Source organism: Methylobacterium symbioticum (genome assembly GCF_902141845.1).
Lineage (GTDB): Bacteria > Pseudomonadota > Alphaproteobacteria > Rhizobiales > Beijerinckiaceae > Methylobacterium > Methylobacterium symbioticum.
This window is the reverse complement of record NZ_CABFPH010000041.1, coordinates 1-46,001: the sequence shown is the minus strand read 5'-3', so window position 1 is coordinate 46,001 and position 46,001 is coordinate 1. Positions and strand designations below refer to the sequence as shown.

36 protein-coding genes and 2 pseudogenes are annotated in these 46,001 nt (G+C 66.9%); 26 read left to right on the top strand and 12 right to left on the bottom strand.

The genetic code is table 11. From position 1 onward, the window contains the following. On the top strand, positions 1–702 hold a 702-nt coding region (locus MET9862_RS15155), incomplete at its 5' end, for a carbohydrate porin (RefSeq protein ID WP_142583745.1). A gap of 68 nt (positions 703–770) precedes the next feature. Here the strand turns inward: MET9862_RS15155 and MET9862_RS15150 are convergent. After that, entirely contained in the window at positions 771–1,166 is a 396-nt protein-coding gene (locus MET9862_RS15150; RefSeq protein ID WP_053622088.1) for a hypothetical protein, read from the bottom strand. Positions 1,167–1,987: 821 nt separating this feature from the next. Continuing rightward, positions 1,988–2,293: a hypothetical protein gene (locus MET9862_RS29820; protein ID WP_210248106.1), complete on the bottom strand. Its 306-nt coding sequence runs from the start codon at positions 2,291–2,293 to the stop codon at positions 1,988–1,990. Positions 2,294–2,724: 431 nt separating this feature from the next. On the opposite strand from MET9862_RS29820, the gene MET9862_RS15140 reads away from it, so the two are divergent. Then, positions 2,725–3,084 carry a hypothetical protein gene (locus MET9862_RS15140; protein ID WP_142583744.1) on the top strand — a complete coding sequence of 120 codons (360 nt, stop codon included), beginning with the start codon at positions 2,725–2,727 and terminating at the stop codon, positions 3,082–3,084. A 151-nt stretch (positions 3,085–3,235) separates the two neighbouring features. Here MET9862_RS15140 and MET9862_RS15135 read toward each other — a convergent pair whose 3' ends face one another. Together MET9862_RS15135 and MET9862_RS15130 are read right to left on the bottom strand one after the other, a co-directional pair. Beyond that, positions 3,236–3,445 (bottom strand): heavy-metal-associated domain-containing protein, encoded by a 210-nt coding sequence (locus MET9862_RS15135; RefSeq protein ID WP_053622090.1) that lies wholly within the window; start codon positions 3,443–3,445, stop codon positions 3,236–3,238. 66 nt (positions 3,446–3,511) lie between these two features. Then, the gene (locus MET9862_RS15130) at positions 3,512–6,667 is read right to left on the bottom strand and encodes an efflux RND transporter permease subunit (protein WP_053622091.1); all 3,156 of its coding nucleotides are present in this window, start codon (positions 6,665–6,667) and stop codon (positions 3,512–3,514) included. 167 nt (positions 6,668–6,834) lie between these two features. Here MET9862_RS15130 and MET9862_RS15125 point away from each other — a divergent pair, with 167 nt between their 5' ends. Next, positions 6,835–8,103 (top strand): efflux RND transporter periplasmic adaptor subunit, encoded by a 1,269-nt coding sequence (locus MET9862_RS15125; RefSeq protein ID WP_238178967.1) that lies wholly within the window; start codon positions 6,835–6,837, stop codon positions 8,101–8,103. Positions 8,104–8,664: 561 nt separating this feature from the next. On the opposite strand, the gene MET9862_RS15115 is transcribed toward MET9862_RS15125, so the two are convergent. Continuing rightward, on the bottom strand, positions 8,665–10,473 hold the full coding sequence (locus MET9862_RS15115; RefSeq protein ID WP_053611289.1) for a glycoside hydrolase family 15 protein: 1,809 nt from the start codon (positions 10,471–10,473) through the stop codon (positions 8,665–8,667). Positions 10,474–10,495: 22 nt separating this feature from the next. Beyond that, entirely contained in the window at positions 10,496–10,888 is a 393-nt protein-coding gene (locus tag MET9862_RS29415; RefSeq protein WP_053622092.1) for a cation transporter dimerization domain-containing protein, read from the bottom strand. Positions 10,889–11,308: 420 nt separating this feature from the next. On the opposite strand from MET9862_RS29415, the pseudogene MET9862_RS15100 reads away from it, so the two are divergent. Then, positions 11,309–11,506: pseudogene (locus MET9862_RS15100) on the top strand (ISL3 family transposase); the annotation flags it as partial. Between the two features lie 158 nt (positions 11,507–11,664). Further along, complete coding sequence (locus MET9862_RS15095; protein WP_163006264.1) at positions 11,665–12,042, top strand: hypothetical protein; 378 nt, start codon at positions 11,665–11,667, stop codon at positions 12,040–12,042. Between the two features lie 259 nt (positions 12,043–12,301). Here MET9862_RS15095 and MET9862_RS15090 read toward each other — a convergent pair whose 3' ends face one another. Beyond that, positions 12,302–14,452 (bottom strand): carbohydrate porin, encoded by a 2,151-nt coding sequence (locus MET9862_RS15090; RefSeq protein WP_142583740.1) that lies wholly within the window; start codon positions 14,450–14,452, stop codon positions 12,302–12,304. 884 nt (positions 14,453–15,336) lie between these two features. Then, the gene (locus MET9862_RS15085; protein ID WP_053608418.1) at positions 15,337–15,870 is read right to left on the bottom strand and encodes a hypothetical protein; all 534 of its coding nucleotides are present in this window, start codon (positions 15,868–15,870) and stop codon (positions 15,337–15,339) included. A gap of 352 nt (positions 15,871–16,222) precedes the next feature. On the opposite strand from MET9862_RS15085, the gene MET9862_RS15080 reads away from it, so the two are divergent. The 12 genes from MET9862_RS15080 (at position 16,223) to MET9862_RS15020 (ending at position 32,017) form a co-directional block, all read left to right on the top strand. Next, positions 16,223–16,459 (top strand): DUF2171 domain-containing protein, encoded by a 237-nt coding sequence (locus MET9862_RS15080; RefSeq protein ID WP_053608419.1) that lies wholly within the window; start codon positions 16,223–16,225, stop codon positions 16,457–16,459. A gap of 65 nt (positions 16,460–16,524) precedes the next feature. Further along, the gene (locus MET9862_RS15075) at positions 16,525–18,873 is read left to right on the top strand and encodes a heavy metal translocating P-type ATPase (protein ID WP_053622019.1); all 2,349 of its coding nucleotides are present in this window, start codon (positions 16,525–16,527) and stop codon (positions 18,871–18,873) included. 192 nt (positions 18,874–19,065) lie between these two features. Next, entirely contained in the window at positions 19,066–19,980 is a 915-nt protein-coding gene (locus MET9862_RS15070) for a cation diffusion facilitator family transporter (protein ID WP_053622018.1), read from the top strand. Between the two features lie 71 nt (positions 19,981–20,051). Beyond that, positions 20,052–20,738, top strand: a complete 687-nt coding sequence (locus MET9862_RS15065) for a ZIP family metal transporter (protein ID WP_053622017.1) — start codon at positions 20,052–20,054, stop codon at positions 20,736–20,738. 139 nt (positions 20,739–20,877) lie between these two features. Continuing rightward, positions 20,878–21,423, top strand: a complete 546-nt coding sequence (locus MET9862_RS15060; RefSeq protein ID WP_438616618.1) for an MgtC/SapB family protein — start codon at positions 20,878–20,880, stop codon at positions 21,421–21,423. A 70-nt stretch (positions 21,424–21,493) separates the two neighbouring features. Next, a complete protein-coding gene (locus tag MET9862_RS29815; protein ID WP_053608598.1) occupies positions 21,494–21,862 on the top strand; it encodes a hypothetical protein in 369 nt (122 codons plus the stop codon). 139 nt (positions 21,863–22,001) lie between these two features. Next, positions 22,002–23,288 (top strand): efflux RND transporter periplasmic adaptor subunit, encoded by a 1,287-nt coding sequence (locus MET9862_RS15050; protein ID WP_053608600.1) that lies wholly within the window; start codon positions 22,002–22,004, stop codon positions 23,286–23,288. Positions 23,289–23,303: 15 nt separating this feature from the next. Then, on the top strand, positions 23,304–26,567 hold the full coding sequence (locus MET9862_RS15045; protein WP_053608599.1) for an efflux RND transporter permease subunit: 3,264 nt from the start codon (positions 23,304–23,306) through the stop codon (positions 26,565–26,567). Between the two features lie 324 nt (positions 26,568–26,891). Continuing rightward, entirely contained in the window at positions 26,892–27,491 is a 600-nt protein-coding gene (locus tag MET9862_RS15040; protein WP_163006281.1) for a class I SAM-dependent methyltransferase, read from the top strand. 577 nt (positions 27,492–28,068) lie between these two features. Then, positions 28,069–29,126, top strand: a protein-coding gene (locus MET9862_RS15035; RefSeq protein ID WP_173807913.1) for an IS630 family transposase whose coding sequence is annotated in 2 segments (ribosomal slippage) — positions 28,069–28,561 and positions 28,561–29,126 — 1,059 coding nt in all. Because the reading frame shifts where the segments join, the coding sequence is not laid out codon by codon here. A gap of 789 nt (positions 29,127–29,915) precedes the next feature. Next, positions 29,916–30,662 (top strand): response regulator transcription factor, encoded by a 747-nt coding sequence (locus MET9862_RS15025; protein WP_142583738.1) that lies wholly within the window; start codon positions 29,916–29,918, stop codon positions 30,660–30,662. Beyond that, positions 30,659–32,017: an ATP-binding protein gene (locus tag MET9862_RS15020; RefSeq protein WP_053622014.1), complete on the top strand. Its 1,359-nt coding sequence runs from the start codon at positions 30,659–30,661 to the stop codon at positions 32,015–32,017. Before MET9862_RS15025 ends, MET9862_RS15020 begins: the two co-directional genes overlap by 4 nt. Here MET9862_RS15020 and MET9862_RS15015 read toward each other — a convergent pair. After that, on the bottom strand, positions 32,014–32,745 hold the full coding sequence (locus tag MET9862_RS15015) for a YoaK family protein (protein ID WP_053609002.1): 732 nt from the start codon (positions 32,743–32,745) through the stop codon (positions 32,014–32,016). The two genes, MET9862_RS15020 and MET9862_RS15015, sit on opposite strands and share 4 nt — an antisense overlap. A gap of 264 nt (positions 32,746–33,009) precedes the next feature. On the opposite strand from MET9862_RS15015, the gene MET9862_RS15010 reads away from it, so the two are divergent. From MET9862_RS15010 to flgC, 3 genes are all read left to right on the top strand, one after another. Next, positions 33,010–33,273: a hypothetical protein gene (locus tag MET9862_RS15010; RefSeq protein ID WP_053622013.1), complete on the top strand. Its 264-nt coding sequence runs from the start codon at positions 33,010–33,012 to the stop codon at positions 33,271–33,273. Positions 33,274–33,726: 453 nt separating this feature from the next. Continuing rightward, positions 33,727–33,930: a hypothetical protein gene (locus MET9862_RS30100; protein ID WP_238178957.1), complete on the top strand. Its 204-nt coding sequence runs from the start codon at positions 33,727–33,729 to the stop codon at positions 33,928–33,930. A gap of 263 nt (positions 33,931–34,193) precedes the next feature. Beyond that, positions 34,194–34,598, top strand: a complete 405-nt coding sequence (gene flgC / locus MET9862_RS15000) for a flagellar basal body rod protein FlgC (RefSeq protein WP_053622012.1) — start codon at positions 34,194–34,196, stop codon at positions 34,596–34,598. Between the two features lie 6 nt (positions 34,599–34,604). Here flgC and MET9862_RS14995 read toward each other — a convergent pair whose 3' ends face one another. Then, on the bottom strand, positions 34,605–36,152 hold the full coding sequence (locus MET9862_RS14995) for a phospholipase D-like domain-containing protein (protein ID WP_238178955.1): 1,548 nt from the start codon (positions 36,150–36,152) through the stop codon (positions 34,605–34,607). A 113-nt stretch (positions 36,153–36,265) separates the two neighbouring features. On the opposite strand from MET9862_RS14995, the gene MET9862_RS14990 reads away from it, so the two are divergent. Further along, positions 36,266–36,919 (top strand): DedA family protein, encoded by a 654-nt coding sequence (locus tag MET9862_RS14990; RefSeq protein ID WP_238178954.1) that lies wholly within the window; start codon positions 36,266–36,268, stop codon positions 36,917–36,919. 87 nt (positions 36,920–37,006) lie between these two features. Beyond that, on the top strand, positions 37,007–38,308 hold the full coding sequence (locus tag MET9862_RS14985) for a calcium:cation antiporter family protein (RefSeq protein ID WP_083461060.1): 1,302 nt from the start codon (positions 37,007–37,009) through the stop codon (positions 38,306–38,308). Positions 38,309–38,357: 49 nt separating this feature from the next. Here the strand turns inward: MET9862_RS14985 and MET9862_RS14980 are convergent, their stop codons facing one another. After that, positions 38,358–38,948, bottom strand: a complete 591-nt coding sequence (locus MET9862_RS14980; RefSeq protein ID WP_053622010.1) for a PepSY domain-containing protein — start codon at positions 38,946–38,948, stop codon at positions 38,358–38,360. Between the two features lie 256 nt (positions 38,949–39,204). On the opposite strand from MET9862_RS14980, the gene MET9862_RS14975 reads away from it, so the two are divergent. The 4 genes and pseudogenes from MET9862_RS14975 to MET9862_RS14960 all read left to right on the top strand — a co-directional run bounded on the left by MET9862_RS14975 (position 39,205) and on the right by MET9862_RS14960 (position 43,416). Further along, positions 39,205–39,597, top strand: a complete 393-nt coding sequence (locus MET9862_RS14975; RefSeq protein ID WP_053611568.1) for a cation transporter dimerization domain-containing protein — start codon at positions 39,205–39,207, stop codon at positions 39,595–39,597. A 695-nt stretch (positions 39,598–40,292) separates the two neighbouring features. After that, a pseudogene (locus MET9862_RS14970) lies at positions 40,293–41,252 on the top strand (cation diffusion facilitator family transporter). Positions 41,253–41,483: 231 nt separating this feature from the next. Beyond that, a complete protein-coding gene (locus MET9862_RS14965) occupies positions 41,484–41,891 on the top strand; it encodes a hypothetical protein (RefSeq protein WP_142583737.1) in 408 nt (135 codons plus the stop codon). A 370-nt stretch (positions 41,892–42,261) separates the two neighbouring features. After that, positions 42,262–43,416 carry a coiled-coil domain-containing protein gene (locus MET9862_RS14960; RefSeq protein WP_053622009.1) on the top strand — a complete coding sequence of 385 codons (1,155 nt, stop codon included), beginning with the start codon at positions 42,262–42,264 and terminating at the stop codon, positions 43,414–43,416. Positions 43,417–43,945: 529 nt separating this feature from the next. Here the strand turns inward: MET9862_RS14960 and MET9862_RS14955 are convergent. Beyond that, on the bottom strand, positions 43,946–45,799 hold the full coding sequence (locus MET9862_RS14955; protein ID WP_053622022.1) for a potassium transporter Kup: 1,854 nt from the start codon (positions 45,797–45,799) through the stop codon (positions 43,946–43,948). Positions 45,800–46,001: the final 202 nt, after the last annotated feature.

Here is a 46,001-nt window from a genome sequence, read left to right as displayed (position 1 = left end):
CCGCCGGAACTCGGCGGGGTATGCGGGGCGGGTCTTGGGCATCGGGCAAACACCTCACGCGAAAGCGATCTCGGTGTCCATCAAACCGGGGCAATCCCACTCGAGGCCGATGACAACATCGAGCCCGGCACGGTGACGCTGGGCGGCTGGTATCATTTCGGCCGCTTCGGCAGTCTTCGCTTCGATCGGAGCGGAGGCTCGCTTGCCAACCCGTCCAGCAGCGGCCTTGCGCGCCGCTTCCGGGGCAACAGCGGCATCTACGGAATCATCGATCAGACGATCTACCGGGAGCCCGACGACCCGAACGATGGCGCCAGCGTATTCGTCCGCCTGTCCGGTTCGCCCTCCGATCGCAATCTGCTTGACCTCTACCTCGATGCCGGCATCGGCTATAAGGGCCTGCTGCCCGGCCGCTCGGACGATACGGTCGGCGTCGCTTTCGCCATCGAGCGTATCTCGAAGAACGCCCGAGGGTTTGATCGCGACACCCTTCTCTTCGGCGGCACGCCTGCACCGCGGCGCAGCAGCGAGGCCGTGCTGGAGGTCAGCTACCAAGCCGTCCTCGGCCCTGGCGTTACCGTGCAGCCGGACTTTCAGTACGTGTTCCGGCCCAGCGGCGGCGGCGCCAATCCGCGCGAGATGGATGGTCGGCGGATCCGGAACGCGGCCGTGTTCGGCCTGCGCGCGACGATCCGGTACTGACCGGTGCTTGCGATGCCGATCTATCGTGCGCGGATGGCATCGTCGGCGAGATCAGTCAGCCTATCGTGTCAATCAGGAGTTGCCCGAGCCTTTGCTCGCGCCAACAGCAGTTCGAATTCGGCGTGACGGTCATCATGGGTGCGGATATACTCTCGCACGAGGGATTTCACGATCGTGTCGCACCAGGCATTGATGGCAGACAGTTCGGTGTCCGGGCTGTCGGATCGCAAGCTCTCGATGGCTTTCAGCGCCCCTGCCTTGGCGACATCGGCTGCTTGTCTCAGGACGAGGAGGTTCTCGGCGGCGGGGACGCCGTGGCTGACTTCGTCCTTCACTTCCTGCGCGTAGAAGCGAAAGTCTCCCCGCTTGCCGGCCGTTTCGGCCAGAAAGGAGGGATCGCGAGCGGTGCAGACATTTCCAATCATCAGCATGAGGTCGGCCGGCGTGAGCAATCGCGTCAGCATGCTAAGATCCGAGGATGCTGCCAAGCTGCTCGCGGGTAAAGCAGTCAGCCCTGCGAGAGTCACGGCGGCAACAATGCACTTCGAGAACTTGCAGCACATAAGCACCATCCGGAATATTCTTGCCGCGAGAAACAAAATCGGGATTAGGGAGTCCGGCACTGTGCTACTGGTCCTTTGCCCAACGCTATATGCCTAGCCGCCATGATCTTATCCTGCCCGACATCGTTGTTCGTGACGAGTTGCCTTGCTGCTACTCAGCCCTTTCTCGACACTCGCCCGGACTGAATTTTGAGCGCCTCTCAATCTACTGGTATGTGAACGGCCCCTGCGCCGTGGCTCTCGCCGGATTTGGTAACACGGGCGAAGTCAGGTGAATGCAGCAGGAGCGAGCGGCGGAAGTGGCTCCGGAGTATCGCGGCAATTGAATCACCTCCGATCCAGCCAGTCCTGCGACGGCCCACCAAGGTCCGAGCCTGTCCTGCACAGAAAAGCCCCACTGGGTCGGCGGGGCTGAAGGGGAATACCAGGTACGCGTCCTTCGAGTAATGAGTCAGTGGGAGCGATGTCCGCCGAAGTGGCCGCCGTGACCCCAGCCACCGTAGCCGTGGCCCCAACCGGGTGCATAATCCGCATCGTCCCCATAGCCTTCGACGAACTGACGATAGCCCAACCGTGACCAAAGTGCCCGTGATGCCCGTCACCTGACCGGCAGGCTTCGGACCGGGTCGGTGAGAGGATCGGCTAGGACCAGAGGAGTTGGAGATATCGCCAAAACGCTCCGCTCCTACCTCTGTGAACCTTGCTGCACCTCCGCCGTTGATTCACGACTGCCCAGGCCTGCTCAAGATGGGTGCGGCGAGCTCCCATCCGGCAGATGACCTATGTCCCTGGATGATGCTCGATGAGGAAAATGTGCCATGCACGTCAGGTTCAGAGCGGCCCGTATCACTGGTTACGCCGCGCTTGCGTTGCTGACCGGTAGCATTGTGGGATCTATCCCAGCCGCTGCGCAGCACCACGGCGGGTTTGGCGGTCATAGCGGGTTTGGCGGTCATAGCGGGTTCGGCGGTCACGGCGGGTTCGGCGGTCACGGCGGGTTCGGCGGCCACGGTGGGTTCGGCGGTCATGGACTGCGCCATGGCTTCTACGGGGGGCACGGTGGCTATGGAGGCCATTATGGCTACCGTCGCCACGGCCACTTCGGTTACGGTGCGGCGGGTCTGCTCGGTGGTTTCGCGCTCGGAGCTTTGGCCGCGAGCCCGGCCTACTACGGCTACGGATACGGCTACCCTGCGGCTTACGGGTATGGTTACCCAGCCTATTACGGTGGTGACTGCCACCTCGTGCGGCGGCGCTTCATCGGAGCTTATGGCGGAACCTACATCCGCCGGGTTCGCGTCTGCGATTAGATCGCAGCAGAGCTTCTGCGCACGATCAAGCGGACTTCTTCAATCTGTAGTTCTGGACAGATGCGTGTTGGCCGCAATCAGCGGCCAACTAAAAGTTAGAAATCTTGTTGCCGCTGACGATGGCGAGAAGCAATCAAGAAAGCATAAAGATGTGGCAGACTTCGATTGTGCTTGGATCGCAAAGTCCTGATTGGCGCGCCAAGTTAGGGAACGTCGTCGCGGATGTCATGCCGAGGAGCCTGGGCCTCCTCGCGCTGATCTTAATCCCGCTGCTGCCGTCGCAGGCGCAAGCCATCTCGGACCGACGGGATCAGCCGAGACAGGCAGACATCCCGGAAGGTACGCGGCCGCCGACGGACATCGCGCCGCCTCGCGCCTTGAAGCCCACCACGAAGGTGATGCCCGGAAATACCGGCCTGACCGGAACAAGGCGCTCGCGTACCAACCCGCTGGATCACCTGAGCAAGCCATACCGGAGGTCGGGCGAGGAGAAGGGCCACCGGCGCTGAGACGGCGAGCTCGCCGTTTTCACCACCCTCGCTCCCGCTTGCGAAGGCAAATAGGACGCTGTTTGCCGTGAGGAGCGTTCGATACGAACCCACCACCGGCTCCCGTGCTGGCCGATCCAGCCGCGCGGCTCAACCCCACTCCAGCCTCCACTCAATCCTCCCCGACCGCGTCGACCGAGTAGCCCGCACCATCTATGGCAAAGACCACGATCTGCGGATCGGCGGATGCGTCCACCCGGACCTCGCCCGTTCGGGAATCCGCTCTCACGACCGTGTCCTCTCCGAGCTGATCCATGATCGCTCGGGCGATCCTGCGCTCGCACTCGTCGCCGGTCATGCCGGTGACCTTGTAGACGCGCATGGTTGCCCTTTCTGGCTTGATCGTTGCCGTGCGCCATGCTCGTCTGCCGCGACGGTGAACCGCTCTCTATTCCGCCGGCAATGCCGCGGCGTCTTCAGCGTCGGGGCTGCGCTCGTCGCGGTCCTTGCCCCGCCATCGCACACGCTCCGCTGCGACGTAGAAGACGGGGGTCACGAACAAGGTTAGGATCGTGGCCACAAACAGGCCACCGATGACCACGGTCCCGATCGAGATGCGCGCGTTCGCGCCCGCTCCGCTGGCGGCGGCCAACGGCACCGAGCCGAGGATGAAGGCGAAGGCCGTCATCAGGATCGGCCGGATGCGCAGATGAGCGGCGTCCTGCGCAGCCTTCAGGGCATCCACGCCGGTCGCGCGGGCCTCCTCGGCGAAGGAGACGAGCAGGATCGAGTTCTTGGCCGCGAGTCCGACCAGCAGGAGCAGGCCGATCTGCCCGAAGATGTCGAGCGGCAGGTCGCGCAACGCCAGCGAACCAACCGCCCCGAAGATCGCCAACGGCGTGGCCAGGATCACCACGAAGGGCAGCCTCAGGCTCTCGTACTGCCCGGCGAGCAGCACGAAGACCATCAGCACGCCGAGCCCGAAGATCACGGGCGCATAGCCCCCCGCGAGTTTCTGCTGGTAGGCGACCTCCGTCCACTCGATGGCGTAGTCGTTCCCGAGCGTCTTCCCTGCCAATCGCTCCACCGCCGCGATCGCCGATCCCGAGCTCGATGACTCGGCGGTCTCGACGGCGATCTCCACGGCCGGGTAGGTATTGTAGGACAACACCGCCGTCGGACCGCTGACGAAGCGCGGTGTCACCAGAGAGCCGATCCGCACCGGCTCACCCTGGCTGTTCAGCACGGTCAGACGCTCGAGATCCGCGATTTTGCGTCGGCCCGAAGCCTCGCTCTGGACATAGACCTGGTAGACGAAGCCGAACCGGTTGAAGAGGTTGACGAAGGACGAGCCCACATAGGTGCCGAGGGCGTCGAACAGGCGCTGAAGGGGCACGCCGAGCTGCTCGGCTTTGGCCCGGTCGATGTCGAGCCGCACCTGTGGTACGCCGTAGCTAGTGATGGGAACGGCGCTGCCGATTTCGGGCAACTTCTGGAGCTCGGCGACGAAGCGATCGGCCGCTTGGGCCAGCTTGAGGCCACCCGCGCCGCTCCGGTCCTGGAGTTCGACCGTCAGGCCGCCGCGGGAGCCGAGCCCGGGCAGGGGTGACGGATCGACGATGCGGATCTCGCCGTCCGGATGGTTCTTGAACTTGGCCTTGACCGCAGCGATGACCTGATCGGCGCTCTCCTTACGCTCGCTCCAGGGCTTCAGGGCCGGGATCTGGAAGCCGTAGAACGGCGCGATCGACTCGGACAGGATGCCGCGTCCGACGACGCCGAGGGTGTTTGCCACCGCGGGCTGCTCACGCACGAACGTGCCGACCTCCTTGACCAGCGCCGTCGTGCGCCCCACCGAGGCGCCCTTCGGCATGGCGATGTCGACGAAGAAGTAGCCCTGGTCCTCCTGCGGCACGAAGGCCGACGGGCGCTGCGATACCAGCCAGTAGGTGCCGGCGGCAAAGCCGAGAAACACGAGGCCGGTGATCACGAGGTGACGCGAGAGCGCCCCGATCGCGGCCACGACGCTGTCCGCGCCGCGCTGGAGCGCGGCATCGAACCAGCGCAGGGGCATGCGCCACCACCGCTTCGCCTCCCCGCCGTGGCCGGGCCTGAGCAGCAGGCCGCAAAGGGCTGGCGTCAGGGTCAGGGACACCACGGCCGAGATCAGCACCGACACCGCGATGGTGAGCGCGAACTGGTTGTAGAGCTGGCCCGTCAAGCCGGGGATGAAGGCGACCGGCACGAACAGGGCCGCGAGCACCAGCGTGGTGGCGATCACGGGGCCAGCTACCTCGGTCACGGCCTCGCGCGCGGCTTCCCGTGGCGTTCGTCCCTCGCCCATCAGGCGCTCGGTGTTCTCGACGACGATGATGGCATCGTCGACCACCAGCCCCACCGCGAGCACGAGGCCGAGCAGGCTCAAGGTGTTGAGCGAGAAGCCGAGCACCGCCATGGGGCCGAAGGTTCCGACGAGCGCCACCGGCACCGCGATCGCCGGGATCAGCGTGGCGCGCCAATTCTGCAGGAACAGGTAGGTGACGAGCACCACGAGCGCGATGGCTTCGAGCAGGGTCTTGTAGACCTCTCGGATCGCCTCCTTCACGAACTCCGTGCGGTCGAGAGCGATCTCGTACTTCAGGCCGGGCGGAAAGCGTTTGGCGAGCTCCTTCATGGTGGCACGCACGCCCTGCATCACCTCGACGGCGTTGGCTTGCGGGTTCTGGTACAGGCGCAGCGCCGCCGAGGGCTTGTTGTCGAAACTTGAGCGCACCCCGTACTGCTCCGAGCCGAGCTCCACCCGGGCGACGTCGCGGATGCGCACGACGGACCCGCCGGGGTTGGCGCGCAGCACGATATTCTCGAACTCGCTCGTCTCGACCAGCCGCCCCTTGGTCACGATCTGCAGTTCCAAGGGCGGCGCATCCTCCATCGGCGGCTTGCCGAGGGAGCCGGTGGTGATCTGCGCATTCTGCTGGCGCACGGCCTCGACGACGGCCTGGGGACCGATGCCGAGCGCCTCCATCTTGGCCGGATCGAGCCAGACGCGCATGGCGTAGCGCTTGTTCGAGAGGTTGACGATGCGCCCCATCCCCTCGACACGGCGCAGCGGCTTGATCACCTGCGTCTCGGCCCAGTTCGACAGGAACAGCTCGTCGTACTGATCGTCCTCGCTGTAGAGGACGACGTTGCCGAGCTGCTGGCGCGAGCTCTTGGTGATCTGCAGGCCCTGATCGCGCACCGCTTGCGGCAGCCGCGCCTCGGCGCGGTTGGCGCGGGTGAGCACGTCGGCGGCGGCCGCGTTCAGGTCCGAGCCGACCGCGAAGGTGGCGTAGAGAACGACGCTGCCGTCGGTGTTGCTGAAGGAATAGATGTAGATCAGGTTCTGGGCGCCGTTGATCTCCTGCTCCAGCGGGATCGCGATCGCCTCGTAGGCCTGCTGGGCGCTGGCGCCGGGATAGGTCGCCTCAACGGTGATGATCGGCGGCGAGATCTGCGGGAACTGCGCGGTCGGCAGGCTCAGACCCGCCACGGCACCGATCAGAGTGATCAGGAACGAGATCGCGCCGGCCAGAATGGGCCGATCGACGAAATAGGCGAACATGCCGGGCCTTTCGCTCGTGTCCCACCCGAGCGAGGCTTGCGGCGCTCGCGGCGGTGCAACGCTTCGTGCTCGGGCGAGTTCCCCCCGCGCCAGGGCACCTGACGGTGCCCGTCTCACGGACTTGTTCGCTCTTGGATTTGTTCGCTCCTGGCTCGGAGGGCTGACGCGTGCGCACGCGGCTTCGTTATGGATTGGCCGGCCTCGCTCTGATCCTGGTCGGCATCGGCGCCTGGGCTGCGATGGGCCATCCGCTGCCCGCGGCCGTGCTGAAGGCATTGCCGGCTTCTCTCGCAGGACGCCTCGCAGCAGCCCCCCCCTCGGGGGCAGAAGCAGACCAGAAAGGCCCGGGCGAACCAGAGTTCGCTGTCGGCGTGGTCGAGGCGAAGATGGCGACCGTGCCGATCAGCTTCGACTACACTGGGGTGATCGTCTCGCCGCAGGACGCGGCGCTGCAGCCACGCGTGACGGGCGCCATCATCGAGCGGCCCTTCGAGCCCGGTGGTACGGTCAAGAAGGACCAGGTGCTGTTCCGGATCGACCCCCGGCCCTTCGAGGTGGCGCTGAAAGACGCCAAGGCCCAGAGCGAGCGGGCCAAGGCCGCGCTGGAGTTCGCCGAAGCGGAGGTGCAACGAACCGACACGCTGGCCGACAAGGGCTACGCCACCCAGCAGCGCCTGCAGCAGCTCGAGAGCAACCGGACCTCGGCCAAGAGCCAGGTTCAGGCGGCCGAGGCCGCGATTGCCCGCGCGCAGCTCGACCTCGATTACGCCGTGATCAAGGCGCCCTTCGATGGCCGTGCCAGCCTCTCGGGGATCAACATAGGCGACCTTGTCACGGCGAACGCGACGAACCTCGTCAGCGTCGTGCAGATCGACCCGATCGACGTGCAGGTCGCGCTCTCGACTGACGACTCGAAGGCCGTGCGAGCCGCCATGCAGGGTGGTGGCGCCGCTCTGACCGTGCTGGGCGACGACGACGAGCCGGGACGGGAAGCCAAGGTCTACAAGCTCGACAACCGCTTCGATCCCGCGACGGCCCGGCGTCTGATCCGGGCCAAGCTCGCCAACGCGGATGGCCTCTACCTGCCCGGCGAGTTCATCCGGACGCGTCTGCAGGTCGGCCGCAAGGAGCGCCTCCTGGTGCCGACCCGCGCCCTGTCGGCGCAACTCGACCAGCGCATCGTCTGGAGCATCGGCGCCGATTGCCGCATCAGCATGCGGCCCGTCGAGACGGGTGGAAGCTACGGCGATCAGACCGAGATCGTGAGCGGATTGAAGCCCGGTACCCGGATCGCGTCAGATCATCTGCAACGCCTCAGCCAGAACCTGTGCGTCGGTGTCCGTCCTGCGGCCAAAGCGGATATCGCGCAGGATGGCACACGAGGCATGCCGCAGTCGGGATCTTCCGCCGGCGGGGCTGGCTCGGCTGCTCCCTGAACGGGCCGGCCCGCTGCAGCGCGGAGATCTCTCGTTCGCTCGCACCGTAGGAGCGCCGGCAGGCGGAGGAACGACACGATCTCCACGGCCGTTATCCCGTCCGCAGCTGTATGGTAGCCCCCTTGACAAGGATTTTTCCCGTGAGATCACGCGTCCTCGCATGCACGGCAGCCGCCCTCCTCGGGAGCTTCGCCCTGTATGGGTCCGCCCTGGCGGCCCCGGGCACACCGGTGCTAGGCGCTGGCCTGAACCTGGAGCTCTCACTCGTGCGCATGACCCGAGGCGAGACGATGCATCGCCGGATGCCGCGCGGACGCCGGGTGCAGCCGCGCGGCATGGGTGACCCCAATGCGCGCAACCCCTCCCGCCCCGGGTACCAGCAGCAGAAGGGAAACACCTCGGGCGGCCCACGCTACTGAAGACCGTCATCCGGACGTGGTCGCCGGTTCGCGCGGCCCCGCACACCGAAGCGCCTCCAACGCGGAACACTCGGTGTGCGCCGTCTCGCTCGGAACCGGCAGGGAAGCGGGCGCTCGGCAGCAGACGGGCGTGGGGTCGGTTTCAGGGGGCACAGCGACCGGACGACCGTTGCGCGAGGGGCTTGGCTTTGGCCGGTGAGAGATTGAGCGCCGTGCCGATCAGGGCCAGATGCGAGAAGGCCTGCGGAAAGTTGCCGAGCTGGCGCTTGGCTCGCGGATCGTATTCCTCAGCGAGGAGCCCGACATCGTTGCGGAGCCCAAGCAGGCGCTCGAAGAGAGCCTGCGCCTCCTCGCGCCGGCCCTGCAGCATCCAATTGTCGGCAAGCCAGAAGCTGCAGGGTAGGAAGGCTCCTTCGCCGGGCGGCAACCCGTCCTGAGTTTCCTCGGTGCGGTAGCGCAGGACGAACCCGTCGACCAAGAGGTCTCGCTCGATGGCGCTGACCGTCGCGCGGATGCGCGGATCGCTTGCAGGCAGAAAGCCGACTAAGGGCAGCAGCAGCAGGCTCGCGTCCATGGTTCTGGAGCCGTAGGACTGCACGAAAGCGCCTACCTCAGGGTTGAAGCCCTGCCGGCACACATCGGTGTGTATCCGCGCCCGCAGCGCCCGCCAGCGCGCGACCGGCCCGTCCCAGCCGAACTCGGCTGCGGTTTTCACCATCCGGTCGAGCGCGACCCAAGCCATCACCTTCGAGTGGACGAAGTGCTTGCGCCCGCCGCGCACCTCCCAGATGCCCTCGTCCGGCTGGTCCCAGACGGTCTCAAGATGCTCGGCTAGCGCCTTCTGCAGGGCCCAGGCTTCCGGGTTCTCGGCCAGCCCCCCGTGCCGGGCCTGGTGCAGCGCGTCCATGACCTCACCGAAGACGTCGAGCTGAAGCTGTGTGGCGGCGGCGTTCCCGACCCGGACAGGACGCGAGCCCTCGTAGCCTGGCAGCCATCCCGCCTCCCATTCGCGCAGGTGGCGCTCGCCGGCGAGGCCATACATGATCTGGAGCTGGGCCGGGCTGCCGGCCACCGCCCGCAGGAGCCACTCGCGCCAGGCCCGGGCCTCGTCGTAGTAGCCGGCGTTCATCAGCGCCAGCAGTGTGAGGGTCGCGTCTCTCAGCCAGCAGTAGCGATAGTCCCAATTGCGCGCGCCGCCGATCCTCTCCGGCAGGGAGGTGGTGGGGGCAGCAACGAGGCCCCCGGTCGGCGCATAGGTGAGCGCCTTCAGCGTGATGAGTGAGCGGCCCACGGCCTCGGACCAGCGGCCCTGGTAGGTGCACCGGCTCGACCAGGTACGCCAGAACGCCTCGGTCTCGGCGAGCGCGCGGAACGGATCGACCGACACGGGCGGCGGCTGATGCGACGGGCCGTAGCTGAGGACGAACGTTGCGGTCTCCGCCTCGCCGAGCGTGAACGCTCCGACGGTTCTCAAGTCCTCACCGTGCAGCGGCACGCCGGTCTTCAGCACCAGCATGTCGGGTCCGGCGATGGCTCGCAGCAGACCGCCCTCCAGGCGGCTCACCCATGGCACGTTCGCGCCGTAGCCGAAGCGGAGGACAAGGTCGGTTTGCAAGGTCGTGCGGCCTCGCCGGCCAACGACGATGCGCACCAGGTCCGGAGCAGCACTGCGCGGGGGCATGAAGTCAATCAGGGTGACGGCGCCCTCGGCCGTCTCGAACTCCGTCTCGAGGATCAGAGTGCCTTCGCGGTAGCGGCGCGACACGCGGAACCCTGGGGCGGCGGGGGCGATCTGCCAGCGGCCGTTCTCGGGTGAGCCAAGCAGGGCCGCAAAGCACGCTGGCGCGTCGAACCGCGGCCAGCACAGCCAGTCGATCGAGCCGTCGCGCCCGATGAGCGCGGCCGCCTCGCAGTCGCCGATCAGGGCGTAATCCTCGATCCGGGACGGCACGGCCGGTGCCTCTCGCACGCGCTCAGGTCTTTCGCAGCTTTTCCTCTTCCTGCAGAACCTCGTTCTCGACCTGCACGGTGACGTGGCGCGTGTCGAACTCGGCCGCCATGACCCGCTGCACCGCCTTGCGGATGCGCGCGGCCTCGGCCATGTCGGTCACGACGACGTGCGCGCTCATGGCGTCGATGCCGGAGGTGATCGAGCGCACGTGCAGGTCATGAACGGAGCGCACACCCGGGATTGCCAGCAGCTGACGCTCGACGATGCGGGTGATCACGGAGGCGACATCCGAGCCACGGAAGCCGTTCGCAGCCTCGTAGGCCCCCAGCGGTTGAGCGCGCGCGCCCTGTGCTCCGAGTGCGACCGGAGCGAGCATGATGAGATCGGCGACGAAGGCGTGGTTGATGGTCGGCATCTGTGATCTCGCACGGCGTACGGTGCTACCAAGCCGGATTTCGCTCCATCATTGCACGGGAGAGCCGCGGTTGCGAACCGCCCTGTCCCTCCCGCGTCGCGTTCCGACAAAGGGTGGAGCCGCGGGTGCCGCGGCTGCAGCACAACTACGCCATGACCACGCACGCGGCAAAGGGGGTAACGGTGGACGAGGTCGCCGCGATCGTGCGCGATAGTGGCGAGACGGTCCGGCTCTGGGTCCACCGCCACGAAGTCCTCGGCGCGCAGCAGCCGCAGCACGGCATCCCGCTTGCGCTGCTGGGACATGCGCCCACCGCGACCGGGGTCAACCGCGTCTACAACCGCTCCCGTGTTCGTCGTCATCACCCCTGTTGGGAGACCGTCCGCCAACGGGTGGTCTCAAGCAACCGGGGGCGGACGAGGCGACGCTCGCACGTGCGGGGTGAAGCGTGGTCGAGAGCTTCGCCACTAGCCTCCGGCAGGACGGGATTGCGGTCCACGCTGGCCTTAGGTTGCCCTGAGCAGCGGGCAGGCCGAGGGGCGAGTCAATCGCCTCAAGCTATTGAAGCGCTCCATATACGGCCGCGCCAAGCCCGACCGACTGCGCCGCCTTCTCCTCGCAGTGATTGATCCTGAACCACCAGACTTGGCGATGAACCACTTTCCAGGGGACAGGCCGGGAGAGAAGCCCCAACAGCGTACGCTCAGCGCGTCAGTCCGCCGTCGACAGCTGCAAAGGCCGGATTTGCTTGTGATGAGAGGGGAGACCGACTTGGATTGGGTCTTATCGCGACCGTCAATTTTTCAGAGGCGGCAACTCAAGGAGCGGGCATGACTGTCATGACGGTCAAATTCGATATAGCAAGCGACAACGAAGCTTCATATCAGCTAATCTATAGCAAATTCATCGATGAGCTAGGTCGCGGGCGCGGCAAATTCCAAATTGCTTTCAAAGACAATGTGTACTTCGTAAGCACTCCAGAAAACATTCACGATTTCGTAAGACGGCTATTAAATAAAACAGATTTCAGAATAGACAAGGATCGCCTAACGGTGATCGACGAACGCTCCAAGAAAATTTTTATATGTGGAGCTTGTGATATGGATATTTTCGCAAAATTTCCAGAGTTTCAGCTGATTTCGATAACTGAATAATAGCGATAAGCAGGCTCATAGATGAGAATTGGCCCAATTTTATCGTCCCGCGAAGTCAAGCTGGGTCGGGACTGAATGGGCCGCGTTCGCGTCGAGGCGGATACAATTTTCTTCCAGCGGCCTGGTGTCCGGCCGTGTCGCAACCTCGGTCAAGCGATGTGAACTGCACCCTGTTTGACCGGACAGGCCGCACAGCTCAGGAAGGCATAGGCGTTGCCGTGCCGGCGATCATGGTCAACGGCGAGGCGCCGATCGACCGTCAGAAGTCCGTGTGGAGGCGGGCTGCGAAAAAGTGTGCCGGGCCACGGTCGCGATTGTAGGCCGGGTTCGCCACGAGCTGGTAATCGGCGGAGACTGTCACGGCCTTCGTGAGGCTCAGCGCGTAGTAAGCCTCGGCCGCGCGCTCGGCGCGGTAGCTCAAGCGGCCATCGCCGATCACCAGACCGAGGCCGCCGTTGGCGAAGAAATCCCGGTGCGAGCGGGACAGGTTGTTGAGGGCAGCGCCGAGGCCGACCGTGTCGTCGGGCCGGCCCCAGGCGCCGCCCTTCAGCGAGACACCGCCGGAGACACTGCGGTCGATGTCGGCGAAGGAGAGGCTCTCGTTGCGTCCGTCGTTCAGGCTGGCCCGCGCGAACACCCCGAATTGCGATGTCACCGCCTGTTCGAGGTTCAGGTAGAGACCGCTCTTGCGCCGGTCGCGTCGGGTGGCCGCGGCCGCATCGTTGATATCGGCGAAGAAGCCCCCTTGAGTGAGGTCGACCACCTCGCGATAGTTCGCCGTACGGGAGACGTTGGTAAACAGGCCGAGGCGGATCTTGCCGGGCTGGTCGAGCCCCGGGAGCACGTGGCGCTCCTCCAGCTCGACCGTAAGGCCTCCCTTCCGGGCGATGCGCGGGTCGAGAACGTTGCTGCTCGGTTCTTTCGGCACCTGTGTGTAGGCCGCCCGGATCGCGAACTCCTTGCGGTTGTACTCGACCATCACGCCTTGCGTGAACCCGGGCAGGTTCGCAGGGAAGTCATAGGCCCCGGACGCCCAGAGGGACCAGTTCAGGAAATCGACGCGGGGATCGTGCGCGTAGGTGTTGCCGTCGAAGAAGTCGCCGAGCGCGAACTTGCCGGCCACGATCGTGATCCGCTCGATGTCGCGGCGGGTCGCGACCTGGTTCGGGCCGTCCGGCACATCCTCGGTCTCGCCGTCGAGGCCGAAGGTTTGGCGGACGAAGTAGCGTTGCGAGCGGAATTTCGGGAAGGGCGCCCCGGCCTTCTGCGCTTCGCCATTGACGAAGCCGGCGACGCCGAGCGTCCGACTCAGGCCGAAGCCCTGGTCGAATTCGGGGTTATAGTAGAGTTCGGTGCTGTCCGTGAGCTTGAAACCGAGGAAGGCGGTCGCCGTCAGCGTGGCGCGTGCCTGGCGCGGCACGAGGCTCTGCGGCCCGAGATAGGGCGAGCGGAAGCCGGACACGCCCTGGTCCACGAAGGTCGTCTGGCCGTGCAGCGAGACGCGGTCGCTGATCGCCGTATCGGGATCGTGGGGGGCTACCTCGCCGGGCTCGGGCGGCAAGACGAGACCACCCGGATACCAGGACAGGCGCGCGAGGACTTGGTTGGAGGTGAAGGAGGCCCGCGCGGAGAAGGGGCCGCCGGTGACGCCCGGAACGGTGCCGAGATCGAGCCGTCCGCTCCGGCCGAGGTCGAGGTAGCGGTATTCCAGTCCCAGCGCGAGGTTCTCGGTGATGGCATACTCGATGCCGGCACCGAGCGAGAACCCGAGGAAGGCGCGGCCCCGCCGAAGGGCCGGGGCTGACGTCGTCCCCGGATCAGGGAAGTTGGTGAGAAACCGGACCTGAGCGCCCGCAAGCCCGAAGCTGGCATAGACGAGATAGCGCTCGAACGCGTAGCCGACGCGGGCCCGGGCTGTCCCGAACACGTCGGCCTTGGTCCGGGTCACGGGGAAGGCGGGATCCAGCCCCTCGAAGCCGAACCCAGGCGTGGTCGAGGACACGGGCCGCTTCAGGTTCGTGGCGTCAACGTCGGCTTCAACGCCATACACGAACGGGCCGATCTGCCAGGCGTACCCGCCGAACAGGCCGCCGAGCGCGGTGGTCGCATCCCGCCCGGCATCGTTGCGGCCCGTGGCATCCCCGGTGCGGAATTCCGGCACCGAACGGCGGCCGATCATGCCGGAACCGAAGCCGAAGTCGCCGAAGGCGTCACCGGCGCTGCCCTGCCATCCGATATAGCCGCCCGCCCAGGTACCGAAGGAGGGCAGGTGTGTCGCGTCGTGTGGCGTCGGCGTGGCGCGATCGGCCCCGTGGGCGCCGGTGGACAGGCCAGCGAGCAACGTCGCAACCCCTGCACCAATCCCTGCACCCGCGCGGAGGCGTCCTGCGGCCTGTCTCCACCGGCTCATCGTGCCGCCTCCACATGCATGAACCGATCCCGCACCAGCGATGCGGTGACCGGGACACGATGCGGCATCCGCCCAAACTTGGCCGTGCCGCTAACCATGGACGAGCGGCTTCGTGCAAGTCCGCCGCCGGGTTCGCGTTGAGCTGACGACCCCGGCCGATGAGATAGCCGCGCGTACCACCGAGGTAGACACCGGTCTCACGCCCCTCGCCACGCCTACGGAGCGGGAGGGTGAGAGGCCGGACTTCCAGAATTCAGGCGGCATAGCGTGTGGGTTGCTGGCAGCGACGGCAGCCATGCCGCTCTTCCCATCGGCCGTGATCACGACTGCGAACCCGCCTGCGGGCGAGGTAGGGCGGCATTCGAAACGCATCGTGGCCGTGCGCGCGATCGATCGTTCCCCGAATGCCGCGGGTTCGGTTAGGGGCGCATCACCGCCGAAACAGGCGGCGATCTCCGGGCGCGCCTGTTTATCGACGGCCGATGACGGTTCGATGCCACTTGTGAGCTTCTCGGCTGCGCAGTACGGCTGGCGCGGGGTGACCGGCACGTGCCCTACCCCCGGCCTCGAAGCCTGCGCTGGAGGGCGTGCGTGGCGTCCATGGTCCCGTTCGAGATGATCCCGGCGGGACAGGTTTGCGGTGAAGCGGCTTGCTCGCGAGAGGAGGACGGGGCGCGCAGGTCGCCCGGTCGTCGTCCGCTGACGAGGCCCGCCGCGACGCACCGCTCATCAAGCCCCGGGCTCACGCCGCATCGGCATGCCCGGCCGCCGAGGTAGCGATTGTCCGATCAAGGCCGCATATGGCGTCGCGCCGAGCCCGATCATCTCGGCGGTTTGCGGGTCGACCACCCTCGTGGGCCCGGTGCAGATGATCGCGACCTGCTTCACGGGGTCTGCCCGAGGATCAGGTCCGACGCGTGCCGGGAGGCCGGGTGGCCTGTGGCCCCCTGGTGGGCGACCGAGCACGACTCGTAGCGGTCGCCCCTGGCCAGCATGGTCAAGCGCCGCTCGCCGGGAACGGCCTTCCTGACGGCCAGGAGCGCGCGTCCGGACGGCCACGACACAGTCTCGGCACCCGGCATGGTTTGCGGCTGACCATACCGCCGCACGCCCTCCCGGTAGATGGCCTCGTAGCGCGACGGCAGTTCGGCCTCCGAGAGCGGACGGCTGAGCCAGATGACCTGCTGCAGGCCCTCGTCCCGGCAGACTTCCAGGATGACCTCGTCCGTATCGATGCCCGCGGCCAGCGGACGGTCGTGGAAGTAGGTCAGCGCGGTGATGTTCGCTTCACGGTCGACCATGGAGGGCTTCGGCACCGTGTCGACGGGTCCCCAGGACAGGCCAAACGGGGCTTCCTGAGCATGGGCTCCGTGCAGGCAGCCGAGCCAGAGCAGGGCCGACAGGGCGCTGCGTCTCATCGTCGTCTCTCCCTCCGTTGATCTGCGACGTCCCTGCACGTCGTCGCTGGCGCGTGACTGAACCATGGATTGCGATCTCGATCGGCGCTTCCGGACCGAGCACCAGACCCCCGCGGGAATACCCCGAGATCATCGATGTTGGGCTCGAGGACGACCGTGCGCAACCATTCCTTGCAGCGCTGGTTCTCTCGTCGCTAGCCCCGGTTCCAGGGCGAGACGGTGTTCTCAACGGCCTCGAACGGTGCCGGACTTGCGCCGAGCGCTGCCGGAAGATGGCCGCCGAACGCGAGGCGCTCGTCGAGCGTCTCCCGTCACACCATGTGTCGGCCGTCTCAGGTCGAGGAGATACGTCATGATCGATGCAAGCCAGATCAAAGAGCAGATGGAGGTCAAGGCGTCCGATGGGCACCATGTCGGCACCGTCGATCACATGCAGGGATCCGATCAGATCAAGCTGACCCGGAACGATCCGGCCGCGCAAGGCGCGCATCACCTCATCCCGCTCGCCTGGGTCGAGCGCGTCGACGCGCATGTACACCTCAGCAGGTCGAGCCAAGAGGTCATGGCGCAGTGGCAGAGCCAAGGCTGAGACCGACCGCTCCTTGCTCCTCTAGCGGCTAGAGGTTCTAGGCTGCCGGGGAGCAGGAGGATCTCATGACGGGACACAGTGCGGACGCCGCGCGCAAGAACGGTACGACCTTCACCTGGAAGGTCGAGGGGATGGATTGCGCCAGCTGCGTCGGCAAGATCCAAACGGCGTTGGCCAGGTTGCCGGGCGTCAGCGACGTCAGGGCTTCGACGATCACCGAGACCCTGACCGCCACGATCGATCAGACCCAGATCTCCTCAGCGACCGTCGAGAAACGCGTGGCCGGCCTCGGCTACACGCTCACGCGCAAATTGCCGCCATCCCTCACTTCCGGTCCCGAACACGAGCTGCTCGGCCGCCACGATGCGAACGCAGCACACGGCTGTGGTGACCCGGGCTGTGACCAGGACGCGCAGGCACCCCTGACGACGGCACACCAGCATGACGGCGTTCTCGCAAAGCAGGGGCACGCACATGGCGAGAACGCCGGCAGGCCTTGGTGGCAGGCCAGCAAGGGCCGTCTGGTCCTGTTCACCGGCGCCATGCTCGCCCTGGCCTGGATGATCAAGCTCAGCGTTCCCGCGCTGGCCTTCTGGGCATTCGTGGGCGCGACGCTGGTCGGAGTCGCGCCCGTCGCCCAGCGCGCCATCGCGGCCACGCGCGCCGGCATGCCGTTCACGATCGAGATGCTGATGTCGATCGCCGCTGCCGGCGCCCTGTTCATCGGCGCCGCGGAGGAAGGCGCCCTTGTCGTGTTCCTGTTCGCGGTCGGCGAGGTGCTGGAGGGCGTGGCGGCCGACCGAGCCCGCGCCGGCATCCGGGCGCTCGGCGAACTCGTCCCGAAGACAGCGTTGGTCGAGGAGAACGGCATCGCCCGAGACGTGCCGGCCGCGTCGCTCGCGATCGGCCAGACAGTGCTGGTGCGACCGGGCGATCGCATCCCGGCCGACGGCGTCATCCTCTCCGGCACGTCCGGCATCGATGAGTCTCCTGTGACGGGGGAATCCTTCCCGAGCACCAAAGGGGCGGGGGACGGCGTCTTCGCGGGCTCGATCAACCGCGAGGCGGCACTCCGGGTGCGCGTCGCCAAGGCCGCCGAGGACAACACGATCGCGCGCATCATCCGCCTCGTCGAGGAGGCGCAGGAGGCGCGCGCGCCGACGGAGCGCTTCATCGACCGCTTCTCGCGCTGGTACATGCCGCTCATCGTCGGCCTCGCCCTCCTCGTCGTTCTGATGCCGCCGCTCCTGTTCGGGGGGCTTTGGTCGACCTGGGTCTATCGCGGGCTCGCGCTCCTGCTGATCGGCTGCCCGTGCGCGCTCGTGATCTCGGTGCCGGCCTCGATCGCATCGGCCCTGTCGGCCGGGGCGCGCCGCGGCTTGCTGATGAAGGGCGGAGCCGTGATCGAGGCGGCGGCGAAGACGCAGATCATCGCCTTCGACAAGACGGGCACGCTGACCGAGGGAGCGCCGCGGGTGACGGACGTCGCGGTCTATTCCGGCAGCGAGGCTGAGATGCTGCGGCTGGCTGCGGCCGTCGAGACCGGATCGAACCATCCACTCGCCGTCGCGATCGTGGAGTGGGCCAGGACGACGGGCTGCCGGATCCAGCCCGCCGACGGGGTCAGGGCCGTTCCGGGTCAGGGCGTGACCGGCTCGCTCGACGGGCAGGAGATCTTTCTCGGTGCTCCGCGCTTTGCCGAAGGCGGTACGACCTGGCCGGCCGGGGCGAGCGAGCGGAGCGCCGCGCTCGAAGCGGAGGGCAAGACCGTCACGGCGCTCGTGGTGGGCGGCCGTTTGGTGGGGCTGATCGCCCTGCGCGACGAGCCGCGTCCCGACGCGAAGTCGGCTCTCGCAGCCCTACAAGATCTCGGCATCCGTCCGATCATGCTCACGGGCGACAACGCGCGCACCGGTGCGGCGATCGCGGGTGCGCTCGGTCTGGAGTTCCGCGCCGAGCAGATGCCCGACGACAAGGTGGCGGTGATCCGGGCGCTCGGGGTGGGGGGCGGGGTCATGATGGTGGGCGACGGTATCAACGATGCACCGGCGCTGGCGGCGGCGAGCGTGGGGATCGCCATGGGTTCGGGCACCGACGTCGCCCTGGAGACCGCCGACGGCGCGCTCCTGAGGAGCCACACCTACGACGTCGTGGAGATGATCCGCTTGGCGCGGGCCGCCATGGCCAACATCCGCCAGAACATCGCCGTCGCGCTGGGGCTGAAGGCGGTGTTCCTGGTCACGAGCGTGCTCGGGCTGACGGGCTTGTGGATCGCCATCCTGGCCGATACGGGGGCTACCGTGATCGTCACCGCGAACGCGCTGCGCCTGCTCGGGTTCTTCGGTTCCGGCGGCACGTCGGGCGGGGGCGACACGGCGCAGCCGAGCGAGGCTCTCGAGCCCGCGGCGGCGTGAGCGCACGTCCCTGCCCCGCAGGCCTGGCTCATCGCTGGAGGAGCGGCGGCTGGGCCGGTTCGCTGCCCGAGGAGCGCCGGCGCCGCGGCGGGCCATCGGGCCGTGAGGCGTCAGGGTGTCGACGCATCTTCTTACTCCACCGCCCGCGTCGCCGGGACGCTGTGATCGTCCGCTCAGGAAAGAGGAACCGGAATGGGTGCAGGGCATGATCATGGAGCAACCCTCGGCGGCTCGGCCGCGGGGCGGCACCGCGGGCGCCTGATCTGGGCGCTCGGGCTGACCCTGACCTACATGGCCGCCGAGGTGGTCGGCGGCTTGCTGACCGGCAGCCTCGCGCTCCTGGCCGATGCTGCCCACATGCTCACCGACGCAGGAGGTCTTGCGCTGGCACTCCTGGCGATCCGCTTCGGCGAGCGGCCCGCGACGCCGCAACGGACCTACGGCTACCTGCGCGCGGAGGTGCTCTCGGCGCTGGCCAACGCCGTCGTGCTCCTCGTCCTCACGATCTACATCCTCTACGAGGCGTACCGCCGCTTCGTCGACCCGCCCGAGGTCATCGGCGGCCCGATGCTGGCGGTGGCGGCCGTCGGCCTGGTGGTCAACCTGATCAGCATGCGCCTCCTGTCCGGCGGCTCGTCGGAGAGCCTGAACGTCAAGGGCGCCTACTTCGAGGTGCTCTCCGACATGCTCGGCTCGCTCGGGGTGATCGTGGCGGCAGTGATCGTGATGGTCACGGGCTGGCGGCTGGCCGACCCGATCGTGGGAGCCGGCATCGGCCTGTTCATCGTGCCGCGCACCTGGAGCCTGCTCAGCCAGGTCACCCATATCCTGCTGGAGGGCACCCCGCCCCAGGTCGACGTCGTGCTGCTGGAGCGCCGCTTGGCCGAGATCCCGGGCGTGGCCGGCGTGCACGACCTTCACGTCTGGACCATCACCTCGGGTCTCGACGCGATGAGCGGGCACTTGGTGGTGCCTGGGGCGGGTGACGCCGCCCGCGTGCTGCGTCACGCACGGCAGATCCTGGCGGACGAGTTCAAGGTCGATCACGTTACGATCCAGATCGAAGATGCGGCGCTTCGAACCGAGGAAAAGGCTCTGCACATCTGAGCGGACCTGAGCCGCTCGGCCTCCGCCGCCGATGGTGTGTCCCCGTCGCAATCCAGGAATACGGAACTTCGATGTCAGCTTGGGCCTACACGCTCATCCCAGCCCTCGCGACGGTACTGGGGGCCGCCGTCGCCGCCGTGCGTCAGCCTGGCCCGGCGGTCACCAGCGCCGTCCAGCATCTCGCCGCGGGCGTCCTGTTCGCCGCGGTCGCGGGCGAGATCCTGCCCGACCTCAAGCATCAGCAATCCCCGATCGCGGTGATCGTCGGCGGAGCCCTCGGTGTCGCCCTGATGCTCCTGGTCAAGCGCCTGGGGGAGAAGGCGAAGGGGTCGGTCGGGCTCATCGCGACGGTCGGGATCGACATTCTGATCGACGGCCTGGTCCTCGGCATCGGCTTCGCGGCCGGGGCGAAGCAGGGCCTGCTGCTGACGGGCGCACTCACGCTCGAGGTACTGTTTCTCGGGATCGCGGTCGCCTCCAAGCTGAAGCAAACGAGCGGCTCTGCGGGACGGGTGGTCGGTACGGTGGCCGGTCTCGCGCTCCTGCTGCCGCTGGGTGCGCTCCTGGGCACGCCGGTCGGTGCGCTGCCCGGGCCCTATCTCGCCGGCTTCTTCGCGTTCGCGCTCGTCGCGCTGCTCTATCTCGTCACCGAGGAGCTGCTCGTGGAGGCGCATGCCGTACCCGAGCAACCTTGGACCACCGCGATGTTCTTCATAGGTTTCCTCGGCATGCTGGTGATCGAGGAGATCGCCACTTGAGGCGCGCCGGCTCGCGCATTGGCGATCATGCTGAGGGCTGCCTTCGCCTGTGGGGCGCACCGCGTAGTGCTATCGAGAAAGAACCGTCACGCCGATGAAGCTCACAGCCTTCAGCCTCTGGGAGGTGGCATCCCATCTCGTGGATCTCGCGATCGCCTACGCCCTCGCGGCGCCGATCGGGTGGGACCGCGAGCAGGAGGAGCGCTCGGCTGGCATCCGCACCTTTCCCCTCGTCGCGGTCGCCGCCTGCGGCTTCGTGCTGGTCGCGATCCGCGTGCTCGGTGCGGACTCGACGGGCCAGGCCCGCATCCTCGAAGGTGTGATTACGGGTGTTGGCTTCATCGGCGGCGGGGCCATCCTGAAGCATGCCGGGCGTGCCTCCGGCACCGCGACCGCCGCCAGCCTGTGGGCCACGGGCGCGCTCGGGGCGGCAGTGGGCTACGGCCTTTACGACATCGCCGCCATCCTGAGCCTCGTCACCTACCTGACGCTGCGCTACCTCGTGCCGCTGAAGCAGGCTGCCCACCGCGACGGAGGCGACACCAACGGTAGAGGATCCGAAACCGATCCAGAGGAGCCGAACACCGATACGGCCGCGCGTTCGGCGGGCGCCGTTCTGGATCGGGAAGGGGCAGCCGATCCGTCACTTCCCCGCGGGGACGCTCGAGGCGATCCCAGTCCATGACGGGCTTCACCTCGGTCGGAGGGGCGCAGACCTTGTGCTCACTTGCGGTCGATCGTAGATCAGGGCTGAGATGACGAGCCTGCGGCACCTTTGGACAAGCGACCCGGCGCGCCTGCTGCGCACTGCCGTGGCATGCTTGGTAGCCTTCGTGTTCGCCTTCTCCGTCATCAGCTCCGAAACTGCCGCGGCACCCAGCTCCGTTCAGAGCGATGGACTGCTGACGCTCGCGTCGCATCCGGCTCCCGATCATGCAGGATCGGGCGACCCGGCGGATGCGGGCATCCTGCTCCATGCCCACTGCGGCTGTCACCAAGTGATGCGGGCCGAGCCGGTCGCGTTCGAGCCGGTCCGGACAGCTGATCGGATTGCTTATCCGATCCAGACCGAGCCGCTCGCCTCCCGCGCCGCCTCCCCACTCCGCAGACCGCCCCGGGCCTGACCCGTCCCACCGCTACGGTGGACTGTCGCCGCTTGCGCCTTCTTCAGGGGCTGAGCGTTGGAGGTCATGTGGGAACTTGGAAGTGATCGGCCGCGCCTCTGCGCAGCCGGCGCCCAAAGGCCCGGTCGAGGTCAGCGCCATGCGTGCGTTTCTTATTCTGATTGTTCTGGCGGTCGGTGTCGCGATCGGCGGTGCCGTGCCGCGCGTGTCCCAGGTCATCCAGGGGGCTTTGGCGGCGACCGGCCTGATGAAGACCGACCCCCCACCGGAGGGCCCAGCGCAATCCCCGAAGGCGGGGGCGGAAAAACCGGCCGGCGAGAAGGCGGAGGATCACGCCGCCGAGGGGCAGATCAAAATGTCGGCGGAGCAGGCTGCCGCGCAGGAGATCACGACCGCGCCCGTTCAGGGCGGCACGCTCTCGCGGCACCTGATGGCGCCCGGCACGATCACGCCGGACACCGACCGGATCGCGCGTGTGCCGGCGCGGGTTGTGGGAACCGTGGCGGAGATGCTCAAGCGCCTGGGCGACCCCGTGAAGAAGGGCGAGGTCGTCGCCGTCCTCGACAGCCGCGAGGTCGCCGACGCCAAGAGCGAGTACCTCACCGCTCTGGTCAACACCGAGTTGCAGAAGACCAACTACGACCGGCAGCAGGCGCTCTGGGACAAGCGGATCTCCGCCGAGGCCACGTTCCTACAGGCCCGCGCGACCTATTCCGAGACGCAGTTGCGCGTCAACCTTGCCCGCCAGAAACTCTCGGCGCTCGGCCTCAATGCGGATGAGGTTGCGGCAGCGGCCAAGAAGGACGAGACCACCCCGAACCAATCGAGCCTGCGGCGCTACGAGTTGCGCTCGCCGCTGACCGGGCGCGTCGTCGAGCGCAAGGTCGACGTCGGCACGGCGGTGGGCAAGGAGGGTGACCCGGCCGACCTCTACACGGTCGCGGACCTCGCGACGGTCTGGGTCGAGCTCGCGGTGCCGACCACGGATCTGGCCAAGGTCAAGGAGGGCGCGGAGGTTCTGATCGCACCCCGCGATGAGGATGCGGGCCAGCGGGCGAAGGGCAAAATCATCTTCGTCAGCCCGCTCCTGAACGCAGAGACCCGCTCGGCCCGCGTGATCGCCGCGCTGCCCAACCAGGATTTCAGCTGGCGGCCGGGTACCTTCGTCTCGGCCGAGATCCAGGTCGGCCAGGACAGCGCCAAGGCGAAGGTGCCGCGCGACGCACTCCAGAGCATGGGCGGCGAGAAAGTCGCTTTCGTGCGCAACGCGGACGGCTTCGAGCGGCGCGACGTCAAGACCGGCAAATCGGACGATGAGTCGGTCGAGGTCGTCTCCGGCCTGGAGCCGGGCGAGGAGATCGCAGTCAAGAACACCTTCCTCCTCAAGGCTGAGCTCGGCAAGGGCGAAGCCGAGCACCACGACTGAGACGGGACGCTCGCCATGATCAGTCGCATCCTCGACTTCTCGGTCCACCAGCGCTGGCTCGTGGTGCTGCTGTCGCTGCTCGCCGCCGGCTTCGGTGTGTTCTCGCTGACCAAGCTGCCCATCGACGCGGTGCCGGACATCACCAACAACCAGGTGCAGATCAACACGGTCGCGCCTTCCTACTCACCCGTCGACATCGAGAAGCAGGTCACCTACCCGGTCGAGACCGCGCTGGCCGGCATCAAGGGGCTCGAATACACCCGCTCGCTCTCGCGCAACGGCTTCTCGCAGGTCACCGCCGTCTTCAACGAGAAGCTCGACATCTACTTCGCCCGGCAGCAGGTCGCCGAGCGCCTCAACCAGGTCAAGAGTGACCTGCCGCCAGGCGCCGAGCCGCAGATGGGCCCGGTCTCGACTGGCCTGGGCGAGATCTACATGTGGACAGTGAACTACAAGAAAGCCGGCGAGAAAGCGCCCGTCCTCGACGGCAAGCCGGGCTGGCAATCCGACGGCAGCTACCTGACCCCGGAGGGGCAGCGCCTCACGACCGAGCTGGAGCGGTCCGCTTATCTGCGCACAATCCAGGACTGGATCATCCGCCTGCAGATCAAGACCGTGCCCGGGGTGGCCGGCGTCGATGGCATTGGCGGCTACGAGAAGCAGTACCACGTCCAGCCCGACCCGGCGAAGCTGACCGCCCTCGACCTCTCGTTCGGCGACGTCGCCCGCGCACTCCAGGCCAACAACGCCAACCAGGGCGCCCGCTACCTGGAGGACAACGGCGAGGGCTACGTCGTGCGCGCGGCCGGACGGCTGGAGAGCATGGACGAGATCGCCAACGTCGTCGTCACGACGCGTGGCGGCGTGCCGGTGCGGATCAAGGACATAGCTCAGGTCCGGATCGGGCGGGATCTACGGACCGGCTCGGGCAGCGAGAACGGCCGCGAGGTCGTCGTCGGCACCGCGTTGATGCTGATCGGCGAGAACAGCCGCACCGTCGCCGCCGCCGTCGATGCCAAGATGAACGAGATCCGCAAGTCGCTGCCGCCCGGGGTCGAGGTGCAGACGGTGCTCAACCGCACGCTGCTGGTCGAGGCGACCATCAAGACGGTGGCCCGGAACCTCGCCGAGGGCGCGACGCTCGTCATCGTCATCCTGTTCCTGCTGCTCGGCAACATCCGGGCCGCCATCATCACGGCGCTGGTCATCCCGGTCGCCATGCTGATGACCATGACCGGCATGGTCGAGGCGAAGATCTCGGCGAACCTGATGAGCCTCGGCGCCCTCGATTTCGGGCTGATCGTCGACGGGGCGGTGATCATCGCGGAGAACTCGCTCCGGCACCTGGCGGAAAAACAGCACGAACTCGGCCGCAAGCTGGAACTCGAGGAGCGGCTCGCGACGGTGCGGGCGTCGGCCGAGGAGATGATCAAGCCGTCGCTGTTCGGGCAGGCGATCATCATCCTGGTCTACGTCCCGCTCCTGACCTTCACGGGGGTCGAGGGCAAGATGTTCGAGCCGATGGCGCTGACCGTGATCATCGCGCTGGTCTCGGCCTTCATCCTGTCGCTGACCTTCGTCCCGGCGATGATCGCCATCGTGATCACCGGCAAGGTCACCGAGACGGACAACCTCATCATCCGGGGGTTCAAGGCGGCGTATCGCCCGGCCCTGGTCGGGGCCGTGCGGGCCCCGATGGCGTTCATCCTAGGCTCGCTCCTGCTGCTGGCCGGGGCCGGCGTGTTGTTCACCCGGCTCGGCGCGGAGTTCATCCCGACGCTCGACGAGAAGAGCATCGCCATGAACGCGCTGCGGATCCCCTCGACCTCGCTGTCGCAATCCCAGGCGATGCAGCTCAAGATCGAGCAGGCGGTGAGTAAGTTCCCGCAGGTGGCCTACGTGTTCTCGAAGACCGGTACCGCCGAGGTTGCCTCCGACCCGATGCCGCAGAACTCCTCGGACACCTTCGTGATCCTCAAACCCCAGGAGGAGTGGCCGGACCCGGAATTGTCCAAGACCGAGCTGCAGGAGCAGATCGAGAAAGCCGCCGGCGCCTTGGCCGGCAACGTGTTCGAGTTCTCCCAGCCGATCCAGCTGCGCTTCAACGAGCTTCTGGCCGGCACCCGCGGCGATCTCGCCGTGAAGGTGTTTGGCGAGGAGTTCGAGCCGATGCTCAAGGTGGCCAACCAGATCGCGGCCATCTTGAAGGGGACGGCGGGAGCCGAGGACGTCAAGGTCGAGCAGACGCAGGGCCTGCCGTTCCTGGAGATCAAGATCAACAAGGCGGAGGCCGCGCGGCTAGGCCTGAGCACCGGGGCCATCCAGGAGGTCATCGGGGCGGCGATCGGCGGCAAGGATGCCGGCGTGGTGTTCGAGGGCGACCGGCGCTTTCCCATCGTCGTACGCCTGACCGACAAGGTCCGGGAGGATCGCGAGGCGCTGGAGAACTTGCCCGTCGCGCTGCCGCCCGGCCCGAACGGGCGCTCGGCCTCCGTGCTCCTGAAGCAGGTGGCGAGCTTCGAGGTGACGGAGGGGCCGAACCAGATCAGCCGCGAGAACGGCAAGCGCCGTGTCGTGGTCACCGCCAACGTGCGCGGCCGGGACATCGGTTCGCTCGTGGCCGAGGCGCAGGCGAAGGTCGCGAGCCAAGTCCAGCTGCCCCCGGGCTATTACATCGCCTGGGGCGGTCAGTTCGAGAATCTGGCCTCGGCCCGGCAGCGTCTGATGGTCGTCGTGCCGGTGTGCTTCTTCCTGATCTTCCTGCTGCTGTACTCGGCGCTGGGCTCGCCCCGGGACGCGCTGCTGGTGTTCAGCGCGGTGCCGCTGGCGCTCACCGGCGGCATCGCGGCGCTGTGGCTGCGCGGCATGCCGTTCTCGGTGCCGGCGGCGGTCGGGTTCATCGCGCTCTCCGGCGTGGCGGTGCTGAACGGCCTCGTGATGCTGACCTTCATCAAGCAACTCATCGCTGAGGGGCGCCCCCGGCGCGAGGCGATCCTGGAGGGCGCCATGACCCGCTTGCGACCGGTGGCGATGACGGCGCTCGTGGCCTCACTCGGCTTCGTGCCCATGGCGTTGGCCACCGAGACTGGGGCGGAGATCCAGCGGCCCCTGGCGACCGTCGTCATCGGCGGCCTGATCAGCGCCACCCTGCTCACGCTCATCGTGCTGCCGGCGCTCTACGCCCGCTTCGGCGGCAAGGATCTGCCGAAATCTTCCGTGCAGGCGAGGAAGGAAGCCGAGGGACGCGCCTTTCCGCCCCTGCGACCTGCCGCGGAGTAGGGGCGCCCATGTCGCCTCGCGGCTTTCAACCTCAAAGAGGATCGGAAGCCGATCCAAAGGGCAGGCAGGCTCGCAACCTGGCACGCCAACGTCACGTCGCGTGACGTTCACGAACCATTCTTCATCGATGTAAGGGGCCGGATAGCCAGCGCGACGTCTGCCTCACGCCACCGATTTTTTTCTTTGCCGATGGGGATGCTAAAGATGCAGGCTGGCAAGTGCGCGACAAGCGTCTCGGATGCGGAGAGTCGAGCCGATCTCATACACACCGAGGTGCCGGCGAGCCGGCGAGTCCGCAGCCGATGGCTCTCGAGTGCATTCCGCATGCTGGTCGATGCCTGCCTTCTGGACGACCCAAAATGGTACGCGCCCCTGGCGGAAGCCCTCGCCCCGAGGCCCGGTGAGCGCATTCTCGACTGCGGCCCTGGAAGTGCTCTGCGCGCCTTGTATTGCGCCGACCGCTTCCCAGACTCACAGTTTGTTGCGGTCGAGTTCAACCGACGTCGGATCACGAAGGCGTTCAAGCGCGCATCCAGCATGAATTTGTCCAACTATAAAGCTATGACGTTCGAAGATGCGAGGCGCACACCGTTCGGCGCAGGTTCTTTCGACAAGGCGCTGCTGGTTCTCAACCTGCATGGTCTTGCGCCGGAGGATAAGACGAAAAATCTGCGGGAGCTTCGGCGGATCCTCCGGCGAGGCGGTATCGTCTTGGCGGCCGACATCGACCAACCGAAGGCCTCGCGGGAAGACGTGATCTTACGGCTCACCCAGCTGTTCTATGGCGCGGAGGCAACCAAGTCCCACACGTCGGGGACGTGGCCGAAATACCTGACGGAGGCGGGCTTTACCGGAGTGCGTCGCTTGTCGGAGCATCCAATCTGGATCGGCCGGATGGCCCTGATCCGCAGCCGGAAGCAGTGAGCTCGCTCCATTGAACCGCGCTGGGCTTACCGCCACTGGAATTACGTGGTGGCTGCGGCGCGATAATCGGCTTTCCGGGCAGGTATGGCGTTGAGCGTGACGAGGCGTTTGCGCCCTGTGGCTGTCAGTGGCGCCTTCGGCTTTCCTGCCGGTTGAAGGCGCGGACGGAAGTCGCGGAAGACGAAGCAGCGGCGTGGGCCCGCTGGTCAGCGGTGTGATGGAGACACATGACTTCCCACTTGGCGATCTCGACGCGTTAGCGGGGCGGGGCAGCTCCGTCGCCTGCGCCTGGGGAGATCCGCCTGGCGAGCGCCGAAACTCCAGACCGGTGGTGTTCTTTCAGGCCTTAAATGAGGGCTCACGTTGCAACCGACCGTGGGGCGGCTGGTTGTCAGGTTTCACCCCGAAACATCCCGCCCAGGAAAGATCATGACAAAGATTAGCTTTTTCTGCGTGTTGGGTCTGCTCGCAAGCAGCCCAGCCTTATACCAGACCTCGTTGAGCGCGACTCACGACGGGTAGCGCCGCTGTCTCGGCCGTGATTCTGTCCTCGGGTTTGGGGCCTGAGGAGGATGCGATGGCCGCTCCCGTACCGCTGCGGTCGGACTTCGATGCCGGATCCTTACGTGCCCTGGCCAAGGGTTCACGCGATCCGGCCCAGACCCGCCGCTTGCTGGCGCTGTCGGTGATCTCGGCGGGCGGCTCGCGCTCGGAGGCGGCCGAGATCGGCGGGGTCGGGCTGCAGACGGTGCGCGACTGGGTCCTGGCCTTCAACGCCGATGGCCCGGACGGGCTGATCGACGGCAAGGCCCCTGGGGCCCGTCCGCGCCTGAACGCCGATCAGCGGGACGTCCTCAAGGCGCTGGTCGAACAGGGGCCGGTTCCCGCCGCTCACGGCGTGGTACGCTGGCGGCTCTGCGATCTGGCCCAGATCCTGTCCGAGGATCACGGCGTGTCGGTTTCCGAGCAGACCCTGAGCCGGGTCTTGCGGGCGATGGGCTACCGCAAGCTCTCGGCCCGTCCGCGCCATCACGCCCAGGACCCGGAGGCCGCGGCCATTTTTAAAAAGACTTCCCCGACCGTCTGGCGGAGATCGCGCAAGCTGTCGGCGGCAAGCCGATAGAGGTCTGGTTCTGCGACGAGGCCCGTGTCGGCCAGAAGAACACGCTGACCCGGCGCTGGGCCAAGCGCGGGACACGCCCCTCAGCCCCAAAGGATCAGCGCACACAGTCGGCCTACATCTTCGGGGCGATCTGCCCGGCCCGGGGCGTCGGCGCGGGTTTGGTCATGCCCCGCTGCACCACCGAGGCGATGGCCCACCACCTCGAAGAGATCTCAGGGACCGTGGCTCCCGGTGCCCACGCCGTGCTCCTCCTCGATCAGGCCGGCTGGCACACGACCAAGAAGCTGCCGGTCCCCGACAACATCACCCTTCTGCCGCTGCCGGCGCGTAGTCCCGAACTCAACCCCGTCGAGAACCTGTGGCAGTTCCTTCGCGACAACTGGCTCGGCAACCGGATCTTCAAATCCTACGCCGATATCCTCGATCACTGCTGCGACGCCTGGAACAAGCTCATCGACCAGCCCTGGCGCATCATGTCCATCGGACTACGCCAATGGACACATGGGTTCTGATCAATGAGGATTGGTATTAGCCCAAGGCTTGCCCGCCCCTGGGCAGTCCGGCGCGACAGGAGTTGTGATCCAAAGACAACCTAACACCACCGGAAATGATCGTGACATAGTTATAGCCCCCGGCCCCACAGGAGCGAGCACAATAACGACCGACTCCGCGGCCGGCGGCAATGCGGGCCATCCCGAGCGGGCGGTCCCGAACGGAAGCGCCAACGGGGGCGGCAGTCGGTAGTCTTCTACCCACGTTTGCTGGGATAGAGCGGAGACGGCGAGCGGCAACTGGCCAGGCCGCTCCGCCTCGGTGACGAAGCGCACCTTCTCCTCGCGTGTGAAGCGGCGGCGCTCCGGCCCGGTTCTCGGCACGCACCAGGCGGGGGAACGACAAGAGGTCGGAGCGGGCAGCGTCGGTTGCAGACAGCAGCTCGGCCTCGCTCAGCGGTTTGGCACCAGGGATATCCCTGAGGCGTCGGGAGGGGGCGAGCGATCGACGAGGAGTAGGCGACACGGACTTCGAAGTTCAAGGCAGGGACATTCAGACCCGGGGCTCGAGCGCAGGCAGCTCTCTGAACCGATGTGAACCCAGCCTTCCGAACAGCATACCGGCCCGTGGCGTCATCGAAGGCCACATCGTGAGGCCTGACACACGTCCGATCGAAGACCCCGCCGAAACATCGAAGATCAAGCTTGCCAGACAGGGGGCATCCATACACGCCCCTGGCGGCGATGTTCTTCGCGGGCTTCCTGCTGCTGCTCCTGCTCGAGGGAATGATCGGCTAGGCTGGATCCGGAATGCTGGCCGCGGGCGAAACCAAGTCCCTCCCGGACGAGGCCCACATCCTCCTCGTCGAGGACGACGACGGCATGCGCGTGCTCGTCAGCCGCATCCTGCGGGAGAGCGGCTTCCGGGTCACGGGCTGCCGCGGCGGCGCCGAGATGTGGTCGCTCCTGCCCGACACGCCGGTTGACCTCGTCCTCCTCGACGTCATGCTGCCGGGCGCGTCCGGGTTCGACCTGCTCAGGGCCCTGCGGGCGAAGGGCACCGTCCCGGTCATCATGCTGAGCGCCCGCAACGAGGAGGCAGACCGGGTGCTCGGCCTGGAACTGGGCGCCGACGACTACGTCGCCAAGCCGTTCGGGCGCCCGGAACTCCTCGCCCGGATCCGGGCGGTGCTCCGCCGGTCGGCCCTCGCGCCGGTGCCGAGCGCGGCGTCGCGGCCGGAATCCCTCGCCTTCGCCGGCTGGCGGCTCGACCTGCGCAGCCGCGCCCTGACCGATCCCGAAGGCGCCGCCGTCGACCTGTCGGGCGCCGAGCACGACCTGCTGCTGGTGTTCCTGGAACACCCGGGCCGGGTGCTCGGCCGCGAGCAGATCCTGGAGATGGGCCGCGGGCGGCTCGCCGCGCCGTCGGACCGCAGCGTCGACACGCTGGTCAGCCGGCTGCGGCGCAAGCTCGAACCGCCCGCGGGGACGGCCCCCGTCATCAAGACGGTGCGGGGCTCCGGCTACATGCTGGCCGCCAAGGTCGAGCGGGCATGAGGAGCCTCCTCGGCCTCGCCCGCAGCCTGGAGGGGCGCACCGTCGTCGTCCTGCTCCTGGCCGTGCTCCTCGTCCATGGCGGTGCGCTGGCGATCTACCGCCTCTCGGCGGCGGCCGCGGCCGACGAGGCCTTCGCCACCGAGGTCGCCCGCCAGCTCGTCATCGCACGCGAGGCCGTGTCGCGACGCCCGCCGGAGGAGCGGGCCGACGAGGCCAAGGCCCTCTCGTCGAAGCATTTCGAGGTCGGCTGGGAGCGGGGCCCGCCCGCCGAAGCCATCGGGACGGACGCGGCGCTGCGCGACCTGCGCGACCGCGTCCTCGAGGTCGAACCCGTGCTCGGCCCAGGGCTGGCGCTCGCCCTGGCCGCGCCGGACGAGCCGCTGCGCCAGCGGGACCTCCGCGGCGCCTTCCCGCTCCCGGACGGCGGCTACCTGACCTTCCGCTCTGCCCATGCGCCGGGCCTCGCCCGCCTAGGGCCGTGGGCCCTCCTCGCGACGGCGATGGCCATCCTGGTCGGTGTCGCAGCCGTGGTCGTGGTGCACCGCATCGCCGGGCCCCTGCGCGAGTTGACCCGCGCCACAGGGCGGATCGGGCGGGGGGCGGTCGTGCCGGTGCCGGAGGTCGGGCCGGACGAGACGCGCGGGATCGGGCGCGCCCTGAACGCAATGCAGGCGCGCATCCACGGCCTCGTGGCGAAGCGGACGCAGGCGCTGGCGGCGGTCTCGCACGACCTGAGAACGCCCATCGCCAGGCTGCGCCTGCGCCTCGACCGGGTCGAGGACGCCGACGAGCGCCGCGCGATAGCGGCGGACCTCGACGAGATGCAGGCCATGGTCGAGGCCACCCTGGCGTACGTGCGCGGCGGCGATGACCCGGAGGCGCAGCAGGTCGCCAACGTCGCGAGTCTCCTGATGGCGGTGGCGGACACCTCGACGGACGCCGGCCGGGATGTCGCGTATGCCGGCCCCGGCCGGGCGCTGGCGGAGGTGCGGCCGGTCGCCCTCCGGCGGGCGTTTGAGAACCTCGTCGACAACGGCGTGCGCTACGGCGGCCGCGTGCGCATCGCCCTGGGCTTCGACGACGACGCCCTCGTGGTCCATGTCGACGACGACGGCCCCGGCATCCCGCCGGGGGACGTCGCCCGGGCGTTCGAGCCGTTCGTGCGGCTGGAGGCGTCGCGGAACCGGAACACCGGCGGGACCGGCCTGGGGCTGACCATCGCGAGGCGGGCGGTCGAGGCCGAGGGCGGCCGCCTCGGCCTGTCGAACCGGCCGGGGGGAGGCCTGCGGGCCGAGATCCGCCTGCCCGGGACGGGGGGGCGCGGCCGCGGCGGCGTCCCCCCGGCCGACCCTTAGCGCGCGGTCGCCGGCGCGTCGGGGTGCGCGTCCGGCTGCGCCGAACGCTCGTTGGACACGTAGGCGCTACCTGGCAGTGCCAGAGTCAGGAGGAAGGTGGCCCCCGCCAGCGCCGCGGAGAGCGCGGCTGGCACGAGGAAGGCGTCGGGCCCGAGCAGCCTCTGCAGGAAGCCGCCCGCGACCGCACCCGAGGTCAGGCCCGCCCAGAGCGGCGCCTGGAGCCAGAAGGAGGGCGCGGGCTCGTGCAGGATCATGTTCGCGAGCCCGGTCCCGAAACGCACGACCGTGCCCGTGACGTAGGTCAGCGCCAGGCTTCGGCCGCCCTCGTCCTGCAGCGTCGCGTTAAGGATGCCCAACGCCAGGACGACCGGGTATGCGTGCAGCGGGAACGCTTCCGGCCCCTCTGGCAGGAAATTGCCGATGGACAGCAGCACGGCCTGGACGCCAAGCAGGACTGACAGGCGCCACCGGCCGGCCCAAGCCGCCAGCAGCGTCCCGGCGAAGGCGCCGAAGCAGAACAGCGAGATGGTGCTGCCGAAGCGTATGGCTCCCGACCAGTCGAACCCGCTGGCCGCGACCCCGAAGCGGGTTGTGTTCCCGCTCATGAACGACATGAACAGCTGCGAGTGCTCGAGGAACCCGATCGAGTCCGCGGAGCCCGCCAGCGCAGCCAGCGCAATGGCGAGCGGCACGCGCGTCGCGGGGCTCGACGGGAAGGATTTGTCCATTTGTGACCTATGATCTTCGGGGGGCTTCCGGCCGCGCTCGGTCGCGCCGGGGGCCCCTTGGGTTAAGCCCGCCCCTTGGCCGCGGCTTTTCCGGACGGTGACGAAGTGTGTCGACGCAATCGTCCGGGCGGCGAACCGAATCCGATGCCCGTGCGCAGGGCGGACACACTTCGTCACGAACGTGGCGACCGACAGACATACGGGCCGTCTATCTCGGGTCCTGAAGCGGTCGATTCGGCCGCGGACCGAACAGGAGATGGACCCATGAAGAGGACGCTCGCTGCCGCTCTCGCCGCCGCGACGCTCGCGGCGGCCGCGATGCCCGCGCTCGCGATCGACGGGCACGGAAACGCGGCGAACCCCGAGCGCGCGGTCCCGAACACCGGCGGCGTCTCCGGTGGACCCGCCCACCGCGACGATCCGCGGGTCCGTGAGTCGCAGGAGAGGCGGCCTGACGGCACGCCGGCGCACGGCGCCAACGACGGCCACGCCCACGGGCACAGCCAGGACGTTACCGGCAAGAGGTGACAGCCGCGTGGGCGGTGGGGGCGAGGGGTGGAGATGACGTCATGCGACTGCTGCCCCTCCTCGTCGTCTTCGCGGTTCTCGCTGCGGGCATCGGCTACGCGCTCGCTTGAGCCGACTCGCGCGACAAAGGGTTCACGGTGTGTAGTCTGCCCCTCAAGCACGCCGTGGAACGCCCGCCCCGACGCGAGTCGGGGCGGGTACGTCGGGGTGCCCGGACACCCTCGCCCCGGCCGGCGCCCTGGATGGCGACGGCTTGCGGTAAAATCCTCGAATTGGTCATAAGGGCGGTGATGCCAGCGACGCGGAGCCATAGGTCCTTCGGGGCGATCACGGGGTGGTGGGCGACCGACGCGCGTGCGCTTGCCCTGGTCCTAGCGTTCGTCGTCGCGGCGCCGACCGCCGGACTGGCCGCCGACCTAGCGTAACACTAATGATCAGCAGGGGCACGATCACATGGAGCTCGCCGTGGCATCGGAGGGGGCGGTCAGCGAGAAGGCCGTCGACCCGGGGGTGCATTGCCGCTGCCATGGCGCCGTCAATCCGCATGGGCCGACTGCGGCCACGCCGGACCTGGCCTGGCGCCTGAGCTTCGCGCGGCTGGCCGCGTCCGTCCGCTCGGTCTTTCCGGGCCGCCTGCCGAGACCCCCGCGCGCCTGAGTCGACGCTGCCTCGGGCGCGCCCGCGTCGAGCTGACTGCTTCCGGAGCGTCGCTGCACGTCACCCAGCATAAACGACCGCGCCGTCCGTGACGGCGCACGGTCTCGGCCGAGCGTGGTCCGCTAACGAGGTGTCTCACTCAACCATCGGGCGCAGGGGATGCAGGCTGCGATTAACTCTTCACTAACTATGATCGCTAACTATTCATTGAGACATTGCGGGTTCAGACTCCGATCCCCTGCTCGGTTTTCGGGAGAGCGTGGATGGCAAAGGCCGAAGGCATCACGGGGTCTGCCGTCGCGGCGGCAGGCCTGCGGGTGCAGCAGGGCCGCCTGCGGGTCATGACCGAGAATCTCGCCAACGCAAACAGCACCGCGAGCACGCCCGGCGGCGACCCCTACCGGCGCAGGATCGCGGTATTCGATCCGGTCGGGGCTGACGCAGAGCCGGTCGGTCGCGTCGTGCACGACACCAGCCCGTTCCGCTCGATCTCAAGTCCCGGGCATCCCGCTGCCGACGAGCAGGGCAATCTGAAGCTGCCAAACGTCAACCCTGCCAAAGAGATGGCCGGGTTGCGCGCAGCGATGGGGGCCTACGAGGCGAACCTGAGGGTGATCGCAACCCTCGACGATCTCAACAGCCGCACAATCGACCTGCTGAAGGTCTGAGTTCCGTCACCCCTTCGAGATACTTTTACCGTTCGACAGGGACTGCGCGAGATCGGCCCGGCGACGGCGTTTGTCGGCCAGGGCGTGCAGCACCGCCCTCCACACCGGCTCGGGCCGCTCGGGGTCGAGAAGCTCGCCTTCGCTCAGCGGCGGCACGACCTCATGACTTGGCCCGTCGAGCGGAACCAGGGTACGCCCGGCTGCCTGGCGCAGCACCTCGATCGCGGCGATCAGTGAGCCCGTGTGGGTGCGCGTTCTCGCCACCTCCTCCGGCGAAACGCCGAGGTGCTCGCCCAGAAGCGCGTGGCGCAAGCCGAGGATCCCCGCCGTAACCGCTTGATCGATCGCATGGCCAGGCACGGCTTCGACGGCCAGATCGCATTCCGTATCCAGACCCATCGAGCGGTTGTTCAGGTTGGATGAGCCGATTTTGAGCAGGCGGTCGTCGACGATCAGCACCTTGGCATGCACGTAGATCGGCTGCCCGGCTGCGGTCACGGGACGGTAGATGCGGAAGCGTCCGAAGCGGTCCGCGGAGCGGATGTGCGCCAGCGCCCGGTCCCGTCCCCGTCCCATGGCCGCTTCCTCAAGCCAACCCATGGCACGGTCGGGATTGATCACGACGATCTCGGGCCCGTCCGGCTCCCGCAGACGGGCCGCCATGGCCTCGGCGATACAGCGTGCGGCAAAGTACTGGCTCTCGATGTAGATCGTGTCGCGCGCTGCCGCGATGGCGGCGAGGTAGAGTCGTTCGATCTCATGCACGTCCGGGCGGCCGTGATAGGCCGGCGCGGTCCGAGCAATTCCCACCTCCACGTCGCGCAGAAGCGGCCTCAGCCCGTCGGGCCACGGATCTTGCGCCGGTGGACCGGGCGGCGCGATCCGCTCGCCGGTGGCGTGATACCAGCGCTCGCGCGCTAGGGCACCGAGGGCTGCGGCGGCGGCGCCGTCGACTGCGACTGTGGCGTCGTGGAAAGGCGCGTAGCCGTGTCCCGACGGACGCACCCGGCGCGCGTCCTGGTCGGCATGGTCGCGGGTGTCCCAGCGGTCGTCCGTCATGTCGATGCCGCCGCAGAAGGCGAGCACGTCGTCGATCACGACGATCTTCTGGTGATGCGAGGCCCCGGGCGGGTGGGCGCTGTCGAGCCGGAACCGGAAGCCGCGGGCCCGCATCCAGTTCATGAGGTAGAGCGGCGTCGTGCCGCGCGCCAGCGTCCCGAGGACCCCCAGGTTCCACTGCAGCACGCGGATGCTCAGCTCCGGTCGACGCCGGCCGAGTTCGGACAGGAACGGGCCGAGTTCCTCCGGCAGGCCCGGCAATGGGTGGTCGGGGTCGAGCTTGATGCGGGTGTCGAACTCCCAGCCGATAAACAGGACCGCGTGGCGGGCGCGTAGGAGGGCGCTGCGCAGATGCGCGAAGTAGGCGGCGGCATCCACGATCGGGGCAAAGCGCGTCGCCCGCTCGATCCGCCAGCAGGTCAAGCCGGACTGCAGCAACGTCGGTGTGCCGAAGACGGGTGCCGTATGGGATGGATGATGCATCGGTGCGTTCAACTCCCAGGCAACGCTCGGTCCCCTAGCGTCCGGCGATGAAGCGCCGACAACTGTTCGAGCGTCCGCGTGTGAACCCGCCTTCGCTTAGTGCGTTCCCGATCCGAGCTGTGGGGGTGCTCGACCGCCACGCAAGATTGCGTCCCGAGGAGGATCCGCTGGTCGATTGGATCGTGACCGCGATCGAGCGGGCCGGCTACCTCGGCGTCTTCCTGCTGATGTTGATCGACAACATCTTTCCGCCGATCCCCTCCGAGGTGATCATGCCACTGGCAGGTTTTGCCGCGGCGCGCGGCCAGCTCAGTCTCGTCGGCGTGTTCCTCGCCGGCACCGCCGGATCGCTCTGCGGCGCGCTGCTCTGGTACGGCGTGGGGTGCTGGCTCGGACGCGAGCGCCTGCGGCGCTTCGCGGCCCGGCACGGGCGCTGGCTGACCCTGGGCCCGGCCGAGGTCGATCGGGCCGGTGCCTGGTTCGCCCAGCGCGGCGGCGTCACCGTCCTGGTCGGTCGCGTCATCCCAGGCGTGCGCAGCCTGATCTCGGTGCCGGCCGGGGTTGCCGGCATGCCGCTCACGCCCTTTCTGGCCTACTCGGCGCTCGGCACGGTCGTCTGGACCGGGCTGCTGACGGGGGCCGGCTACGGGCTTGGCGAGAATTACCGTCTCGTGGGCCGCTTCGTCGAGCCGATCGGCAACGGCGTGCTGATCCTGGCTATGCTGCTCTACCTCTACCGCGTCGCCACCTTCGAGCGCGGGAGCGATGCCCGGGGCTGAGGCACGGCAAGCCCTTGCCGGGGCCGGCAAGGGGCGAGTTGCAGAAGCGCGGACGAGCGAGCCGTAACGTTCTGCGGAGGAGTGTGGGTGAGACGCTTTTTGATCCTGGTCGCCCTTGCGGTCACGGCGACCCTTCCGGCCGTCATCCTGCGTTTGGGCGGCTGGCAGCCGAGCCCCTTTGTCGATGTCGCCGCCTTCGGCATCGCCATCCTGGCCGCGGGTTTCCTGCTGTCCTGGGGAGCGGAGACGGCCGAGCAGCACATCTCGCAAGGCCTCATCCTGGCAGCCGTCGCCCTGGTGACTGTGCTGCCGGAATATGCGATCGACATCTACTACGCCTACATGGCTGGCGCCTCCGGCCCAAACTCGCAGTACGTCCAGTACGCGGCCGCCAACATGACGGGCGCCAATCGGCTGCTCGTCGGCCTGGCCTGGCCCCTGATGGTGCTGCTGCACTGGATGAAGGACCGACACCGCTCGATCGACCTCGCGCCCGGCAACGCCGTCGAGGTCGGGTTCCTGCTGCTTGCCAGCCTGTACGCTTTCGTGATCGTGCTCAAGCGCAGCATCTCGCTGCTCGATTTCGTCGTGCTCATCGCGATCTTCGGCGCCTATGTCTGGCGCGCGCGCAATCTGCAGAAAAGCGACAACCCGGAGGAGGCGGAGGAGCCGGGGCCGGCCGCGGCGCTGAACACGCTCTCTCCCGGCCTGCAATGGACCGCCATGGTTGGCCTCGTGGCCGTGGCCGGCGGCGTCATCCTGGTCTCGGCCGAGCCCTTCGCCGAGGCGATGGTGAGCACGGGCCGCCTCATCGGACTCAACGAGTTCCTGCTGATCCAGTGGCTGGCGCCCCTGGCCAGCGAGGCGCCGGCGATCACGGTGGCGGTGCTGTTCGTGCGCGCCAATCGTGCCGGCGACGGGCTGATCGCCATGATTAGCGACAAGATCAACCAGTGGACGCTGCTCGTCGGCATGCTGCCGCTCGCCCTGAGCATCGGCGCGGGCGCGATCAGCCCCTTGCCGCTCGATGCGCGCCAAGGCGAGGAGTTCTTCCTGACAGCTGCCCAGTCGCTGCTCGGCATCGCGCTCCTGCTGCGCCTGCGCCTCGGGCTCTGGTCCGCGCTGGCGCTGGCCGCGCTGTTCACCGTCCAGGTCGGGCTGGCCTTCGTCTACCGCAACGACGAGGCACGTACGATCGCGACGCTGACCTGGTTGGCCTGGGCCTACCTCGGGCTGGCCGGCCTTCTGTTCCTGATCGATGGGCGGCGGCTGTTTACCCTTCTGCGCGGTGCCGTCATGGGCGATTTTTCGAAGCTCGAGCCGCCCGGGAGCGAAGGCGACTCGGACGTGCAGCGGAGCGAGCGAGAAGCCAGTTCCATCGCGGGCTGACCCGGTACGATCCGGGCGGAGCGCAGGCCCCGCCCGGGTCTGTCATGCCTTACTTGTTCGGCATGATCTTTCCGTCGGCCCCAACCCTGATCTCCTGCGACTGGCTGCCGGTCACCACCGTGATCTTGTACTGCACACTGTCGGCCGCGCGCTCGACCTCCGCCTCGGCCGCTTTGCCGCCCGCCTTCTGCTCGGCGGTCGCGACCGCCTGCTTCAGGCTCGCGGGGGCATTCTGTACGTCGGAGGGCTTCAGACGGATGAAGTAGCTCTCGATCGGGTGGTTGTCGCTCTTGATCACCTGACCCGAATTGGCGTCGATGTGGTGATCGGTGAGCTTGCCGTCGCTGCCGAGCACCTTGATCTCGTAATACGATTTGCCGCCCTCATTCTCGAAGTCCGCCTCGATCGCGCGGCCCGGCCCCTTGCTCTCGGCCGTGTCGAGAGCCTGGGCGAGCGAGACCTTCGCGGCCTGTAGGCCCTCGTGCTCGCGCTCCTTGTGACCGGTGGTGCCGTGGGCGGGTTGCGCAGCGCCCGGAGGTGTGGCGGCAGGAGCGGGCGCCTGAGGCGCCGGACCCGTCTGGGCCGCGGCCAAGCCGGTCAGGACGAGAAGCGGTGCGAGAGAAAGGGCAAATCGGGACATGGCGTCTCCTGTGGCTCAGTGGACAGCCGCAAAGCTGTGCCGCCTCAACGCAGGAGGGACAGGGCGGTTCGCAACCGCGGCTTTCCCGTGCGATGATGAAGCGAAATCCGGCTTGGCGGTACCGTACACCGGGCTACGCGTTCAGGTTCGGCTCCGGTGCCCGGAGCGGATGTTCGGGACGGCTGTGACCGCGACCAGGGGCAACGGAACTGCGACAAGCCGAGCTGGTGAGGACGGTTCATCCGCGAGAATACAGATGCCGAACATCAACTACGCCTTCGTCGCCGGTCTCATCATGCTCGCTTCGGGCGCACCCGGAGCACAGGGCGCGCGCGCTCAACCGCTGGATGCCTATGAGGCTGCGAACGGCTTCCGTGGCTCAGATGTCGCGTCTGTGATCACCCGCATCGTCGAGCGTCAGTTGCTGGCAATCCCGGGGGTGCGTTCTGTCCACGACCTGCATGTGCGCTCGATCACCTCCGGCATCGACACCATGAGCGCCCACGTCGTCGTAGCCGACATGGCCGAGGCCGCGCGCATCCTCAAAGCGGTGCAGCAGATCATGGCGGCCGAGTTCAACACGCGCCACGTCACCGTGCAGGTCGAGAACGAGGTTCTGCAGGAAGAGGAGAAGCTGCGAAAGACCTGAGCGCGTGCGAAAGCCGCCTGCTCGGCCCTATGAAAACGACATCGGATGGCCGATCTGCTCGGCTGCTGTCCCGTGTTCCGAGAGCGTCCATTGCCGCAAACCTTCATGCTCGACTGGCCGGCAGTAGCAGAAAACGGCGCACTCCCATTTCGGACGGCATGATCAACGAGGGAGCGATGCGGAAAGGCTTGCTCTATACCTGCCTCGGAGCATCGCTGCCATTCCTATCCAGCTGTGGCGGCGCGGCGCTGCCCGGTATTCAGCTTGGCTTGGGCGACAGCGGCAGTACGTTTGGCTTCGACTCGCTACCTTTCGAGATCCGGCGTGCGGACGACAGCGTCCTTACGGGTCACGCGTCCGTCCGCCTCTTGCGCCTCGCCTTTTTCACTCGCAACGCGAAGGGATTGGTCGCGTGCAGCGGCGGATCTACGCTCGATCTCAAGGGCTCGCCTGTACCTGTGAGCGTAGACTGTACCGGTAGCGGCATCCTGTAAGGGACCGTGACGACGGCGCGCGCTGATCGCGGTGAGGGTACCTTCACCGAGCCGTCCAGACGTATCGCTACGTTCCGCTACGGTGCACTGCTCGCATCGACTGCGGGCGACTGAAGGAGCCTGTGAGAGGATCGCAAGCGATGGAAATGTGGACTCGACCGCTATCATAGGGATGTCGTTGCCACTGACGGATCGGAGTTCATGTTAGATCACCACCACGACCACGGCGGCCAGCACGACCATGCGGACCACCCTCACGGACACGGGGCAGGTCATAGTCATGCGCCTGCCGACTTTGGCAAGGCGTTCGCCATCGGCGTGGTCCTGAACGTCACCATCGTTCTCATTCAAGCTGTTTACGGCTATCTCAGCAACTCCATGGCATTGTTGGCGGATGCCGCCCACAATTTTTCAGATGTGTTGGGCCTACTCGTCGCTTGGTCGGCAGCAATCCTCGGCAAGCGCGCGCCGACGGCGCGCTTCACGTATGGTTTGAAGGGGACATCCATTCTCGCTGCGCTCTTCAACGCCGTCTTCCTTCTCGTGACGATTGGGGCCTTGAGCTGGGAAGCAGTGCAGCGCCTGTTCCACCCCGAACCCGTCGCCGGCAAGACCGTCATGATCGTAGCTACGGCAGCCTTGGTCCTCAACGGCTTCACGGCGTGGCTGTTCGCGTCGGGACGAAAGGGCGATCTCAACATCAGAGGCGCCTTTCTGCACATGGCAGCGGATGCTGGCGTTTCAGCCGGTGTCGTCGTTGCCGGATTGGTAATTCTGCTGACGGGCTGGCTCTGGCTTGATCCCGTGGTCAGCCTCGTCATCAACGCGGTCATTGTCTGGGGAACCTGGGGCCTTCTGCGTGACAGCGTGACGATGTCGCTGGCAGCCGTTCCCCCCGGCATCGAGCTCTCCACTATCCGTGACTATCTCGCCTCCCGGACCGGCGTGAGGGAGTTGCACGATCTCCACGTCTGGCCCTTGAGCACAACGGAGACAGCGCTCACAGCTCACCTTATCATGCCGGATGGCTATCCGGGCGACCAGTATTTGATACAAATAGGTCGATAACTCCAAGAAAAGTTCGCGATCAATCACACAACATTACAAGTCGAAACTGATGAGTCATCGGTCTGTCCTCTTAATCGGTCCGGGGCGGCCTAGGTACAAGCCCGTGCTTTCCCATATCGATCCTGCTGAGATCGGGCAGGCCGGAAAGGACCAACTGTGCTGAAGAGAGGCGGCAACAGAATAGCCACGCGTAAACCTCGCTCCCTCCAGCGGGTCAGTCGTTTGGTCCGGCTGCAGGCGATGATTTTGTCTGCTCTGGCCCGTTGCATCAAGGGCACGGTCGTGTGGGGTCTCCGAACCGGCCTATTCGGGATCGCACCTGCCATGATCGGGTTGCGTGTCACCTGGAGGCTGCGACGACGCGTTGTAGGCCTTTTCGCGGTCCGCCGCGGAAGCCGTTCGGCGCTGGCCGATCAGAACTCGGTACCCTCCATGTCTGAAGAGCGCCTCGCCGCAGCACGCCTGCGCATAGCACAACTCAACTATGTAAGGATAACCCACATTATTTCCAAGTTTGCTCTTCTGAGCCTGTTTGCAGTTTTGTCGAAGCCGGAGACGGCAGCCAAGACCCTTGCAAGCTTGCTTTTCATGTCTGCATTTCTGAGCGCTGTGCTTGCCTTGCATTCCCGAGCGAGACTTACGTCTTCTGTTCTGAGTTGCTGGGACGAGACGGCATTTTTCCTGTTATTCGCGTTAATCGTTCGCAGCATGACCGTCGCGCACGCGATTTAGGTTATTTATCTATGGATATTTATTCGGCGCAGCAAAACATCACGTGCTTGAATATCTTCAGACGCTCGATCCGACCTGCTACTGGGCTCGTTGATCAGGGTATTGTGATCGCGCCGAGCCAGCACGTCCAGGTTCTGCTGCAGGCCGGTGTACCGCCCTCAATTTCCGAGAGATCGATCTGAAGCCTATGCGGTCAAGGTTGTGGGTAGAAGTTGCACGATGCGGATAGCGGGTGGCGATAACCTGCACCTCGGGCGAGCGCGCCGGCTCGACCGCACCCGGCCGCACGATCATCGAATCGTCCGAAGCCGGACCTATCCGCCACGCTCCTGCGTTAAAGCCCGGATCCTCTGCAACGCGCGGGTAAATCATGGCGATCGATGTCCAGTCCGAACTGCGTCGCCCCTTAACCTTAAGTCTAGCCGTCGTGGCGGCCGTTCTTTTAGTCTGGCTGGTCATCGTCACTGCCGTGCATGCCAAGCACCGCCGAGCTTTCGAGCGGAGCATCAGCTCGCTCCAGGCGGAGCAGGTCAACCTGCAGAACGAGCTGGCTCAGCAGCGACTGACCACTGGCACCTTGTCGACCTTGCAGGCCAGGATCGCGACGGCAGAACAGCAGGGGCGTCAAGCCACTCAGGACGTCGAGCAGCTGCAAGCCCGGCTCGCGACGCTGCGCCAGGATCAGGAGGCAGCCGAGCGGAAGACGAGTGCAGCAACTGAAGAGCAGCAGGCGCAGATACAGCGCCTCAGCGATCTGCAGGCTCAGATTCAGGAGGCCGAGCAGAAGATTGCGCCATTGCGTGAGGTCGCGGACAAAGCCGATCAGGCTGCCAAGACCCGTACCCAAGATCTGGCGAATGTCGGAGCGCGGCTGGAGGAAGCACGCGAGCAGGAGGCCTTGCTACGGGGCAGCCTCGCAACCCTGATGCAGGAGAGCGCGGTCAAGTCGGCGGAACTCGCCCAGGCCGAGCAGAGCCAGCAGACGGCTCGCGAGGGGTCAGCAGCCGCGCAGAAGGCGCTTTCGGACGCGAAGGCCGAGATTGAGAAGGCATCCAGGCAACGCGCTGACCTCGAGCAAGTGATCAGTAGCTTGAGCGCCGACCGGACTAAGCTGACGGCCGATATCGATCAATCAAGCCAGCAGCTTCAACAGGCTCGGAACAGTCTCACATCTGCGCAGAAGGATGTGGCCACCGCTCAGGCGGACCGCGACCGTGTCGCCGTTGAGCGCAGTCAAACTGAGGCTGCGGTCAAGAAGCTTCAGGACACTCGGGACAGGTTGAGCACGGAAATAGAAGCTCTGCAGAACCGGCAGGCTGACGCGCAGGCCCAACTGTCCACGCTTAGCGACAGCATGGCTCGACGAAACACGGAACTAGCGGATCTTGACAAGCAGATACACTCAGTCCGCCAGGAGCTGGCAGATGTTCAAAGCCAGCTGGCAGGTCGTCGCAAGCAGCTCTCCGAAGAGCCTGCTCCTATAACGCCACCAGAGCATCAGGCGGCTGAACCGAAGCCACAATGAGTGTAACCGTCAGGCCGAGATACGTTCGCTGACGGCTTATCAACGGGTACCGAAGTCTGGTCCTCCTTCATGCGGAGAGCGCCAGGCCACGACGCCGTTTTCCCCTCGTTCTCGGGTCTCTTAGTATCATGCATGTTGAACCGGTCAGCGACGCGGTCGTCATCAAGGTCGCGCCTCGCTCGGCCTGCACGCGCTGATCGGGATGGTAAATGCCGTCGCAGCGCCACCACGGGCTGACGGCGAGGACGCCGCAGATCCGCTCCACCAGAGCCGACCCTCTTGAATAGGATTAAGCAGATGCCTCCCGGCTGACCTGTTCAGCGGCATCTTGCACGGCGCGCGCCCAGTGCGGACAGGTGTGTGACTTGAGATCAGCTCGGTGCCTTCGTTCCTGAACGTGCTGGCAGCGTCGCACGAACGCGTCCGTCCACACCGCGGCCGCCGCAAGCCCATCTTCCGCCTGCGGGTGGATCTCGAAGTCCGAGAGTCCGCACACGGGGCATACGATTGATCCCATGAGAGCCTCCACTCACACCTCGACCTCGGTGCCGACCTCCATCACCTGACGGGCCGGCACGCAAAAGTAGCTCGCCGTCTCCTCGGCATTGCGCTGCATCAGTGCGAAGATCTCCTCGCGCCAACCCGCCATACCGGGATGCTTCTCAGAGGCGACGACCGTCTCGTGGCTGATGAAGTAGCTCAGGCGGTCCACGTCGACGCCCGGCAGCCTACCGTCCTCTCCCGCCCGCCTCAAGGCGCGCGGGACGTGCACGGTGTCCATGAAGCCGAAGCGCAGGATGACCCGCGTGACATCCTGAGCGATCGGCACCACCGCGACCTGCTCGGCCTCGGAGGCATGCGGCACGTCCAGGGTCTGCACCGTGATCAGCAGCACGCGCTCGTGCAGCACCTCAAGGTGGCGCACGAAATTCATCAGCGGCAATGGCATGCCATCTTCGGCCGAGGTCAAGAACGCCCCTGTGCCCGGGATGCGCGGCAGATGCTTGGCTTCGGCCCGACGCAGGAATTCTTCCTCAGGCATGCGCAGCTGCACCCGAGCCGCTTCCACAAGCTGCGTACCGCGCCGCCACGTCAGCATCAGGAAGGCCACGCCCGCCGCCAACAGCAGCGGAAACCAGCCACCCTCGAACAGCTTCAGCGTGTTGGCGCTGAAGAAGGTCAGATCCACGAGCAGGAAGGCGCCATTGACGGCGAGCACGAGGGCGAGGTTGAAGCCCCAGTGCACGGCGATCAGCGCCGCCAAGACGGTGGTGATCACCATCAGCAATGACACCGCGATACCGTAGGCGCCCGCGAGCGCGTCCGACGAGCCGAAGGCCAGCACAGCGCCCAGCGTCGCGATCGCCAAGAGCCAGTTGACGATCGGCACGTAGATCTGCCCGGCTTCCTCGCCGGAGGTGTGGACGATGCGCATGCGCGGGAAGAAGCCAAGCTTGATCGCCTGCTCGGTCAAGGAGAACGCACCGGAGATGATGGCTTGGGAGGCGATCACCGTGGCGAGCGTGGCGAACGCCACGAGCAGGTAGTGGATCCAGCCCGGCGCGAGCTGGAAGAACGGGTTGTCGACCGCCTCCGGGTTCGAGAGCAGCAGCGCGCCCTGGCCGAGGTAGTTCAGCACGAGGGCGGGCAGCACGATCGTGAACCACGCCATACGGATCGGTGCGCGCCCGAAATGGCCGAGATCGGCGTACATCGCCTCGCCGCCCGTGACCGCCAGGAAGGCCGCACCCAGCATGGCGAAGCTGACCGGCAGATGCGCGGTGACTAGGTAATGGACGGCGTGGAACGGGTTCAGAGCCGCCAGGATCTCTGGGTTCTGTCGGATGCCGGCCGCGCCAACGACCGCGATGGTGGCAAACCACAGCAGCATGACGGGTCCGAACAGGCGCCCGATGAAGCCGGTTCCCTTCCGCTGGACCGAGAACAGACCGATCAGGATGACGACGGTGGCCGGCACCACGAAGGGCGTCACGCCGGGGGCATCGACCTTCAAGCCCTCGACGGCCGAGAGCACCGAGATGGCCGGGGTGATCGCTCCGTCGCCGTAGAGCAGCGCGGCGCCGATCAGGCCGACGACGAGCAAGAGGGCGCGCCAAGAGCGGGGAGGTGCGTGCCGGGCACCGAGCAGGGCGAGCATGGCCACGATGCCGCCCTCGCCATGATTGTCCGCGCGCAGGATTAAGATGGCATACTTAAGCGCGACGATGAGGAACAGCGACCAGAGAATGAGGGAGACGGAGCCGAGCACCGCGTCTTGCTGGAGGGGGCCACTTGCGGCTGCGACCTTGACGGTCTCCTTGAGCGCATAGAGCGGACTGGTGCCGATATCGCCGTAGACGATGCCGAGTGCGCCCAGGGACAGAGCGACGGAGGCGGTTCGTGCCGGGAGCTGTGCTTCGTTTGCCTGGATCGCGACAGCCACCGGTTGAACTCCGCTCACGACGAGCCGAGCGCGACGGGCGCTGCGCTTGAGGGCTCTCCTGGGTTCAGACGCCTGGAGAGCCGAAATAGATCCGCGCGATCGGCGGCGGATATGCCCCAATGTCCGCACAGCTCTCCAGCCG

Bases quoted from the DNA above. Each gene is read 5' to 3' on its own strand.
- MET9862_RS15010 (WP_053622013.1), top strand. From the start codon at position 33,010: ATGAAGAGGACGCTCGCTGCCGCTCTCGCCGCCGCGACGCTCGCGGCG.
- MET9862_RS14975 (WP_053611568.1), top strand. From the start codon at position 39,205: ATGCCGAACATCAACTACGCCTTCGTCGCCGGTCTCATCATGCTCGCT.
- MET9862_RS15085 (WP_053608418.1), bottom strand. From the start codon at position 15,870: ATGAGACGCAGCGCCCTGTCGGCCCTGCTCTGGCTCGGCTGCCTGCAC.
- MET9862_RS15025 (WP_142583738.1), top strand. From the start codon at position 29,916: ATGCTGGCCGCGGGCGAAACCAAGTCCCTCCCGGACGAGGCCCACATC.
- MET9862_RS15040 (WP_163006281.1), top strand. From the start codon at position 26,892: ATGCTGGTCGATGCCTGCCTTCTGGACGACCCAAAATGGTACGCGCCC.
- MET9862_RS29820 (WP_210248106.1), bottom strand. From the start codon at position 2,293: ATGACCGCCGAACCCACCGTGGCCGCCGAACCCGCCGTGACCGCCGAA.
- MET9862_RS15080 (WP_053608419.1), top strand. From the start codon at position 16,223: ATGATCGATGCAAGCCAGATCAAAGAGCAGATGGAGGTCAAGGCGTCC.
- MET9862_RS15020 (WP_053622014.1), top strand. From the start codon at position 30,659: ATGAGGAGCCTCCTCGGCCTCGCCCGCAGCCTGGAGGGGCGCACCGTC.
- MET9862_RS15015 (WP_053609002.1), bottom strand. From the start codon at position 32,745: ATGGACAAATCCTTCCCGTCGAGCCCCGCGACGCGCGTGCCGCTCGCC.
- flgC (WP_053622012.1), top strand. From the start codon at position 34,194: ATGGCAAAGGCCGAAGGCATCACGGGGTCTGCCGTCGCGGCGGCAGGC.
- MET9862_RS29815 (WP_053608598.1), top strand. From the start codon at position 21,494: ATGACGAGCCTGCGGCACCTTTGGACAAGCGACCCGGCGCGCCTGCTG.
- MET9862_RS15065 (WP_053622017.1), top strand. From the start codon at position 20,052: ATGTCAGCTTGGGCCTACACGCTCATCCCAGCCCTCGCGACGGTACTG.
- MET9862_RS15135 (WP_053622090.1), bottom strand. From the start codon at position 3,445: ATGCGCGTCTACAAGGTCACCGGCATGACCGGCGACGAGTGCGAGCGC.
- MET9862_RS15090 (WP_142583740.1), bottom strand. From the start codon at position 14,452: ATGAGCCGGTGGAGACAGGCCGCAGGACGCCTCCGCGCGGGTGCAGGG.
- MET9862_RS14980 (WP_053622010.1), bottom strand. From the start codon at position 38,948: ATGTCCCGATTTGCCCTTTCTCTCGCACCGCTTCTCGTCCTGACCGGC.
- MET9862_RS14960 (WP_053622009.1), top strand. From the start codon at position 42,262: ATGGCGATCGATGTCCAGTCCGAACTGCGTCGCCCCTTAACCTTAAGT.
- MET9862_RS15045 (WP_053608599.1), top strand. From the start codon at position 23,304: ATGATCAGTCGCATCCTCGACTTCTCGGTCCACCAGCGCTGGCTCGTG.
- MET9862_RS15050 (WP_053608600.1), top strand. From the start codon at position 22,002: ATGCGTGCGTTTCTTATTCTGATTGTTCTGGCGGTCGGTGTCGCGATC.
- MET9862_RS14965 (WP_142583737.1), top strand. From the start codon at position 41,484: ATGATCGGGTTGCGTGTCACCTGGAGGCTGCGACGACGCGTTGTAGGC.
- MET9862_RS15075 (WP_053622019.1), top strand. From the start codon at position 16,525: ATGACGGGACACAGTGCGGACGCCGCGCGCAAGAACGGTACGACCTTC.
- MET9862_RS29415 (WP_053622092.1), bottom strand. From the start codon at position 10,888: ATGCCGACCATCAACCACGCCTTCGTCGCCGATCTCATCATGCTCGCT.
- MET9862_RS30100 (WP_238178957.1), top strand. From the start codon at position 33,727: ATGGAGCTCGCCGTGGCATCGGAGGGGGCGGTCAGCGAGAAGGCCGTC.
- MET9862_RS15130 (WP_053622091.1), bottom strand. From the start codon at position 6,667: ATGTTCGCCTATTTCGTCGATCGGCCCATTCTGGCCGGCGCGATCTCG.
- MET9862_RS15140 (WP_142583744.1), top strand. From the start codon at position 2,725: ATGTGGCAGACTTCGATTGTGCTTGGATCGCAAAGTCCTGATTGGCGC.
- MET9862_RS15150 (WP_053622088.1), bottom strand. From the start codon at position 1,166: ATGCTGACGCGATTGCTCACGCCGGCCGACCTCATGCTGATGATTGGA.
- MET9862_RS15070 (WP_053622018.1), top strand. From the start codon at position 19,066: ATGGGTGCAGGGCATGATCATGGAGCAACCCTCGGCGGCTCGGCCGCG.